Consider the following 55774-nt stretch of genomic DNA (forward strand, 5'->3'; position numbering starts at 1 on the left):
GCCAACGGCCAGGCCGTGGTGACGGTGCCGCTCAACGATGCACTTACCACCTTCAAGATCGTAGCCGTGGCCGATGCGGGCACCAGCCTGTTCGGCACCGGCCAGATGAGCATCCAGGCCACGCAAGACCTGCAGATCATCAGCGGCCTGCCGCCGCTGGTGCGCGAGGACGACCAGTTCCGCGCCCAGATCACGCTGCGCAACACCACGCAAAAGCCGATGAAGGTCGAGGCCACGCCGCGCGCCACGCTGCTCACGCTGGAGCCGCAGACCGTGGACATCCCGGCCGGCGAAGCCCGCGAGGTCGCATGGACCGTGACCGCGCCCGCGCAGCTCGCACAGACGCGCGCCGAAGCCATCCTGTGGGAGATCGAAGCCAAGGACACCATCGGCGGCGCGCGCGACGCGCTCAAGGTGCGCCAGCGCATCGTGCCTTCGGTGCCGCTCACGGTACAGCAGGCGACGCTGGTGCAGCTCGACGGGCCGTTCACGCTCGACGTGGCCCCACCCGCCGACGCCCTCCCCGGCCGCGGCGGCCTGAAGCTCGCCCTGCAACCCAAGCTCGCCGAAGGCCTGCCGGGCGTACGCGACTGGTTCGCCAACTACCCCTTCATCTGCCTCGAACAGAAGACCAGCAAATCGGTGGGCCTGCGCGACGCGAAGATGTGGCAGGGCGTTCTGGCCACGCTGCCGACCTACCTCGACAGCGACGGCCTGGCCAACTACTTCCCGCCGCGCGACGGCGAAGCCAACCGCGGCAGCGACATCCTCACCTCGTACCTGCTCGCAGCGACGAACGAGGCCGCGCAGCTCAACCCGGCCTTTGCACTGGCCGATGACGTGCGCGCGCCGATGGAATCGGGCCTGATCGCCTTTGTCGAAGGCCGCATCACGCGCGAGTTCTGGAGCCCGCGCAAGGACCTCGACGTGCGCAAGCTCGCCGCGCTCGAAGCGCTCTCGCGCTACGGCAAGGCCAAGGGCAGCATGCTCGGCAGCATCACCATCGCGCCGAACCAGTGGCCCACCAGCGCGGTGATCGACTGGCTCAACATCCTGAAGCGCGTGAACGATGTGCCGCAGCGCCAGCAGCGCCTGGACGAAGCCAACAACGTGCTCAAGGCTCGTTTGTCTTACCAGGGCACCAAGCTCATCTTCAGCACCGAGCAGGACGACTACTGGTGGTGGCTGATGACCAACGGCGACGTCAACACCGCCCGCCTGCTGCTCAGCGTGATGGACGACCCGGCCTGGAAGGACGACATCGGCAAGCTCGCCAACGGCTTCATCGGCCGCCAGCAGAACGGCGCATGGCACACCACCACCGCCAACCTGTGGGGCGGACTGGCGCTGGAGAAATTCAGCAAGGTGTTCGAGAGCACCCCGGTGTCGGGCGTGACCGCCGCCACGCTGGGTGCCGTCAAGGCGCAGGTCGACTGGAGCAAGGTCGATCGCGTCAAGACCACCGACGCCGCCGGCGCACCGAACCAGACCACCTTCTTCGGCGCACCCGCCTCGCCGGGCAACCTGAAGAACAACACGATGTTCCTGCCCTGGGCCGCGTCGCCTTCCGGCGCACCAGTGCGCGACACCCTGCTGGTCACCCAGCAAGGCACCGGCAAGCCGTGGCTCACGCTGCAGTCGATTGCCGCCGTGCAACTGAAGGCACCGTTCGCCGCCGGCTACGCGATCAAGAAGACCATCACCCCGGTCGAGCAGGCCACCGCGGGCAAGTACACCCGCGGCGACGTGCTGCGCGTCACGCTCGAAGTGAACGCCAGTGCCGACATGACCTGGGTCGTCATCAGCGACCCGATCCCGGGTGGCGCCACCATCCTAGGCGGCGGCCTCGGCCGCGACTCGCAGATCGCCACGCAAGGCGAGAAGAAGTCCGGCTCCGGCTGGGCGGCGTTTGAAGAACGCAGCTTCGAGGCCTTCCGCAGCTACTACGAGTACCTGCCCAAGGGCGTGGTGAAGATGGAATACACCGTGCGCCTGAACAACGTCGGCGACTTCGCGCTGCCGCCGAGCCGCGTCGAAGCGATGTACGCGCCCGAGATGTTCGGCGAGTCGCCGAATGCGCGGGTGAAGGTGGAGGCAGCGAAGTAAGCCAAGCTGCATCGCGGCGCGACGGGCCAATCGATCGATCGATCGATTGGCCGACTGACTGATTGACGAAGAAAAGGGAGAAACACCATGGGCCTCGCCATCAGCGTCGGTACGCTGGCTTACTTGCTGGAGAACGACACCGAGGGCGCCGAATGGCACCAGGAAGAACTGGCGGTGGCGAACAAGCTGCTGGCATCGGCGGACCTTCCGCCGCATGCCGAGCCCCGGGAACTGCCGCCGCTGCACTCGCGTGCGTCGCTGCGCAGCTTCCCGTACTCGTACATCCACTACCTGCGCCTGGCCTATGCGTACCGCGCGCAGTCGCCCGACTGGATGGCGACGCCATTGCCGGACGGTGTCGACCCCACGGACGATCCGGTGGTCGAAGACGCCCTCTTCGACTCGGAAAGCCACCTGATCCGCCACTCGGATGCAGACGGGTTCTACGTGCCGGTCGATTTCGAAGAGGTCCTGTATTCCGACCCCGACGACGAAAAGGAAGTGGTCGGCGGCATGCTCGGCTCGTCCTACCGCCTGCGTGACGAGCTGGTGCTGGTGGCGCCCGCGCTGGGCATCACCCTTGTCGACGGCCAGCTGTCGGACGAGGAAGCCGAGCGAATCAACCGCCTGGTCGACGCCGACGAGGGCCTTCATCGCGAATACGCCTCTTGGCTGCTGCTCTACGAGGCGGCCCGGCTGAGCATCGCGCACAAGACGGCCATCGTTTTCAACTGAGAGCGGTCCGCCTTTTCGACTGCCGGATACGCAGGCCATGACGATGAAGAAATCCATCCGCATCGGCCGCGCCCCCCTTCATCATCCGGACACCACGCCGAAGGCGCCCTGCGAAGAGGCCCTGTCGTGCACCAAGCCATGGGACACGCTCGAAGAAACGGCGACACCCGGCGTCCGGTACTGCGGCGATTGCCGAAAGAACGTGTTCTGGGTGGACACCCCGGAGCAGGTGCGCGCCGCGGCCCTGCTGGACCGCTGTGTCGCCATCGCGGATGACGGCGCGTATTCCAGGTCCGGCGAACACAAGATCACGGCAAACTCTGCGCCCATGCCCCGCCACCTCGCCACCGTCACCCTTCTCGTTCACGACTACGACGAAGCCATCCGCTTCTTCACCGAGGCGCTTCGCTTCGAACTGGTCGAAGACACGCCGCGCGGGCCGGGCAAGCGCTGGGTGGTGGTGTCGCCCGGTCGGAACGCCGGCGCCACGCTGTTGTTGGCCAAGGCCGTGACCGACGAACAGGCGGCCAGCATCGGCAAGCAGGCCGGCGGGCGAGTGTTCCTGTTCCTCCACACCGCGGACTTCCAGTCCGACTACCAACACATGGCATCCCACGGTGTGCGCTTTCTCGAAGCGCCGCGCCACGAGCCGCATGGCACGGTCGCCGTCTTTCTCGACCTTTGCGGCAACCGGTGGGACCTTCTGCAACCGAACGACGCATGAGCAGCAACGACAGCATCGACTTTCTCTCCCACAACCGCGCCGCCTGGGACCGCCAGGCCACCGAAGAACGCGAGTGGTCGCGTCCCGTCAGCAGCGAGCTGATTGCCGCGGCCCGTCATGGCGACTGGCGCGTGCACCTCACGCCGCAGCCGCTGCCGGCCGACTGGCTGGGCGACGTGCGCGGCCGGCGCATTCTCTGCCTCGCTTCGGCGGGCGGCCAGCAGGCGCCCGTGCTCGCGGCGGCCGGTGCGCAGGTCACGGTGTTCGACCTGTCCGACGAGCAACTCATGCAGGACCGCCGGGTCGCCGAACGCGACGGCCTCGACCTCGCGACGGTGCAAGGTGACATGCGCGACCTGGGCGTGTTCGCCGACGCGCAGTTCGACATCGTCTTTCACCCGATCTCCAACCTCTACGTGCCGGACGTGCGCCCTGTGTGGCGCGAATGCCATCGCGTGTTGAAGGCCGGCGGCGCCCTGCTCGCGAGCTTCTACAACCCCGTGGTCTTCATCGGCGACCGCGATCCGGCGCTGCTGGCGCAAGGGTTGGTGCGCCCGCTGTACAAGCTGCCGTACTCCGACCTGGGCGACTTGCCGCCCGAGGCGCTGGAAAAGAAACGGCAGAACGGCGAAGCCATGGTGTTCGGCCATTCGCTGGCCGACCTGATCGGCGGGCAGATCGCGACCGGCTTTTCCATCGACGGCTTCCTCGAAGATGCGCAGCCCCATCCACGCTTCGTGGTCGACCGGTTCATGCCGACCTTTCTCGCGACGCGCGCGGTGAAGCGTCAGCCGCTGCCAGGAGCCACACCATGACACCGCAAGACCGCATTCATTTCGCCGGCAACCCCTGGCCCGAAGGCCACCCCATTGCGGAGTTCCGCTGGACAGCCTCCGTCAGGGACGGCATCGTGTGGTTCGACCTGCACCTGCGCAGCGCGGACTACGACGCCGAGCGGGAGATCGACGAGCCCGAAGACGAAGAGATCGACTATCCCTCGGACTGGGATGCGCCCAACGTCTGGAACAACTACCACCGCTGCACGCTGTCATCGACGAACTGGGGCGACGGCAACGGCTTCGCGGTGTGCCCGGTGTCCGACTTCAGCCTGGCGCGGATCGACGGCCTCGAAGTCCGCGTGGACGAACCGCCGCCCGAAGACACGGAAGACAACGCCTTCCACATCTACCTGCTGGGCCACGACGCGGCGGCTCACCACCGCATCCGCTTCGACCGCATCGCGGGCACCGACCGGTTCAACATTGCGTGGACCGGCAAGATCGCGCTTGCCTACACCGGCGACTATGAATACAAGTACGACTTCGCGGCGCACCTGCATGACGTGCAAGCGCCGCGAATTCTCGCGTAAGTCTTTTCACGGCCTGCCAGAGCCACGCGGTGCCCGGCAACACCCATCGATTCGCCCCGCATGCAGATCCTGCTTCCCTTGCTGTTCATGGTTGCGCTTGTCGGCGCCGTCTTCTTCGGCAGCTACCTGTTGCGCGCCATCCTGCCGCGAGAGCACGCACTGCAATCGCGGCTGAGCGACGAGGCTATCGCGGGCTATGTCAGCTTCGCCATGAAGAACGTCAAGGGCATCATGGCGATCCTGCTGGTGATCTATTTCATGGTGGCCGGGGCGCTCTATTCGTAACCTCGCAGCCTCGGCCGCAGCACCGCGAGCCCTTCTCTTTCATCGGGAGATCCATTCATGAAGCGTCTCATCGAAGTCCGCACCTACAGGCTCAAGCCCGGCACCCTGCCCGCCTTTCATGAAGCCATGCACACGCGCGCCGTGCCGATGCTGCGCAGCAAGGGCATGGACGTCGTCACCTACGGCCGCTGCGATCACGAGGAAGAAACCTACCACCTCGTGCGTGCCTACGAGAACCGCGAGGCACTGGAGGCCGAGCAAGGCGCCTTCTATGGTTCGGCCGAATGGCGCGAGGGCCCGCGCAGCGCGCTGGTCGATCGCATCGAGACCTACCTGAACACACTGCTGTGGGTCTCGCGCGAAGCCGTCGACGGCATGCGAACGCTCAACGCCCCGCAGGGCGCACCAGACACACACTGACGCACGCCGGGAGCCGCGCCCGGCCTACACTCGCCCTCCGGCCCATCCCCCACTTTCTTCCTCAGGAGAAAACGCATGAACACGACGGAAATCGCCAGCAAACTTGTGGCGTTGTGCAAGCAAGGGAAGTTTCAGGATGCCCAGGTGCTCTATGCGCCCGAGGCAGTGAGCGTCGAAGCCAGCGCCCCGCCCGGCGGGCAGCGCGAAGCGGTGGGCCTGGCCGCCATCCAGGCCAAGGGCGAATGGTGGAGCGCCAACCATGAAGTCCACTCGATGCAGGTCGCCGGCCCATGGCCGCATGACGACCGCTTCATCGTCGGCTTTCGCGTCGACGTGACGATGAAGCTCACCGGCCAGCGCTTCACCATGGAAGAGATGGGCCTCTACACGGTCAAGGACGGCAAGATCGTGCGCGAAGAGTTCTTCTATTCCGGTGGCGCCTGAGCCTCGCAAGCAAGGATCGCCGCAGGGCAGCGGCAGCAGCGAACAGACGAACTGCCTGCGCTGCCCCTCGACGGCGTTGCGCCTGCTTCCCGGTGAACCCACGCAGACCATCGCCTTCCTGCAATGCCCGGCCTGCCTGCGCCACTACGCGCAAAAGGCCGGCGGCCCGCTGACATACCGATGGGGCCACCCGATCAGCCTGGCGCTCTACGGCGTGCTGTTCACGACGGAGCCGCTCACCGAGGCGCAACGCATCGCCGACGCGCTGCGCCGAGGCCGCACGCCTGAAGCGCTGGCCCTGTTCGTCGAAGAGATCGAACTGGAGCTTGCGCATCCGACGCAGCAGGTCAGGGACATCCTCGGCAATAGGAGCCCCGAAGCGGCCTGCCGGGAATTTCTTGCGGCAGTGGCCCGGCACCTCACCCTCACACCGGCCGTCAAGGCTTCGCGTGCGCCTTGAAGAAGGCCACGATGGTCTCGCTCGCATCGAGCTGACGCGACACGCGGTTGTCCGGCATCGACGCCAGCGCACTGCCGGGCCATGTGTGGCCGCCACCCTCGATGCGGTACAGCACCACGGCTTGCGGATCGGCTGCCGTGGCGTGGCGCACGCGCGTGACCGAGGTTCCGTCGTCGCCGGCTGACGGACGAAGCGTTTCCGCAGGCTGCGCACGGGCATTCATCGCAACGGCCCAGCGCTCGATGGTCTTCTCGACCGACAGGCGCGGCGCGCCGGTCGTCGCCTTGCGGCCGATGCCGCCGGCGTAGGGCACGTAGGGGTCGTCCGTGCCGTGGATGTGCAGCACGGGCAGCCCTTGGCGCACCAGCGCCGGAGCGATGTCGAGCGTGGCCGATACCGCCGCCACCGCGCGCAGGCTGCCGGGGGCCTCGACCGCCCACCGGTAGGCCATCATCCCGCCGTTGGAAAAGCCGACCGCGAACACGCGCTTCGGATCGGCCCGCCCCTCCTTGACCAGGCGCGCGACCAGTGTCTGCAGCCAGGCCACGTCGTCCACGTTGTTCGCCTTCGCGTAGCCGCAGCAGGCGCCGGAGTTCCACGTGTAGGCATCCGCATTGGCCCCGCTGCCGTTCGGGTAGGCCACGAGAAAGCCCGCCTTGCGCGCGGCCTCCGACAGGCCCGTGGCTGCGATGAGCAGGTCCGCGTTCGAACCGCCACCGTGCAGGGCGACGATCAGCGGGCGCGGCTGGCGCGGCTTGCCGTCGTCGGACAGCAGGTAGCTGCGCGACGTGCCGCCCACCTGCAAGGTCTGCATGCCTGCGGGCCGTGTGTCCGCCTGCGCGGCGGTGCCGATGAAGAAGGTGATCGCGGCCACGCAGCAAGACGCGATGCCCGCGCGGCGAGTGAATGAAATCAGGGACATGGAAATGAACCGGTGAATGAACGCTCGATCGAGCAAGACAGGACGACGGCGCGCATCGTAGAGACGCAACGCACGCCCCGCATGCGTCTCTTGCGTAACGAGCGTCACGTTACGGCGGTTACGGCGGTGACGAAGCCATCGGCCGCCTTGCTTGTTGCCGTGCCGCGTGCCTCGGATGATTCCGGCCGTCGCCCTTGCATGTCCACGCTCATGCCCATGCCTGCATCGGGCCCCGCAACAACCCAGGAGATCGAATGATTCACCCCCAACGCCGCCGCAGTTTTCTCGCACAAGGCAGCAGTGGCCTGCTGGCCGCGCTGCTCGGCACCCGCTTCGCCGATGCAGCCACGCCCGCCGCGCCCCTCTCCCATGTCGAGGAACGCCCGGACCTCGCCAAATACTTCAAGCAAGCCGGCGTCCTGGGCACATGGGCGGTGCTCGACAGTGCCACCTCCAAGCTCACGGTGGTCGATCGGCAGCGCGCCGAGCGCCGCTACAGCCCGGCATCGACTTACAAGATTCCCAACAGCCTGATCGGGCTGGAAACCGGCGCGGTGAAAGACATCGACGAGATCTTTCCCTACGACGGCAAACCCCTGCCCCGCAAGGAATGGGAGCGGGACATGAACCTGCGCGAGGCGATCCGCGTCTCCAACTTTCCGCTCTACCGCCAGGTGGCGCGCCGCATTGGCCTCGCGCGCATGAACGAATGGATCGCGAAGCTGCACTACGGCAACGAGACGCTGGGCACGCAGGTCGACCGCTTCTGGGTCAACAACTCGCTGCAGATCTCGGCCGTGGAGCAGGTGCGCTTTCTGATGCGGCTCGCGCAGCGCACGCTGCCGATATCCGCGCGCAGCCAGGACATGGTGCAAGAGATCACGCGGATCGAGCAGACGGCCGCCTACGACCTGCATGCAAAGACCGGCTGGTACGAAACGCCGAGCCTGTCGATCGGCTGGTGGGTGGGCTGGGTGGCACTGGCGGACGGCAGCGTGAAGAGCTTTGCGCTGAACATCGACATGCACGGCGAGGCCGATGTCGCCAAGCGCATTCCGCTGGGCCGTGCGCTGCTCGCGCAGATGGACATTCTTCCGGCCGAAGCAGCCAAGGCGGGTTCGTGAAGCAGCACCGCGTGAAGGCACTGCCGCGCGCGGCGGCGTGGGCACTGGCCGCGCTCCTGCTCGCGGCGCCCATAGCGCACGCCGGCCCGCTGGGCTTTGCCACGCCGCCGGCCGAGATCGCGGCGCGTGTGATGAACAACGCACCGGGCAGCATCGTGGTCGGCGTCTCGCGCCAGGGCCATACGCAGTTCGCGATGCAACGCAACGGCGTAGCGCAGCCCGGGCCGGTGCAGGAGATTGCAGCCGACGGGCAGCCCATCTTCGAAGTGGGCTCCATCAGCAAGCTCTTCACCGGCGTGCTGCTCGCACAGGCCGTGGAGCGCGGCGACCTGTCGCTCGACGACACGGTGGGCCAGCTGCTGGCCGGCCAGGTCACGCTGCCGCCGGACATCGCGGCCATCACGCTGCGCCAGCTGGTCACGCACGGCGCCTGCCTGCCCGGCATGCTGCCGGGCGCGTCGCCGATGGCCGATGGCAACCCCTTCGTGCACCCCGACCGCGCGCAATTGCTCACCGGCCTGTCGACGCTGAAGCTCGACCGCAAGCCGCCCTGCAACGGGCCCTACAGCAGCCTCGGGCTGGGCCTGCTCGGCCAGCTGCTCGCCGACCGCTACGGCAAGCCCTGGGACATGCTGGTGCACGAGAACATCGCCGCGCCGCTGGGCATGAGGGACACGGTGCAGTACCTGGGCCCCGATGCCCAGCGGCTCGCCCCCGGCTACGAAGACAAGTCGCCACGCACGCCCTGGGACTTCGGCGCGCTCGCAGGCGCCGGTGCGTTGCGCTCGACGGCGGCCGACCTGCTGGTGTTCGCGCGCGCACTCATGGCGGGGCGCAAGGGCCCGCTGGGCGCGGCGGCCGAACGCGCACTCACGCCGCTGGGCCATGACGGCACCTACGAACTGGGCTATGCCGTGCGCATGCGCGGGCCGGCGGATCACCGCACCTACTTCCACACCGGCCAGACCGGCGGCTACCGCGCGCTGCTGGTGTTCGATCCGGCCACGCAAGATGCTGCGGTGATGGTGGCCAGCAATGCATCGGCCGCTGCCGCGCGGATGGTGGACGACATCACCGTGGCGCCCGCCGCCGTGCGCAAGCGCAAGTAACAACCGCGCGGGCCCTGCGCCGGCGAATACCGGCAAAATGCCGCGCAGGTGCCCTCATGAATACAAGATTTGTCGAAGCCTTCCTGTGGGCCGCGCGGCTCGGCAGCTTCCGCGCGGCGAGCGACCGGCTCCACATCACGCAGGCGGCCGTGTCCAACCGCGTCGCCTCGCTCGAAGAAGACATCGGCGCGCGCCTTTTCGAGCGCGATGCGCGCGAGCTGCGGCTCACGCCCGTGGGCGTGCGGCTGATGGACTACGGCGAGCGCCTGCTGGAGCTGCGCCGCGAGATCGTCTCGCTGGGCCGCCCGCGCGGCGACATCCTGGGCCTGGTGCGCATCGGCGCCATCGAGACGGTGGTCCACACCTGGCTGCTGGGCTTTCTCACCAACCTGCGCTCCACCTACCCCGGCATCGAGGTGCAGCTCACGTCCGAGACCACGCGCGCCTTGCACCGTGGCCTGCGCGAAGGCGCGCTCGACATCGCCCTGCAGACCGACCACATCGCCGGCGCGGGCATCGTCAGCACGCCTTGCCTTCCGATGCCGATGGGCTGGGTCGGCCCGGTCGGCGCCGAGGGCACGCAGACCGTCGAACAGCTGCTGCGCCAGCCCGTGCTGACCATGAGCCCCAGCTCGCAGCCGCACGAGGCGCTCAAGAACCTGTACCGCGCGGCCGGCATTCCATTGGGCAAGGTGCATTGCGTCAGCTCGATCTCGGCGCTGGCGCGGCTGGTGAAGGCGGGCTTCGGCAACGCGCTGGTGCCGCTGCCGCCCTGCTATGAATACGTGGCCAGCGGCGACGTGCGGATCATCGAGTGCGACGCGCTCATCTCGCCGCAGCGCATCGTGGTGAGCCACCTGGAGGCGGCCGACTCCGACGCGATCCGCCTCGTGGCCGAGCTGGCCTGCCGCGCGTCCGACCAGTTCACGGCCTCCGCCATGGCACCAACCTGGAGCGGCGCAGCAGAGGGATAACCCTCGAAATGGCGCATTCGGGCCCCACAAAGGGGCCAGTAATTCTTGTGGCTGTCGCCCAAAAAAACTCGTTTGTGACAGCACGACCCTGCGACGGAAGATCGCGCCTTCATTTTTCGAAGGCCCGCCCGCTCTTCCGCCGCCATGACCACTTCCGCTTCTTCATCTTTCCCTGACACCGCCGCGGCGAACGCGAACGGCCTGCTGTTCGTCGCCTCCGACGTCGATGCCGCCGACGACGCCGACTTCAACCGCTGGTACGACAAGGAGCACGTCGAAGAGCGCGCGCGCATCCCCGGATTCCTGTCGGGCGCGCGCTACTTCTCGCTCGAAGGCGGCCGCAAGTACCTCGGGCTGTACCGCACCGAATCGCTGGCCGTGTTCGGCTCGCCCGGCTACCGCGCCGCGTTCGAGAAGCAGACGCCGTGGTCCATCGCCAACCTCGACCGCATGCGCCAGCCGATTCGCCGCGTGTGCGCCGTGCGCGCCGTCACCGGCTTCGGCAGCGGCAGCCACGTGGTCGTGTTGCCGCTGCCCGTGGCCGCCGATGCGCAGGCGCTGATTGCACAGGCTGCCGGCGTCGGCCGCCAGTTGTCGGAGCAGGCAGGCTTCGTGCAGTCGTACCTGCTGATGCCCGACACCGCCCTGAGCACGCCGCTGCCGCGCGAGGCCACCGAAGGCCGCGTGCTGCAGCCGATGCTGGTGGTGGAAACCAGCAGCGCCGATGCCGCGCGCGCCGCACGCACCTTCGCCGCCACGGCCTTCGACGCCGACCCCGCCTCCGGCTGGCTGCTCGCCCTCGGCTGGAAGCTGACCGCGGCCGAGCTGCGCTGAACTGACCCGATCGATCCCGATGTCTTCACCGAACAAGGTACTTCCATGACCGAACACGTGCTTTCCGCCGCGGGGCCCGTCCCCGCCAGCGCCCCGCCCAGGATGGGCCGGCTGGCCATGGCCAGCTCCATCGGCACCACGCTGGAGTGGTACGACTTCACCGTCTACAACATCATGGCCGCGCTGGTCTTCAACGCGGTGTTCTTCCCGTCGTTCGATCCGCTGACGGGCACCATCCTCGCCTTCTCGACCTACGCGGTCGGCTACATCTCGCGCCCGCTGGGCGGCGTGGTGTTCGGCCACCTGGGCGACCGGCTCGGCCGGCGCTTCGTGCTGGTGGCCACGCTGGTCATCATGGGTGTGTCCACCGGCCTCATGGGCCTGCTGCCGACCTATGCCACCTGGGGCATCTGGGCGCCGGTGGCGCTGGTCGCGCTGCGCTTCGTGCAGGGCGTGGCGCTCGGCGGCGAATGGGCCGGCGCTGTGCTGCTGTCGATGGAACACGGCAAGCCCGACGAGCGCGGCCGCAACGCCTCGTTCACGCAGGTCGGCCCGTCGTGCGGCACGCTGATCGGCACCGGCTTCATCGCCATCGTGTCGGCCTGGCTGAGCCCGGAAGATTTCCAGAGCTGGGGCTGGCGCATTCCGTTCGTCTCCAGCGTGGCGCTGGTGATCTTCGGCCTGTGGCTGCGCCGCGGCGTCGACGAAACGCCGGTCTTCCGCGAGATGGAAGAAAAGAAGACCACCGCCAAGACGCCCATCAAGGAAGTCGTCACGCAGCACTGGCGCCGCCTGCTGGTGGCCGGCGGCTCGCGCATCGGCTCCGACGTGCTGTACGCGCTGGTCGTGGTGTTCACGCTGACCTACGTGACGACGGTGCTGCACCTGTCGCGGCCACTGGCGCTCACCGCCACGATGATCGGCGCGGCCTGCAACGCGATCGCGGTGCCGTGGTTCGGCAGCCTGTCGGACCGCATCGGCCGCCGGCCGGTGTACATCGCGGGCGCCCTGCTGGGCATCGTCTGGGCCTTCGTGTTCTTCGTGCTGATGAACAGCGCGCACCCCGTGGCCATCTGCGCGGCGGTGGTGGTCGGCCTGATCATCCACGCGATGATGTACGGCCCGCAGGCCGCCTTCGTGACCGAGCAGTTCCCGGGCCGCGTGCGCTATGCCGGCTCGTCGCTGGCCTACACGCTGGCGGGCATTTTGGGCGGCGGCTTCGCGCCGCTCATCATCGCCAGCCTGTTCAAGTCCTGGGGCAGCACGGTGGCCGTGTCGCTGTATGTGGCGGCCGCCCTGGGCGTCACGCTGGTCGCGCTCTTCGTGGCGCGCGAAACCGCCAAGAAACCGCTGGAAGCCTGAGACCGCCATGCCATTGCGTTTTGCCTGCGAAACCGTGAGCGCCGACGGCGCACGGTCCATTGAATTGCGTTCCATCGAACCCACCGCGCTGGTCGTGGCGGGATGGACCGGCCGCGACACCGCGGCCATCGAGCACCACATCGAGGAACTGGCCGCGCTCGGCGTGCCACGCCCGTCGAGCGTGCCGCTGTACTACCGCGTCGCGGCCCAGTTGCTGACCCAGTCGCCGGCCATCGAGGCGCTGGGCGACCAGAGCTCCGGCGAGGCCGAGCCCGTGTTCTTCTTCTCGCAGGGCGAGTGGTGGCTGAGCGTGGCCTCGGACCACACCGACCGCCATGTCGAGAGCTACTCGGTCGCTGTCTCCAAGCAGATGTGCGCCAAGCCCGTGGCCGAGGTCGCATGGCGCTGGCGCGACCTGCAGGCCCACCAGGACGAGATCGAGCTGCACTCGCGCATCTTCGAGGACGGCCGCTGGGTCGACTACCAGCGCGGCACGCTCGCATCGATCCGGCCTCTGGCCGCGTTGCGCGACGGCATGCCCGGCGCCGGTGCGGCGCCCGAAGGCCTGTTCATGACCTGCGGCACGCTGGGCGCGCTGCCCAACGCGAAAGGCGAAGGCATCCGCCCTGCCGCGCAGATGGAGATCGAGCTGCACGATGCGCGCCTGCAGCGGCGCATCGTGCATCGCTATGCGGTCGAAGCACTGCCGGTGGTGGCGTGATGGCGAACGGCAAGCTCACCATCGCCGCCGTGCGCGAACGCATCGCGCAAGGCACGCTGTCCCATGAAGCGCTGATCGAGCAGGTGCTCGAAGCGGCCACGCTGCCCGCCGCGCGGCACGTGTTCACGCGCCTGTACGCCGACGCCGCGCGCGCCGCGGCCCGGCATGCCGATGCAGCGCACAAGGCCGGCGTGCAGCTCGGCCCGCTCGCCGGCCTGCCTGTGTCGATCAAGGACCTCTACGACGTCGCCGGCGAAACCACCATGGCCGGTTCCGCCGTCTGCGAAGGCGAGCCGCCGGCGGTGCGCGATGCGGTGGCCGTGTCGCGGTTGCGCACGCAGGGCGCGGCCATCGTCGGCAAGACCAACATGACCGAGTTCGCGTTCTCCGGCGTGGGCATCAACCCGCACCACGGCACGCCGCGCAACCCGGCCGACGCGGAAACACCGCGCATTCCGGGCGGCTCGTCGTCGGGCGCGGCGGTGTCGGTGGCGCTCGGCCTTGCGGTGGCCGGCCTCGGGTCGGACACGGGCGGCTCGATCCGCATTCCGGCCGCGCTGTGCGGGCTCGTGGGTTTCAAGAGCACGCAGTCGCGCGTGCCGCGCACCGGCGCCTTCGAGCTGGCGCGCTCGCTCGACACCGTCTGCGCGATGGCGCGCTCGGTGGAAGACTGCCTGACCATGGACGCGGCCATTGCCGATGCGCCGCTGGCCGTGCGCAGGCGTCCGCTGCAAGGCCTGCGCCTGGCGGTGCCGGCGACGCTGATGTTCGATGCCATCGAGCCCGAAGTGGCGCGCGCTTTCGAGCGCGCCGTGCATGCGCTGTCGAAAGCGGGTGCGCAGATCGTCGACATCACGCTCGCCGAACTCGCCGAGATCGCGACCGTCAACGCGCCCGGCGGCTTCTCGCCCATCGAGGCCGCGGCCGTGCACCGCGAACGCTTCGCCGCGCGCCGCGACGGCTTCGACACCCGCGTGGCCGCGCGCATCGCGCTCGGCACCGAAGTGCGCGCCGCCGACTACATCGCCATGCAGGACCGCCGGCGCGACTGGATCGGCCGCGTCGAACACGCGCTCGAAGGCTTCGACGCGCTGCTCTGCCCGACCGTGCCCATCGTCGCGCCGCCCATCGAGGCGCTGGCCGAAGACGCGGCCTTCTTCAAGGCCAACGGCCTGCTGCTGCGCAACACCTTCGCCATCAACCTGCTCGACGGCTGCGCCTTCAGCCTGCCGTGCCATGCACCGGGCGAACTGCCGGTGGGGCTGATGCTGTCGTCGGTGCGCGGTGACGATGCGCGGCTGGCGGCCGTGGCACTGGCTGCGGAATCGGCACTGCGCTTCGACTGAGCGCGGCCGGATCGAGCGAGACCGCGCCGCATCACCATGCGCACCACCGCGCTGGTGGTGCGGCCTCGCATTCGGCTATCGTCTGGCGCATGTCGCGCCAACAGCCCACCCTTGCCGGCCCCCGGGTTCTTCTTCGCCCGCTGCTCGCATCCGACGCACCCGCCCTTGTCGATGCCGCCGCCGACGGCGAGCTCTGGAACCTGCCCTTCACCGTCGTGCCCTCGGCCGCCACGGTCGATGCCTACCTGCGCACCGCCCTCGACGGCCGCGCCGTGGGCACCGTGATGCCGTTCGCGACCGTGATCCGCGACACCGGCCGCGTGATCGGCTCCACGCGCTTCTGGAAGATCGACCGCAACAACCGCAAGCTCGAAATCGGCAGCACATGGATTGCGGCCTCGTGGCAAAAGACCTTCGTCAACACCGAGGCCAAGTACCTGATGCTGCGGCACGCCTTCGAAGACATGGCCTGCGTGCGCGTTCAGCTCACCACCGACGAGATCAACGCGAAATCGCGCGCGGCCATCCTGCGGCTGGGTGCGAAGCAGGAAGGCATCGTGCGGAACGAACGGATCATGCCGGACGGCCGCAAGCGCAACTCGGTGCGCTTCAGCATCATCGACGACGAGTGGCCGCAGGTGAAGGCGCGGCTGGAGGAGCGGCTTCGCGCATCGCAGGAGCCCGAGGCATGAACGCCATCGTCGTCGTGCCCACGGCCGAATCGCATTTCGAAAGCCTGCACCGCGCGCTCGACATCGTCGCGCGCGAGCAGAAGTACCTGGCCCTGACCGAAGCCCCGCCGCTGGCGCAATCGATCGCCTTCTACCGCAGCGTGATCGGCAGCGGCTTTCCGCATTTCGTGGCGGTGGATGGCGACAAGGTGATCGGCTGGTGCGACGTGTCGCCGGTCTTCGGACATTCGCGCGCGCACATCGGCGTGCTGGGCATCGCCCTCTTGCCCGAAGCGCGCGGCCAGGGGCTCGGGGGCCGGCTCCTGCAGGCAGCCATCGACAAGGCGTGGTCGCGCGGGCTGACGCGCATCGAACTGTCCGTGCGCACGGACAACCTGAACGCCAAGGCGCTGTACGAGCGGCTCGGCTTCGAACACGAAGGCATGGTGCGCCGCGCCAGCCTGATCGACGGCATCTACCACGATGCCCACGCGATGGCCTTGCTTCGGTAACTTTCAAAGAAAGAAAACGCATGGCTGGCGCCTACAAAACCCCCGGTGTCTATATCGACGAGAAGAATGCGTTTCCGAACTCGGTGGTCGAAGTCGCGACCGCGGTTCCAGCGTTCATCGGCTACACCCAGATCGCCGACAACAAGGGCAGCTCGCTGGCCGGCAAGCCCTGGCGCATCACGTCGATGCAGGAGTTCGTCAGCTGCTACGGCGGGCCGCCGGAAGACAGGTTCGAGTTCGTCAAGAACGCCGATGCCACCACACCGAGCGACTTCAAAAGCGCGGGCAGTGGCTATGTGCTCCGGCGCAAGAGCGGCCAGCCCGACACCTTCCGCTACTACCTCCATCACTGCATGCTGCTGTTCTTCCAGAACGGCGGCGGCGCGTGCTACGTCGTCTCGGTCGGCAACTACACCGACGCGGGCGTGCAGGTGCAGCCGCTGCAAGACGGCATCGACCTGCTGCTCACCGAGCGGGAGCCGACCCTGGTGGTGGTTCCGGATGCCATGGCACTGCCGCAAGCGGACTGCATCCCGCTGCAGCAGCACGCCCTTCGGCATTGCGGCTCGCAGATGAAGAACCGCCTCGCGATCCTCGACGTCAGCGACGGCTACCGCGAACGCACCGATCCGCAGGGCGATTGCGTTGCGGCCTTCCGTGACGACCTGGGCACCGACTTTCTCGACTATTCGGCCGCCTACTATCCGTGGCTGAACACCTCGATCGTGCAAGACACCGACCTCGGCCTTGCCAGCTTCGTCGACGTTGCCGAGCTCAAGGCACTGCTGCTGGCCGAAGCCGGTGGCAGCGCTGCACCCAAGGCACTGCAGGACATCCTGGCGCAGATCGGCAATGCCACGCGCGATCCGAAGGGGAAGACCGGCCCGTCGGACGCCGATCTGCACAAGGCTCTGCTCTCGGTCAGCCCGACCTACGCCAGCATCCTGCAGGCCATCCAGCGCAAGCTGAACCTGTTGCCACCGGCGGCTGCAATGGCCGGGCTCTACACCATGGTCGACAACACGCGCGGCGTGTGGAAAGCGCCGGCGAACATCAGCCTCAACTCGGTGGTGTCGCCAGCGGTCGCCATCACGCAGGATGTGCAGGAAGACCTGAACACCCCCCCGACCGGCAAGTCGGTCAACGCGATCCGCAGCTTCCTCGGCGAAGGCGTGCTGGTGTGGGGCGCGCGCACGCTGGATGGCAACAGCCTGGACTGGCGCTACATCAACGTGCGCCGCACCGTCCTCATGATCGAAGAATCGCTGAGCCTGGCGACCAAGGCGTATGTGTTCGCGCCCAACGTCGCCACGACCTGGATCACCATCAAGAGCATGGCGAGCAACTTCCTGACCAGCATCTGGAAGCGCGGCGGCCTGGCCGGCGCCACGCCGGCCGATGCGTTCAACGTCTTCGTCGGCCTGGGCGAAACCATGACGGCCGACGACATCCTCGAAGGCGTCATGCGGGTGACTGTGCTGGTCGCGCTCAGCCGCCCGGCCGAGTTCATCGAGCTCAGTTTCCAGCAGCAGATGCAAAAATCCTGATCTTCGTTTGTTCGACCCAGCGCGATCGCCCACCCCACCCGCCGACTGGAGAGCGCCCATGTGCCGCAGCATCAAGACCCTCTACAACTTCGAGCCCCCCGCCACCGAGCAGGAGATTCGCGCCGCCGCGCTACAGTTCGTGCGCAAGCTCAGCGGCTTCAGCGTGCCGTCGAAAGCGAACGAAGAGGCCTTCGGGCGCGCGGTCGACGAGGTGGCCGCAACCGCTGCGCGGCTGATCGAATCGATGGTCACGACGGCCGAGCCCAAAGACCGCGCGATCGAGGCCGAGCGCGCCAAGGCCCGGTCGGCCGCCCGCTTCGGCACCGCGCCCCACGGATGAAAAACCCCGCCGCAGCCCGCCGGCACGGCATTTGATATGGTGTTTGCCAGCTGCCCAATCGACTCGGGAGCAGCCAACAAGCACATGAAAAAGACTTACACCGGCGGCTGCCATTGCGGCGCCGTGCGATTCGAAGCCGACATCGACCTGAGCCTGGGCACGCTGCGGTGCAACTGCGCCATCTGCACGCAGACGCGCTTCTGGCCGGCCATCGTCGCGACCGATGCCTTCCGCCTGCTCGAGGGCGAATCCGAACTCAGCGAGCAGATGCTCGACACCCGCAACAGTCACTACATCGTCTGCAGGCACTGCCGCGTGCGCTCCTTCGGCGTGGGCCATTCGCCCGAGACCGGCGCCAGCGCCTACGGCGTGAACGTGACCTGCCTGGACGACGTGGAACTGGACGACCTCGCCAACTCGCCGATCCGCTACGTGGACGGGCATCGCGGCACATGGCACGTCGCGCGCACGGCCATCGGAAGCTGACGAAGAAGCATCGCTTTTCATCGACACAACAACACCCCCAGGAGACAAACTCACCATGCCCATCGAACTCTGGCTCGCCTTCGTTGCCGCTTCGGCCCTCATGCTGGTCATTCCGGGGCCGACCATCCTCACGGTGATCAGCTACTCCATGTCGCACGGCCGCCGCGCGAATGTGCCGCTGGTGGCCGCGGTGGCGCTCGGCGACTCGACCGCGCTGGTGGTGTCGCTGCTGGGGCTGGGCGCATTGCTCGCCACCTCGGCCTTCTGGTTCACGGTGGTCAAGTGGGTGGGCGGGCTGTACCTGCTGTACCTGGGCATCAAGCTGCTGCGCGCCGGCATCACGTCCACCGAGATCGCCGCGCCGGCCGCGCCCGCCTCGCGCTGGCGCCTGTTCGCCAACACCTACCTCGTGACGGCGCTGAACCCCAAGGGCATCGTTTTCTTCGTGGCCTTCCTGCCGCAGTTCATCAGCCCCGCGGCCAACGTGACGCACCAGCTCTGGGTGCTCGCCGTCACCTTCGTGGCGCTGGCCGCGACCAATGCGACGCTCTATGCGGTGTTCGCGGGCTCGGCGCGCAAGCTGCTTGCTTCGCCGCGTGCGCAGCGGCGCTTCAACCTTGCAGGCGGCTCGCTGCTGAGCGCGGCGGGCATCTGGGCGCTGATGGCGCGCCGGCCGGGGTAAGGCACGCGGGCGATTGAAACGCCCCCGAACGAACGGCCGCGAAGCGCAATGCTTCGCGGCCGTTCTTCTTTCTTGCGGCGCCACGGAGGCCGCGACCGCGTGCTGGAGTAGGTGCACTTCCCGTCCTCCTCAAGGCAGGCCGGGGCGCGCTTCGCATCGCAGAGAATGCCGAAGGTCGCCTCTCGAGATCTTCCGTGCCCTTCATACAGCAGCAGCCCACGTCTTTCAGCTTCCGCCGCAAGGCCCTTGCCACCGCAGCCTTGCTGGTGGCCTGCGCGCATCCGGCCTGGGCCCTGGTCAGCTTCGAGGAGGTCAAGCGCGACTTCCGTTCGTCCGACACCGCCGTGCTCGACCGCAACGGCGAGCTGCTGCAGCGCGTGCGCACCGACCCCACCGTGCGGCGCGGCCAATGGACCGCGCTGGCCGACGTGTCGCCTGCGCTGCGCACGGCCATGGTGCTGAGCGAGGACAAGCGCTTCTACGAACACAGCGGCATCGACTGGCGCGCCGTGTCGGCCGCCGCCTGGGGCAATCTCTGGAACACGCGCACGCGCGGCGCATCGACCATCACGATGCAGCTGTCGGGCCTGCTCGACGACGACCTGCGCCGCGCCGCGGGCGGCCGCAGCTTCACGCAGAAGATCGGCCAGACGGTGGCCGCCGCGCAGCTGGAGCGCAGCTGGCGCAAGGACCAGATCCTCGAGGCCTACCTGAACACCGTGCCGTTTCGCGGCGAGATCGTGGGCATCGATGCGCTCTCGCGCACGCTCTTCAGCAAGGCGCCGAGCGGACTCGATGCACGCGAGGCCGCCGTGGCCGCCGCGCTGGTGCGCGCGCCCAATGCCAAGCCGGCCGTGGTCGCGCAGCGCGCCTGCGAAGTGCTGCGCGTGATGGACGCCGGCCAGAAGGTCGATTGCGAAGCGCTCGACATGTTCACCAGCGCGGCGGTGCAGCGGCGCGCCTTCGACGCCAATGAAGGCATTGCGCCGCATGCGGCGCGGCGCGTGTTGCGCGAGATTCGCGATGCGAACGCGGGGGCAGCCCCCACCCCGGCTCTTCCCCAGAAAGGGAAAGACAAGGAGGCAAGCGTGCGCACCACCTTGCGCGCACCGCTGCAACGCTTTGCGCTCGACACGCTGCAGCGCCATCTGCGCGAGCTGCGTGGCCGCCATGTCGAAGACGGCGCGCTCGTGGTGCTCGACAACGCGACCGGCGAAGTGCTGGCCTGGGTCGGTTCTTCCGGCCCGCTGAGCCAGGCCGCCGAGGTCGATGGCGTGACCGCGCTGCGCCAGCCCGGCTCCACGCTCAAGCCGCTGCTCTATGGCCAGGCGATTGCCGAGAAGCGGCTCACCGCCGCATCGCTGATCGACGACTCGTCGGCGCAGATCAACACCGCGAACGGCCTCTACATTCCACAGAACTACGACCGCCAGTTCAAGGGCCCGGTGTCGGCGCGCACCGCGCTGGCTGCCTCGCTCAACGTGCCGGCCGTGCGCACGCTGGTGATGGTGTCGCCCGAATCCTTCGCGCGCGAGCTGCGCGCCGCCGGCCTGCCGTTGCGCGAGAGCGGCGACTACTACGGCTACAGCCTGGCACTCGGCAGCGCCGAGGTGTCGCTGCTGTCGCTCACCAATGCCTACCGCATGCTGGCCAACGGCGGTCGCTACGGCACCACCACGCTCACCGTGCGGCCACCCGTTCCGGCGGCCGACAAGGCCAAGGCCGCGGCCACGCCGCCACTGCTCGACCCGCGCGCGGCCTTCATCGTCGGCGACATCCTTTCCGACCCGAACGCGCGCACGCGCACCTTCGGCCTGGACAGCATTCTCTCGACCCGCTTCTGGACGGCCGTGAAGACCGGCACCAGCAAGGACATGCGCGACAACTGGGCGGTGGGCTGGTCGCAGCGCTACACGGTCGGCGTGTGGGTCGGCAACGCCAGCGGCGCGTCGATGTGGGACGTGAGCGGCACCAGCGGCGCCGCACCGGTGTGGGCCGAGGTGATGCGCTTCCTGCACACGCGCGAGCCCAGCCGCGCCCCTGTGCCGCCCGCCGGGCTGGTCGAGGCACGCGTGGAGTTCGGCCTCGGCACCGATGGCAACCCGCTCGAAGCGGCGCGCACCGAATGGTTCCTGCAGGGCACCGAGCAGCCGCTGTTCGCGCTCGACACCGGCGTGGGCACGTCGACAAACGGCCCTTCGGCGCGCATCACCGCGCCGGCCGACGGCACCATCATCGCGCTCGACCCCGACATCCCGCCGCTGCGCCAGCGCGTGCGCTTCGAATCCGAAGGCCGTGGCGTGCAATGGCGCATCGACGGCAAGCATTTCGCGCGCGGCAACAGCGCGCAGTGGCTGCCCTGGCCCGGACGCCACGTGATCGAACTGGTGGATGCCAACGGCAAGGTGGTCGACCAGCGCAGGCTCGAAGTGCGCGGCGCTGGCGTGGTGACCAAGAGCGCACGCAAATGAGGGCGAAGGGCTTCGCACCCCGCCCCGTCACAGGAGGATCGAACCCGATGGAATCTCGCGCAAGACCGATGGCTATCTGGGCCGGGGCCTGGCTTTGGCTCGTCGCGTTGGCCATGGCGATGGGCGTGCTCTGCGCCCCCGCGCAGGCCAAGCCCGTTGCCGTGCCCGCGATGAACTCGCGCGTGGTCGACCTTGCGAAGACGCTGAACGCGGACGATGCCAGCGCGCTGCGCCACGACATCGCCGAGGTCGAGCAGACCACGCAGGCGCAGTTCGCGGTGCTGATCGTGCCGACCACGGGCGAAGAATCCATCGAGCAGTTCGCCACGCGCGTCTTTGCGCAATGGAAGCTCGGCCGCAAGGACGAAGACGACGGCGTGCTGCTGCTGGTCGCGCTGAAAGACCGCCGCATGCGCATCGAGGTGGGCACAGGGCTGGAAGGCAAGATCACCGACATCCAGGCCGCACGCATCATCGACAACGAGATGAAGCCGCGCTTTCGCGATGGCGACATCGCCGGTGGCGTGCGGGTCGCGGTGCAGTCGCTGTTCAGGCTGGTATCGCCGCAGCCGGAGGCGGGTGCCGTGGACGAAGAAGCGCCCGCGCCGGAAGAACGCAAGCCGTCGCTGCTGCGCCATCTGATCGACATGTTCTCGACGGACACCAGCCAGTCGCGGATGAATCTGGCCTCGCTCGCCGTGGTGCTCTGGACCCTCGGCGTGGGTGCGTGGCACGGAACCCGGCCGCGCCCGCCTCCGGAGCCGCGCGTGGTGTCGTACGGCACGGGCAAGCGGGGCCGCAAGGGCCGGCGCCTGGCCGAACACGCAGCGCAGCGCGATGGCGCGCTGTGGGCCGACCTGAAGACCGAACCGCCGCCGCGCAAGCCACGGCGCTGGCCGCTGGTGCTGGGCCTGCTCGCGGCCGGCCCGGCTGCCGCGGCGCTGGCGCTGATGGACTTCGCGATGGTGCTCGTTCTCTTCATGCCGGTCACCTTCATGTACGGCGTGGGCTACCTGGCGGGCCGGTCCAGGACGGCGCGCTACGTGTTCGCCTGCATCGCGCTGGCAATCGCGGCACTCATCGGCCTCGGGTTCTACCTGGGCGCCGACAAGCTGCCGTGGGTGATCGCGGGCCTGTTCGTCACCTGCTTCGTCGGCATCGGCGTCGCGGTGGTCGTGGTGGGCGTGCGCCGCCACTGGCAACGCAGCGTGCTTGGGTTCATGGTGCGGCTCGCGCTCGTGACCGGCGTCATCGGCTTCGCGCTCGTCAAGCTGGCACCGGGCCCGGAACCCGACGAGACCTGGATCGGCATGGCGCTGGTGACTTTCATCGGGCTGGTGTTCGGTTTCTTCCCCACCGATGGCCGGCGCGGACGCCGAGGCCATGGCAACGACGATGACGACCGCGACAGCGGGTGGAGCAGCAGCAGCAGTTCGTCGAGCAGCAGTAGCAGCAGCTCGTCGGACAGCTCGTCATCGTCGTCGGGTGGTGGGGGTTCCAGCAGTGGTGGGGGTGCGTCGGGCAGTTGGTAGCCCGCTGCTGATCGCCCGGCTGCTTCATTGCCAGCCTGCGCGACGACGAAGCAGATGCATTGCGATGTCGCGTTCCACCGGTTGGTAACATTTGGCAAGAAGCGTCCGGCCTCCTGAATGGCGAGAAAAGCTCGCCGTTTCCCGATGAATTTGCAGCGCAAGCTCGTGAAATCCTGCGAACGGGAGTTGGGAATCATCGAAAAAGAAGAGGCGAACAACCACCGCGCGCGCATCGCGGCCTTTGCTTTGGCGTCAAAATTCGTCCAATCATTGAATGAATAGGCTCAACCGATGCTTGCCCAAGCGCCTCGCACCTCTCTGGCGGACACCGCCGCCAACAGCATTCGCACTGAAATCTCCACGGGCCGCTGGGCCGTCGGCAGCCGCATTCCGATCGAGCCGCAGCTCGCGCAGCTGCTCGGCGTGAGCCGCGGCACAGTGCGCGAAGCCGTCAAGACGCTGGTGTCGCGCGGCCTGCTCGAAGTGCGCCAGGGTTCGGGCACCTATGTGCGCTCGGGTTTCGATCCTTCGTCGAGCCTTCAGAAGATGCGGCGCGCGAGCCTGCGCGACCAGTTCGAGGTGCGCCGCGCGCTCGAAGTCGAGGCCGCCCGGCTGGCCGCCGTGCGCCATACTGCCAAAGACCTGCGCCGCCTGAACACCCTGCTCGACAAGCGCGGCGTGCCCGATGCAAGCGACAACGGCGCGGGCTTCATCGAACGCGACCTGGCCTTTCACCTGGCCATCGTCGATGTCTCGGGCAACCTGGCGCTGGCCGAAACCTGCCGCTTCATCACCGGCTACATCAAGGAAACCATCGCCAGCACGATGGGCAGCAGCCTGCCCGAGCCTGACGAGGAAGCGCACCGGTCCATCGTCGAAGGCATCGCCAGCCGCGACCCCGACATCGCCGCCGCCGCGGTGCGCGCCTTCATGGCGCCGATGATCAACGCGCTGTCGCTGGGCACGGCATGAGCTCGGCCGCCTTCACGCCCGGCGCCACCCCGATGCGGCGCACCCAGCCTGCGCCCCCCACGTCACCCGGAACCACCGAGGAACTGCTGATCGACGCCGAGGTCGACAGCCAGCCCGCGCCGCGCCCCACGCCTGCACCCAGCACCGGCCGCCGCATCCTGCTCGGCGCGAGCGTGGTGCTGATCGCGTTCAACCTGCGGCCGGTGTTCGCCAGCCTGTCGGTGGTGCTGCCCGAAATCATCAAGGCCACGGGCCTCTCGGCCACGGCCGCGAGCCTGCTGACCACGTTGCCGATCGTCTGCCTGGGCGTGTTCGCGCCGCTCGCGCCGTGGCTGGGCCGCCGCTTCGGCACCGAGCGCACGCTGCTCGGCTGCATGGTGCTGATTCTTCTGGGCACGGTGCTGCGCGGCACCGGCAACATCCCTCTGCTGTTCCTGGCTTCGGCCATCGCGGGCAGCGGCATCGCGGTGTCGAACGTGCTGTTGTCAGGGCTGGTCAAGCGCGACTTCGCCAAGCAGGCGGCGCTGATGATGGGCCTGTACACCATGGCCGTGTGCGGCGGTGCCGCCAGCGCCGCGGGCCTGACGGTGCCGATCGAACACGCGCTGGGCGGCGGCTGGACGATGGCGCTTGCGATGTGGGCGCTGCCGGCCGCGCTGGTCACGCTGATCTGGGCGCCGCAGGCACTGCCGCTCAAGCCGGTGGCGAGCGAGTCGGGCTTTACCGTGCGCGGGCTCTGGCGCGACAAGCTGGCGTGGCAGGTCACGCTCTTCATGGGACTGCAATCGGCCCTGGCCTACATCGTGATGGGCTGGCTCGCGCCGATCCTGCGCGAGCGCGGGCTCGGCAGCGAGACGGCTGGCTACGTAGTGTCGCTGTCGGTCATGACGCAGGTGGTGACCTGCCTCGTGGTGCCGGCGCTTGCCGTGAAGCTGCGCAACCAGCGCGGCCTTGGCGTGGCACTGGCCCTGCTCACCGTCACGGCCATGCTGGCGATGCTGTTCGCACCGCTGGGCGGCGTGTGGTTCTGGGCCGTGATGCTCGGCATTGCGCAGGGCGGCACCTTCGCGCTGGCGCTCACGATGATCGTGCTGCGCTCGCCCGACTCGCATGTCGCCGCGCACCTGTCGGGCATGGCGCAGGGCGTGGGCTACATGGTGGCGGCCTTCGGCCCGCTGGTGGCCGGGTTGCTGCACGGATGGACGGGCAGCTTCCGCGCATCGGCCTGGCTCTTCGTCGGGCTGGGCATCGCGCTGGTGATCGCGGGCCTCGGCGCTGGGCGCACGCGGCATGTGGGCGCGGTGACGGTGCCCAGGCACTGAGCACCTCGCCACGGCGCGCCTACTGCAGGTAGCTTTCCGCGAGCAACGCCCAGTAGGCCGCGCCGATCGGCAGGTTGCTGTCGTTGAAGTCGTAGCCGGGGTTGTGCACCATGCAACCGCCGTGCTGGCCCGGCGCGCCGTTGCCGATGAAGAGATAACAGCCGGGCCTTTTTTCCAGCATGAACGCGAAGTCTTCGCTGCCCGTCACGGCGGGGCCCTGCGGCTCCACATGCTCGGTGCCCACCAGCTCGCGGCCGACGCGCCGCGCGAACTCGGTTTCTTCGGGCGTGTTCACCAGCACCGCATAGCCCTTGCGGTAGTCGATGTGCGCCTTCACGCCGAAGCTCTCAGCCTGCGCGTTCACGATGGCCTTCAGGCGTTTTTCGAGCAGCTCGCGCATCTCGCGATTGAGCGAACGCACGCTGATCTCTAGCACGCAGGTCTCGGGAATCACGTTGTTCGCCTTGCCGGCGTGGATCGCGCCGACGGTGACGATGGCCATCTCCTGCGGATCGGCGTTGCGCGAAACGATGGTCTGCAGCGCCATCACGATGCTCGATGCGGCGACGATCGGGTCGGCCGAGCGGTGCGGCATGGCGCCGTGGCCACCCACGCCGGTGAGCGTGACGCTGGCGTAGTCCGACGAGGCCATGGCCGCGCCCTCGCGGAACACAAGGTCGCCCTGCCGCCGGCCCGGCGAGTTGTGCATGGCATAGACCGCGTCGCAGGGGTACTTCTCGAACAGGCCGTCTTCCATCATCTTCACGGCGCCGCCCATGCCCTCTTCGGCCGGCTGGAAGATCAGGTTGAGCGTGCCCGAGAACTCGCCGTGCTGCGCAAGGTACTTGGCCGCGCCGAGCAGCATCGCCGTGTGGCCGTCGTGGCCGCAGGCGTGCATGATGCCGGGCCTTCCGCTGCGGTAGGCCAGGCCGGTCTTCTCTTCGATGGGCAACGCGTCCATGTCGGCACGGATGCCGATGGCGCGCGTTCCACTGCCGCGCTTCAGGCGACCGACCAGCCCCGTCACGCCAAGCCCGCGCTCGACTTCATAGCCCCAGGCCGTGAGGCGCTCGGCCACCAGGTCGCTGGTGCCGAACTCTTCAAAACCGAGTTCAGGGTTCTGGTGGATCTGCTGGCGCACCGTGACGAATTCGGCGGCGTTCTTTCTCATGTACTCAAGGTAGTGCTGTGCGTTCTGCGGCATCGTCTTCTCAAAGGTTGGAAGGAAAGAATTCGTCGGCGGCTCAGGGTTGCAGCGCCATCGTGGACGGCAGCCGCGTCCAGGGCAGATCGGCCGGGTCGGCAGCCATCGGGCCCGGCGCCTTGGCCACGAGGATGGTGCTGGCAATGGGCGCGAAGTCGGCGCGAAAGTGCACCGAGCTTTTGTTGACCAGCAGCTTCATCGCCTCGGGCTCGATGCCCAGGTAGCGGAAGTACTCGCGGTCGAGCATCTGGCTCTTGCCGCTGGCCACGGCGATCCGCACACCGTCGATCTCCAGGCAGGCGCTCGGGCCGAGCGACACCACGCCGCCGCGCGACATCGGCCCCTTGCCCTGCACCTGCCCGTCGCTGAGCGCGGTCACTGTGAACAGGCCTTCGACCGGCGCATCGCTGAACTGGCCGCCCCAGGTGGGCACCGAGGTGCCGAGCGCGACGCGGATCTGCGCGCCCACGCCGGCTTCATGCGCAGCGGCTGCAGCGGCCGGGTCGAACATCAGCCCCAGCGCCACCTTCCCCGGAAAACGCTTGCCCGCGCCTTCGGCCAGCAGCGCATGCAGCATGCCGGTGGTGTTGCTGTCGGCACCCGCGCCGGGGTTGTCCTGCGTGTCGGCAATGACGACCGGACGGCTCGCGCCTTCCGCCAGTTCCAACGCCCGTGCCACGGCCACGCGCGGTGCGAGCACGTCGAGCCGCCATTGCGAGCGAGGCTGGTCGATGCGTTCGTACAGCGTGGCCACCGCCGCGCCGGCGTCATCGCCATAGCCCCACACCACCGGGCCGCACTCGGCGATGTCGGCGGCCGGAAAGCCGGTGGCAAAGCTCAGCACCGCGCCGTGCTGCACGTCGAGTTCCTTCAACAGCCGGTACACCGACGCGGCCGGCTCGATCATGGTCGACTGCACGTTCAGCGGCAGCAAAAAACTGAGCCGCCGCGCATGCAGCGGCTCGCGTGAAGCGCGCGCCACGCGGCGCTCCAGCAGCGTCGCGGCGAGCCGGCCGGTGTCGGCCATGTCGACGTGCGGGTAGGTGCGGTAGGTGGCCAGCGCATCGGCCTCGGCCAGCATCTGCGCGGTGATGTTGCCGTGCAGGTCCAGGCTCGCGACGATGGGCACGTCAGGCCCGACAAGCATGCGAATGCGGGCGATCAGCTCGCCCTCGGGGTCTTCCAGGTGCTCGGTCACGGCCGCGCCGTGCAGGTCGAGGTAGACCGCGTCGATGCCGCCATCGGCCAGGGCGGCGGCCAGGTCTTCGGTGATGGCGGCAGAGATGCGCTCGAACGCGTCTTCGGTCACGTGCGCCGAGGGCGTGGCACCGGCCCAGGCCGAGGGCACCAGCGACCAGCCCTTCTCGCGCGCCGCGTCGATGAAGCCGCCGACCGGAATGTTCCTGCCCGCGTAGGCTTCGACGATGGCGGCGCCGCGCCGGTACGGCGGAAAGCTCGAGCCCGCGTTGAACGCGGCCCAGTCGGCCTTGCTGGGCGCGAAGGTGTTGGTCTCGTGCTGGAAACCGGCGATGAAGACTTTCATGGAATCCTTTTTCATTGGCGTGGGAACGAAGGGATTTCAGCTGCGCGCAAAGGCGAAGTCGCGACCGGGCGCGGCAGCCAGCAGTTTGCGCGTGTATGCGTGTTGCGGCGCGAAGAACACATCCTTCACTTCGCCACGCTCCACGATTTCACCCTGGCTCATCACGATCACGCTGTCGCAGATCTGACTGGCCACGCGCAGGTCGTGGGTGATGAAGAGAATGCCGATCTTCAGCCGCTGCTGGATCTCGTCGAGCAGCCGCAGGATCTGCGCCTGCACCGACACATCGAGCGCCGACACCGCCTCGTCGGCGATCAGCACCTGCGGATCGCAGGCCAGTGCGCGCGCAATCGAGATGCGCTGGCGCTGCCCGCCCGAGAACTCGCTCGGGTAGCGGCGCAGCGCGTCGGGCGACAGCCGCACCAGCCGCATCAGTTCTTCGGCGCGCGCCCAGGCCTTGTCGTGCGGCATGCCGAAGTTGACCGGCCCTTCGACGATCGACGCGCCCACGGTCTGGCGCGGATTGAGCGAGCGGTACGGGTCCTGGAAGATCACCTGCACCGTGCGGCGAAACGGCGACAGTGCGCGCCCCCTGGCATGCGCCACCGAGCGGCCGTCGGCAAAGATGTCGCCCGAGGTCGGGTCGATCAGCCGCGCGATGCAGCGCGCCACCGTCGACTTGCCCGAGCCCGATTCGCCCACGATGCCCACGGTTTCGCCGGGCCGCACCGCCAGCGACACGTCGCGCGCCGCCGTCACCGTACGGCGCTTGCCGGGCCATGCGCCCGTGACGTAGGTCTTGCAGATGTTCACGGCGTTGAGCAGCGGGTAGGCGTCCGCGACCGGCGGGCGCTTGTGCGCGCACAGCTCGGGCACCGCATCGAGCAGCATCCGCGTGTAGGGCTCGCGCGGCGCCGTGAGCACCGCCATCTTGTCGCCCTTCTCGATCATGGCGCCCAGCTGCAGCACCACCACCTCGTCGGCGATCTCGGCCACCACGCCGAAGTCGTGCGTGATGAAGAGCACGGCCGTGCCGTTCTCGGTCTGCAGCTCGAGGATGAGCTTGAGGATCTCGGCCTGCGTCGTCACGTCGAGCGCAGTGGTCGGCTCGTCGCAGATCAGCAGCGCGGGCTTGAGGATCAGCGCCATCGCGATCACGATGCGCTGGCGCTGCCCGCCCGACAGCTGGTGCGGGTACGACGCGAAGATGCGCTCGGGCTCGGGCAGCCGCACGCGCGCCATGATCGCCAGGATCTTCTGCCGCCGCTCGGCCGCGCCCATGCGCACGTGCTGCGCCAGCATCTCGTCGATCTGCGCGCCGCAGGTCATGACGGGGTTGAGCGCGGTCATCGGCTCCTGGAACACCATGGCCATCGACGGGCCGCGCAACTGGCGCAGGCGCGAGGCCGGCGCGGCGAGCAGGTTCTCGCCCTGCAATTCGATGGCACCGCGCACCGGCACAAGGCCCGAAGGCAGCAGGCCCATCACCGCATTGGCAATGACCGACTTGCCCGAGCCCGATTCGCCGAGCAGGCAGACGATCTTGCCGGGTGGCACGTCGAAGGAAACCTTGTCGACCGCATGCGGCCGGTCGCCGCCGCGCGGCAATGCGATGGCGAGGTCGCGAACGGAAAGTACGGAGGCTTGTTGCGTCATGGCTCAGCCTCCGCGCTTGTTGAACTTCGGGTCGAGCGTGTCGCGCAGCCCGTCGCCCAGGATGTTCACGGCCAGCACCGTGAGCGCCAGGAAGATGCCCGGGAACAGCACGTTGTGCGGGTACTGGTTGAACTGCGCGCGGCCCTCCGCCATGATGTTTCCCCAGGTCGCCATGTCCGCCGGCAGGCCCACGCCGAGGAAGGACAGGATGGCCTCCACCAGGATCGCCGAGGCGCACACGTAAGTCGCCTGGATGATCAGCGGCGCAATCGCATTCGGCAGGATGTGCCGCGCAAGGATCTTCCAGGTCGGCGTGTCGAGCGCAATCGCCGCCTCGACATACGGCTCTTCGCGCACCGTCAGCACCACCGAACGCACCAGCCGCGCCACGCGCGGGATCTCGGGCACCGCGATGGCCACCACCACTGTGAGCAGCGTGCCGCCGAACAGCGCCACCAGGCTGATCGCGAACAGGATGCCGGGGATGGCCATGACGCCGTCCATCAGCCGCATGATCGCGCCGTCGATGCGCCGGAAGTAGCCGCCCAGCAGGCCCACGAGCATGCCGAACACCACGGCGAGCGCGGCCACCGCGATGCCCACCGTGAGCGACACGCGCGCGCCGTACAGCGTGCGGCTCCAGATGTCGCGCCCGAGGCTGTCGGTGCCCATCACGAACAGGTGCTCGAAGGTGTCGCCGGCCAGGCTGTTGAATTCGCCGCGCGTGCCGGGCATGAGGTTGCCGCTGCCGGGGTCGATGGCGGTCGGGTCGATGGTGCCGAGCCACGGCGCGGCCAGCGACATCAGCACGAGCAGCAGCAACACGCTGCCGCCCGCGCGCACCGACCAGTCGGCCAGGATGCGTTTGAGCAGCGAGCGCCGCTTCGGCGGTGCCAGCGCTTCGACGGCGATGTCTGGCGCTGCGGCCAGGGGAAGGGTCGAATCGGTCATGGTGTTTCCGTTCACTTCGTTCAGTAGCGGATGCGGGGGTCGAACACCAGGTAGCTCACATCGATCAGCAGATTGATGAGCACATAGATGACGGAAAAGAACAGCGTGATGCCCTGGATCAGCGGAAAGTCGCGCGACAGCACCGCATCGACCGTGAGCTGCCCGAGCCCCGGAATGGCGAACACCGTTTCGGTGACCACCACGCCGCCGATCAGGAGCGCGATGCCGATGCCGATGACCGTGACGATGGGAATGGCCGCGTTGGCGAGCGCGTGGCGCATCAGCAGCCGCGTCTCGGAGATGCCCTTGGCGCGCGCGGTGCGGATGTAGTCCTCGGTCATCGCCTCGGCCACGGCCGCGCGCGTGACACGCGCGATCAGCGCCACGTAGATGATCGACAGCGTGACCGACGGCAGGATCAGGTGCTTGATCCACAGCCAGGGCCCCTGGCTCAGCCGCTGGTAGCCCTGCACCGGCAGCCACTGCAGGTGCAGCGCGAAGATCCAGATGAGCACATAGCCGATCACGAAGGCCGGTATCGAAAAGCCCATGACCGAGAAGCCCATGAGCATGCGATCGAGCCACCCGCCGTGGCGCCATGCGGCGATCACGCCGAGCGGCACCGCGATGAGGATGGTCGCCACCAGCGTCACGGCCGCGAGCGACACCGTGGCCTCGATGCGCTGGCCGATCAGCTCCACCACCGTCTTCTTCATGAAGTACGACTCGCCCAGGTTGCCCTGCAGCAGTTGCGCACTCCAGTGAAGGAACTGCACGGGCAGCGACTGGTTGAGCCCCAGCTGCTCGCGCACGCGGGCGATGTTTTCGCTGGTGCCGCTGTCGCCCACGATGGCGGCGGCCGGGTCGCCGGGCGCGAGCCGCAGCATCAGGAACACGATGAGCGCGACGATGACGAGCACCGGCACGGTCGAGAGAATGCGGCGTGCAAGAAAGAGCAGCATGGGTGACTCCCTGATTCCAGCTGTCTCAGTTCTTCTTCAGGTTCCAGAACACGGCCACCGGCGAGCGCACCACGCCGCTCACCACGCCCTTGCGGTAGGCCGTGAGCGGCTTGTACTCGCCGATGGGCGCGTAGATGCCGGTGTCGTACACGCGCTGCTGGATGGCGGTGGCCAGTTCCTTGCGCTTGGGTTCCTCGCTGCTGGCGAGAAAGTCGGACTTGAGCTGCTCCAGTTTGTCGTCGGTGGCCCAGCCGAACCAGCCTTTTTCGCCATTGCCCGTGAGCGGCGCGAAGAACATCGGGTTCATGTTGTCGGCAATGCCCCAGCCGGTGATGAACAGGTTCCAGCCGCCATTGGCCACCGGGTCTTTCTTGGCGCGGCGCGTGACCAGCGTGGGCCAGTCCATCGACTGCATGTCGACGTTGAAGCCGGCCTGCTTGAGCAGTTGCGCCATCACCGGCGGAAACTTGTTGAGCACCGCGAAATCGGCCGGGTACATCAGCACCACGGGCTTGCCGTCGTAGCCTGCTTCCTTGAGCAGCGCCTTGGCTTTCTCGAACTGCGGCTTGCCGGTGAAGTAGCCGGTCTTGTCGGACGCGAAGGCCGAGCCGCAGGGGTAGATGGAAGCGCAGCTGTTGTACAGCTCCTTGTGCACCAGCTGGGCGCGCATCAGCGCCTCCTGGTTGATGGCCATGAAGGCGGCCTGCGCGATCTTCGGGTTGTCGAAAGGCGGGATCAGGTGGTTCAGGTGCAGCGCGAACGAGCCTTTCGACACGGGGCTGTCGAGCGTGATGGCGGGGTTGTTCTTGAGCGCGGTGTATTGCTCGGACGGCACCCACTCGATCATGTCGACCTCGCCGTTGGCCAGCGCATTGGCCTGGGTCTGCGCGTCCTTCAGGACGATCCATTCCATGCGGTCGACGTACACGTTCTTGCCGCCGGCCGTGCCGGAAGGCGCTTCGGCACGTGGCACGTATTTGGTGTTCTTCAGGTAGACGATCTTTTCGCCGGGGCGGTATTCATCCTTCTTGAAGATGTAGGGGCCGGAGCCGGTGGCGTCGTCGATCTGCTTGTCGGCCGGCGTGGCGGCCACGCGCGCGGGCATGATGAAAGGCGGGTTCGACGAAGGCTTGCTCAGTGCGTCGAGCACCATGCCGAAGGGCTCCTTGAAGACGAACCTGAAGCTGTTGGCATCGACCGCCTCGGTCTTGTCCATGGCGGCGAACATCTTCTGGCCCAGGCCGTCACGCTGCCCCCATCGCTTGAGCGAGGCGAGCACGTCGTCGGAGGTGACCGGCTTGCCGTCATGGAAGGCCAGGCCCTTGCGCAGCGTGAAGTTCCATGTTTTTCCGTCGGCGCTGGTCGTGTACTTGTCGACCATCTGCGGCAGCACCTTGCCCCGTTCGTCCACGCCGAAGAGCGTGTCGTAGACCATGTAGCCATGGTTGCGCGTGACGAAGGCGGTGGTCCAGATCGGATCGAGGATCTTCAGATCGGACTGCGGCACCAGGCGCAGCACCTTGCCCGCGTCCTGCGCGAAGCTGCTCGCGGCAGCGGCCGCGAACATCGCGCCTGCGAGGACGGTTTTCATCAGGGATTTCTTCGACAGCATGGTTCAGTTCTCCGGTTGAAAGAAAGAGGAAGGTGTGGCCGTGAAAAGGCTTCGGCCACGCGCAGGCTGTCGCCACGGCAAAGCCGTTGGCGCGGACGCGCGAGGCGCTCGGATGGAAGTCATGGACACAGGCTCCGGAAGCGAACAAGGACACGCCGCGCGTTGGCGCGGCGTGCCCCTGCTGTCCTTTGGCCTGAGAGATTCACCATGCACGCGCATCGCGCATGGCTTGCCCCTTCGGCGGCTGCCCTCGGCGCCTTGACGGCGCCGGGCAACGCTCTCCAGCGTTAGAAAAAATCCAGTCTTGGGACCTGAGCGTTCTGGGCTATCGCCTTCGGTAATGCACTAACTCGAAGCATCGAGCCGGCATTTCTCCTGGATCAATCTCTCCAAGCAGTTTGCGTGCCACTCAGGCCACCCGGGCCGGATGGCACGCCGGAAAAAACTAGTTCAGCCCGCCGCCGCAGAAGTCGGCCTTTTCGATCGTCTTGTCGGTGAAGTTGACGCTCGTGCGCTTGTCGGCACTGGGGCCGGTGTGCGCGGGCCAGTCGCTTTGCAGCCACGTATAGCGCCACACGTAGGGGTCGCCGGCCTTGGCGGGCTCGCCGTAGGCGATGCGCAGGTTGCCCCTGCTTTCGTCGTGGCAGTGCTTCGAGGTCTTGTATTCCTTCTCGGTGAAGCAGGCACGGATCATCCGCGAGCACCAGAACGGAATGCCTTCACGCACGGCCTTGGCCGGCTGCCCGGCCGGCGTGTCGAGCGGCACGAAATCGGCCGTGACGGACGACGCACCCCCGCCCGAGTAGCTCTCGGATTCGCTCTGCGTCACGGCCACGGCCCAGCGGCCTTCGGCCAGCGGATAAAGCGCCGGTGCAAGCGCGAGAGACACCTTGGGGTCGCCGCTCTGGCGGTCTTGCTGCAGCGAGAGGGCATATGCCGAGAAGTCGTGCAGGCGTTCGAGTTGCCAGGCGTTGGCGGCGGTGTTGCGCTTCACGCGCGCCATCGCCAACGGCTTTTCTGAAATGACCAGGTAGTCATCGGCCTTGCCGTCGCGCGGCTGGTGCAGCTTCAGGGCCTGGGCATCGCAGGGCTGGGGCAGCAAGGCGCACAGGTGGGCGCGCCAGTCGACATCGACGGATTCCGGCGCCTTGACCGCGAAGAAGACCTGCGCCGAGGGCGCGGCCACGGCGGCGCCCGCGAGCCCCATGGCGGCGAGCCATGCGCCGGCACCGAGGGTGAGGAGTTTTTTCATGCGCGAATGGTAGCCAGCCGCCGCCGCCCGATGGGGTAAAACCGGCGCGTGAACACGACCGCCTCTCCCCTTCCCCACCCCCTTCTCCAGATCCAGGACCTTGGCTTCGCATATCCGGGTCAACCCGTACTCGCCGCCGGCTGGAACGCCGCCATCGGCCCCGGCGTCACGCTGCTGCATGGCGACACCGGCACCGGCAAGTCGGCGCTGCTCCAGGCGATCGCGGGGGCGCTGCCCGCCACCGGCCGTCTGACGGCGGCCGGCGCGCGCCTGGACAGCGCACCCGAGGCCTATCGCCAGAACGTGTTTTTCGTCGACCCGGCGACGGAGCGCTTCAACGACGTCACGCCCCGGGAATGCACGGCCACCCTGAACAAGGGCAACCCGCATTTCAGCGAAGAAAAGTGGCAGGCGCTGGTCGAAGGCTTCGCCCTGGGCCAGCACCTGGACAAGAAGATGTTCATGCTTTCGACGGGTTCGAAGCGCAAGGTCTGGATGGCGGCCGGGCTGGCGTCGGGGCGCCCGCTGCTCCTGCTGGACGAGCCCACCGCCGGGCTCGATGCCGCCTCGATCCGCTGCCTGTGGGGCGCGCTCGCCGGCTTTGCCGGGCAGTCGGCGCAGGCCGTCATCGTCGCCAGCGCCGCGCGGATCGACACCGTCCCGCTCGCGGCCACCATCGACCTGCCGCTGCATTGACACAGGCCGCCGCGGGGTGATCCGGCCGCGAAATGCCGCCCCGCCCGCGCGCCCGGCGACAATCGGCGGTTCCGGCGGCCAGATCCCGCCTGAACTCCCTGCCACCCGACAACACTGCATTACGGAAGCAAGCGCATGAGCACGAAGCAACCCACCATCGTCTACACCCTGACCGACGAGGCGCCCCTGCTGGCGACCTACGCGTTTTTGCCCATCATCCGCGCGTTCACCAGCCCGGCCGGCATCGACGTGACCACCAGCGACATCTCGGTGGCAGCCCGCATCCTGGGCGAGTTCCCTGAATTCCTCGGCGACGGCCAGAAGGTGCCCGACAACCTGGCCGAACTGGGCAAGCTCACGCTCAAGCCCGAAGCCAACATCATCAAGCTGCCCAACATCAGCGCCTCGGTGGCCCAGCTCAAGTCGGCCATCAAGGAACTGCAGGGCAAGGGCTACAAGATTCCCGACTATCCCGAGAACCCGACCTCGGACGAAGACAAGGACATCCGTGCGCGCTACAACAAGTGCACCGGCAGCGCCGTGAACCCCGTGCTGCGCGAAGGCAACTCCGACCGCCGCGCGCCCAAGGCCGTCAAGGAATACGCCCGCAAGAACCCGCACAGCATGGCCGACTGGAGCCAGGCCTCGCGCTCGCACGTCTCGCACATGCACGGCGGCGACTTCTATCACGGCGAAAAGTCCATGACGCTGGACCGCGCGCGCAACGTCAAGATGGAACTGCTGACCAAGAGCGGCAAGACCATCGTGCTCAAGCCCAAGGTCGCGCTGCTGGACCGCGAAGTCATCGACTCCATGTTCATGAGCAAGAAGGCCCTGCTGGCCTTCTATGAGAAAGAGATCGAAGACGCGCACAAGACCGGCGTGATGTTCTCGCTGCACGTGAAGGCCACGATGATGAAGGTCTCGCACCCCATCGTGTTCGGCCACTGCGTGAAGATCTTCTACAAGGAAGCCTTCGAGAAACACGGCAAGCTGTTCGACGAGCTGGGCATCAACGTCAACAACGGCATGGTCGATCTGTACAACAAGATCGCCACGCTGCCGCAAAGCACGCAGGACGAGATCAAGCGCGACCTGCACGCCTGCCACGAGCATCGCCCCGAGCTGGCGATGGTCGACTCGGCCAAGGGCATCACCAACTTCCATTCGCCCAACGACGTGATCGTGGACGCTTCGATGCCCGCCATGATCCGCAACGGCGGCAAGATGTGGGGCGCCGACGGCCGCCTGAAGGACGTGAAGGCCGTGATGCCCGAATCGACCTTCGCCCGCATCTACCAGGAGATCATCAACTTCTGCAAGTGGCACGGCGCCTTCGACCCCAAGACCATGGGCACCGTGCCCAACGTCGGCCTGATGGCCCAGAAGGCCGAAGAGTACGGCTCGCACGACAAGACCTTCGAGATCCCCGAAGACGGCGTTGCCAACATCACCGACCTGGACACCGGCGAAGTGCTGATGAGCGAAGACGTGGAGCAAGGCGACATCTGGCGCATGTGCCAGGTCAAGGACGCCGCGATCCGCGACTGGGTCAAGCTGGCCGTCACGCGCGCGCGCAACTCCGGCATGCCGGTGGTGTTCTGGCTCGACGCCTACCGCCCGCACGAAGCGCAGCTGATCACCAAGGTCAAGATGTACCTGCACGAGCACGACACCTCGGGCCTGGACATCCAGATCATGAGCCAGGTGCGCGCCATGCGCTACACGCTGGAGCGCGTCGTGCGCGGCCTGGACACCATCAGCGCCACCGGCAACATCCTGCGCGACTACCTGACCGACCTGTTCCCGATCATGGAACTGGGCACCTCGGCCAAGATGCTGTCGATCGTGCCGCTGATGGCCGGCGGTGGCCTGTACGAGACCGGCGCGGGCGGCTCGGCCCCCAAGCACGTGCAGCAGCTGGTGGAAGAAAACCACCTGCGCTGGGACTCGCTGGGCGAATTCCTCGCGCTGGCCGTTAGCCTGGAAGACCTGGGCCTGAAGACGAACAACAAGCAGGCGACCATCCTGGCGAAGACGCTGGACACCGCCACCGGCAAGCTGCTCGACAACAACAAGAACCCGTCGCCCAAGACCGGCCAGCTCGACAACCGCGGCAGCCAGTTCTACCTGGCCATGTACTGGGCCCAGGAACTGGCCGCGCAGACCGACGACAAGGAACTGCAAGCCAAGTTCAAGAAGCTGGCCGAGACGCTGGCCAGCAACGAGCAGAAGATCGTCGACGAACTCGCGGCCGTGCAGGGCAAGCCGGTGGACATCGGTGGCTACTACCTGGCTGACCCGAAGAAGTTCGAGGCGGTGATGCGCCCGAGCGCGACGCTGAACGCCGCGCTGGCTTCGGCGCAGGGTTGATGCAAGGGGCTGCGCAGGCAGCCCCGCCGTCTCATGAAAGGGAAAGGCAGGTCCTCATGAAACCCTGGCTGATCGCTGTCGCGCTGGCTCTCGCCGGCGCGGCCGCTCACAGTGCCGAGAACTGCGAAGACCTGCGCACCCGGATCGAAGCGAAGATCGCCGCGGCCGGCGTGACGCGCTTCACCGTGACCGTCGTCGATGCCAACGCGTCGGCGAACGGGCAGGTGGTGGGCAGTTGCGAACTCGGTACCAGGAAGGTGATGTACGAGCGCGATGTCGGGCAAGGACCGGCGACCGCGGCGCCGTCTGCCGCACCGCAACCGGCGGGCGAGCCGATCCTTACCGAGTGCAGGGACGGCACGGTGTCCGTCGGCGGCGACTGCAAGAAATAGCGAGCGAGGTGGCGGCACTGCACGCCTCCTCGCCCCTCTCTCCCTCTTTTCCCCTGTTCAGGCGTACGCCACCCAACCGCGGAATGCCAGTCCCGCGTAGAACAGCTGTGCGCCCGTGAAGCCGGCCTCGACGAGCATGGCCTCTTCTTCGTCGGGGCCGAGCAGCGGCAGCTTCGAGCCGATCGCCGATGCCGCATTGCGCGCACTTTCAGGATCGACACCCGAGGCGACAGCGAACGCAACGTAACGCGAGAGCCACAGCGCCCGTTCCGCCGGCGCTTGCGGAAAACTCATGTGAGCCATGACGAACGGCGCTCCGGGCTTCAGGCGGCGCCGGATTTCCTTCAACGTGCGCCCGCGTTCGTCGATGGCAATGAAATGCATCGTCAGCAGGCAGGTCGCGGCATCGAAGGGCCCCTCCGGCGCGGTGTCGACATAACCGTGGTGAAGTTCGGCGCGCGCAATCAGCGGGCCGAGTTCTGCTTCTGCCAGCTCGAGCATCGACTTCGCCGGATCGACACCGACGAAACGCCATTGCGCGTGCATCTGCGCAAAGACCTTCAGCTCGACACCGCCGCCTGCGCCGACGACCAGCACATTCGCGTTCGCCGGTGCCCGCTCGGCGACCAGCAAGGCCACCATCTTCTGCAAGTCGGACCAGCCCGGGACCAGCCTGCATGTCTTGTCGGCGTACGCAGACACCGACAGAGGGTCATTGAAATGGGCGTTCGGATCGATGTCGGGTTGGGCCATCGGGGCAGTTTATGCCGCTAGCCAAGAGCGACGAACTCCTGCGGCGACCCCCGCTACGGTCTTTCTCATTACGCCCGGACGGCTGTCGCTGCAAAAGGTTAGGAAAGATCTTTTTCGCAGGATCAGGCAAGAACCGTGTGCGATCCGGATACCGCCCCAAGCCCCTTCGGCCCGAGACTTCTCTCCATGCCCGGCGCGCCCATTGCGCCATGGTTCACCGACCTGCACGAGGAGTTTTGTATGAGCGCAATCCAAGAAAAAGTCGTCCTCATCACCGGCGCGAGCAGCGGCATCGGCGAGGCCACCGCGCGGCTGCTGGCGCGGCGCGGCGCCAGCGTGGTGCTCGGTGCGCGGCGCACCGACCGGCTCGAAGCACTCGCAGCCGAAATCAATGCCACGGGTGGCACGGCGAGCTTTCAGCGGCTCGACGTCACGCACCGGCCCGACATGGAAGCCTTCGCCGAGTTCGCCCTCGAGACGCACGACCACATCGACGTGCTGGTCAACGCCGCGGGCGTGATGCCGCTGTCGCCGCTGTGGAACCGCAAGATCGAAGAGTGGGAACTCATGATCGACGTGAACCTGCGTGGCGTGCTGCTCGGCATTGCGGCTGTGCTGCCGACGATGCAGGAACAGGGCTGGGGCCACATCGTCAATGTGGCGCCGGTGGCTGTGCAAGGCCTGTCGGCGGACTCGGCCGTGTACCACGGCACGCAGTACGCAGTGAACGCGATCTCGGAAGGGCTGCGGCAAGAGCACGAAGGGCGCCTGCACGTCACGCTGGTGAACCCCGACGTGGCCGGTGCCGGCGACCCGCTGGCCGAGCGCATCGCGGCCAGCTACACCATGGAGCGCATGCACACGCGGCGGCGCCTCGTGGAGCCTGCCGAGGCCGTCGCGCGCTCGATCGCTGGAGCCATCGAGGGCTACGGCATCGCGGGGATGACGCGACGTCCTTCCGCAAGGCCGCGGCCGGCTGCGCACGCGTGGTGATGGGTCGCTTGGCCCGAGCCCGGCTCACCTGAATCGGGCGGCCGCGTCAGTAGCTCTTGTAGGGCAGGAACTTGCCCGACAGCACCACGTTGACGCGGTCGCCCTTCGGGTCGGGCTGGCGCTGGATGTCCATGCTGAAGTCGATGGCGCTCATGATGCCGTCGCCGAACTCTTCATGGATCAGCTCCTTGATGGTGGTGCCGTACACGCTCACTACCTCGTACCAGCGGTAGATGAGCGGATCGGTCGGCACCGGCGTGGGCAGCGAGCCCTTGTAGGGCACGACCTGCAGCCACTTCTGCTCTTCCGGCGTGAGGCCGAAGATCTTGCCGATGACCTTGGCCTGCTTCGCGTCGAGCGTCATCTGGCCGAGGCAGGCGGCGGTGGTCCACTCTTTCGAGAGGCCGACCTTCTTGGCTACGTCGGCCCACTGGATGCCCTTGGACACCTTCGCGGTGATGATCTTTTCGGTGATGTCGTTGCGGTTCATGCGGCGGATTCCTTGAGATGAATGGACGCAGACGGGCAAGCAACAGGCATGCCCGTTGTCTTGCTCCCTCCCCCTCTGGGGGAGGGCTGGGGTGGGGGCTGACGGCGCATCCGGGCACAGTGGCTTTGCGAAGGCCGCTTGCCCCCATCCCAGCCTTCCCCCAGAGGGGGAAGGAGCAAGACCGGGTCAGCGCTCCCAACGAAACTTGCGATCCGCCTCGTCAATCGGCTGGTCATTGATGCTCGCAAAGCGCTTCTGCATCAGCCCGTTCTCCGCAAACTCCCAGTTCTCGTTGCCATGGCTGCGAAACCACTGCCCCGCCGCGTCGTGCCACTCGTACTCGAAGCGCACCGCGATGCGGTTGCCCATGAAGGCCCACAACTGCTTCTTCAAGCGGTAGTCGTGCTCGCGCTCCCACTTGCGCGCAAGAAACGCCACCACCTGCTCGCGGCCGTTGACGAAGTCCGCGCGGTTGCGCCATTCGGTATCGGGCGTGTAGGCCATGCTCACGCGCACCGGGTCGCGCGTGTTCCAGGCGTCTTCGGCGGCCTGGACTTTCTTCGTGGCGGATTCAAGGGTAAAGGGCGGCAGCGGCGGGCGGGATTCCATGGCGGTCTTTCTGCGAGAGATGAAGTGGTGAATTGGCGAGGCAGTGAAGGCCCGCAATGTGCCACGAGTAGACAGACCTGTCTACATGCCTACAATCGCCGCATGGACATCTCCGCCCTGCCCGCGCGCGAGCGCATCCTGCTCACCGCGCACGACCTCTTCTATGCCGACGGCATCCGCGCCACCGGCATCGACCGCGTGATCGCCGCCTCGGGCGTCACCAAGGTCACCTTCTACCGGCACTTCCCCTCGAAGGACGACCTCGTACGTGCCTTCCTCGACCACCGGCACGGCGTGTGGATGGCATGGTTCGTCGATGCGCTGGGCCGCCGCGGCGCGCACGAGCGCGCGGGCGACGCAGGCGCCTTGCTGCTGCTGGTCGACGTGATGGCCGAGTGGTTCGCCGACCCGGCATTCCGCGGCTGCGCGTTCATCAACTCGACGGCCGAGATCGGCGCCAGCGTCGAAGGTGCCGCACAGCGCGCACGCGCGCACAAGCGCGAAATGGTGGAGGTCATCGCAGGCCTGCTGCCAGCCGACGCACCCGCACGCATGGCGCTGGCACAGGCCGCCGCACTCGGCGTCGACGGTGCCATCGTCAAGGCGCAGACGGGCGCGGGCCATGCAGGTGATGCAGGCCATGCCGCGCTGGCACGCGAAGCCGTCGACGACCTGCGCCGGCTGCTTCAGGCGCTGGGCGCCAGCATCGTCACTTCACGACCATCAGCGTGAACGGCCACACGTAGGCCTGCAGCGTCACATACAGGCCCACGAGACAGGCCAGCGCGATCGAGTGGAAGAACACGTAGCGCAGGATCTCGCCCTCGTGGTTGAACCAGCGCGTGGCCGTGGAGGCCACCACGATCGACTGCGCATCGATCATCTTGCCCATCACGCCGCCCGAGCTGTTGGCCGCGCCCATCAGGTTCGGGCTCAGGCCGAGCTGGTCGGCCGCCACCTTCTGCATGCCGCCGAACAGCACGTTCGATGCGGTGTCCGACCCCGTGAGCGCCACGCCCAGCCAGCCCATCAGCGTGCCGAAGAACGGGTAGAACATGCCGGTGTTGGCAAAGGCCAGGCCCAGCGTGGTGTCCAGGCCCGAGTAGCGCGTGAGCGTGCCGAGCGCAAGCATCAGCATGATCGTGAGCAGCGAGAACTTGACCAGCCACAGCGTGCGGCCATAGGCGGCCACGAGTTGGATCGGGTTGTACTTCATCACCAGCCCGCCGACGATGGCCGACACCAGAATGCCGGTGCCCGTGGCCGAGAGCAGCAGCAACTGGTACACCGCGCCCTCCTTCGTCGGCTTGGGCACCACCGGCGCCACCTTCTCGATCATGTTGTGCAGCCCGTCGATCGGGAAGTTGGGCGCAAAGATGCCGTTCAGCCAGGTCTTGAACTGCGGCAGGCCCCAGATGAACACGAACACCGTAAGGATGAGCCACGGCGTCCAGGCGCGAATGACGGCGGCGGTCGGGTGCTTCGTGGGCGCGGTGGCCGGGCCGGCGTCGCCGCCATCCGTCGCGTGGCCCTTGAGCGAGACCGAGGTCCAGATGGTCTTCGGCCGCCACACGCGCATGAACAGCACCAGGCACACCATCGAGACGATGGCCGCGATGATGTCCACCAGTTCGGGCCCGATGTAGTTCGACACCAGGAACTGCGGAATCGCGAAAGACACGCCCGTCACCAGGATGGCCGGCCACACTTCCATCATTCCCTTGCGCCCGGCAAAGGCCCAGATGAGCCAGAACGGCACCAGCAGCGAGAAGAACGGCAACTGCCGCCCGATCATCGCGGTGACCGCCATCAGGTCGTAGCCATGTACCTTTGCCAGCGTGATCACCGGCGTGCCCAGCGCGCCGAAGGCCACCGGCGCGGTGTTGGCGATGAGCGAGAGCCCCGAGGCCGCCAGCGGCGAAAAGCCCAGCCCGATCAGGATCGTGGCCGTCACCGCCACCGGTGTGCCGAAGCCGGCCGCGCCCTCGAAGAAGGCGCCGAAGGCAAACGCGATCAGCAGCAACTGCAGGCGCCGGTCTTCGGTGATGCCGGCAATGGAGTCCTGCAATATCTGGAAGCTGCCGTTCTGCTGCGTGAGCTGCTGCAAAAAGATGATGTTCAGCACGATCCAGCCGATCGGCAGCAGCCCCGTGATGCCCCCGAGAAAGGCCGCCTTGCCCGCCATGTCGGCCGGCATGCCGAAGGCGAACACGGCGATGACGATGGCGCTCAGAAGGCCCAGCCCTGCCGCGTAATGGGCCTTGACGTGAAAGAGCCCCAGACACGTCAGCATCACCACCACCGGTATCGCGGCCAGCGCCGTCGATACCACCATGTTGCCGAACGGGTTGTAAACCTGTTGCCAGACCATGCGCTGTCTCCTCGTCGTTGGAATCTTTTTTTGAGTCGGCAGCGCGAGGCAATCCGGATTCCGCCACGAGCGACCGAGAGCGTTCGATACCATCCTAACCCGCTACTTTCACCAACAGAAGATGGTTTCTCCGCGTCTCCCCTCGACACAGGGCCTGCAGGCCTTCGAGGCGGTCGCTCGGCTGCGCAGCGTGAACCTGGCGGCCGAAGAGCTGAACGTGACGCCCAGCGCGGTCAGCCACCGCATCCGCCAGCTCGAATCGCAGCTGGCGCTGAAGTTCTTCACCGGCAGCGATTTCAGCCTGAGCACCGACGGCATGGCCTACCTGGCCCGCGTGCGCGAGGCCATTGCGGCATTGCAGCAAGTGCCCGGCCGCGAGCCCGAATCGCAGGTGCGGCGGCTGCGCGTGGCCGTCACGCCCACCTTCTCGCGCCAGATGCTGCTGCCCCGGCTGGCCCGCTTTCGCGATGCCTATCCGAACATCGAGCTGATGCTGCAGGTGACCACGCCCGTGCGCAACATGACCGTGGAAGAGGCCGACCTCGAACTGCGGTTTGGCACCGGCCCCTTTCACGACCGCGAGTTCGTTCAGCTGCTGGCCGACGATGTGTCCCCGGTCTGCAGCCCCGCCTACCGCGACCGGCACGGCCCCTTCGACGGCTTTGCCACCGACGCCGAGGTGGCGCGCGCGCAGCTGCTGCGCACGCCGCTCGAAGCCTGGCGCACCTGGTTCAAGGCCTGCGGGCTCGGCCTGCCCGAGCCGGCCACCGGCCACCAGTTCAACGACCTGGGGCTGGCGCTCGACGCGGCCGCCGAAGACTTCGGCGTGGTGCTGATGCACCTGCGGCTGGGCAGCGCGTGGCTGGACAACGGCCGGCTGGTGCGGTTGTCTCCGCGCAGCGTGCCGTCGCCCAACGCCTACTTCCTGTGCTGGCGGCCGGGTGCGATGGAGCGCTGGGAGTGCGCTACTTTTGTCGAATGGCTGCGGCAGGCCCTGCGCGACTGAGCCAGGCGCCGCACACGCCCCCGGCCTGAATTTTTTTCAGATGCAGGTGCAGGTCTTTTCAGATACCGCCCCGAAGTGCCTGCGGATAATGGCCGGTTGCCCCCTGCCGGCCCACAAAGACAACCAAGGAGACTCCCCGTGTCCGACCTTTCCAAGATCACCAGCATCGAAGACCTGCGGGTGATCGCCAAGCGGCGTGTGCCGAAGATGTTCTACGACTACGCCGACTCCGGCGCCTGGACCGAGGGCACCTACCGCGCCAACGAGAGCGACTTCCAGAAGATCAAGCTGCGCCAGCGCGTGGCCGTGAACATGGAAGGCCGCACCACCCGCACCACCATGGTCGGCCAGCAAACGGCCATGCCCGTGGCCATCGCGCCCACAGGCCTGACCGGCATGCAGCACGCCGACGGCGAGATCCTCGGCGCGCGCGCGGCAAAAGCCTTCGGCATTCCGTTCACGCTCTCGACCATGAGCATCTGCTCGCTCGAAGACATCGCCGAGAACACCGACCGCCACCCCTTCTGGTTCCAGCTCTACGTGATGAAGGACCGCGACTTCATCGAGCGCCTGATCGAACGCGCCAAGGCCGCCAACGTGACGGCATTGCAGCTCACGCTCGACCTGCAGATCCTCGGCCAGCGCCACAAGGACATCAAGAACGGCCTGACCGCGCCGCCCAAGCCCACCCTCAAGAACCTCATCAACCTGGCGACCAAGCCGCGCTGGTGCATGGGCATGCTGGGCACCAAGCGCCGCACCTTCGGCAACATCGCGGGCCATGCCAAGGGCGTGAAAGACCTGTCGTCGCTGTCGTCGTGGACCGCCGAGCAGTTCGACCCGGCCCTGAGCTGGGCCGACGTGGAATGGATCAAGAAGCTCTGGGGCGGCAAGCTCATCCTGAAGGGCATCATGGACGTGGAAGACGCGCGCCTGGCCGCGTCCAGCGGCGCCGATGCGCTCATCGTGTCCAACCACGGCGGCCGCCAGCTCGACGGCGCGCCCTCTTCCATCGCGGCGCTACCCGCCATCGCCGAAGCCGTCGGCAGCGAGATCGAAGTGTGGATGGACGGCGGCATCCGCAGCGGGCAAGACGTGCTCAAGGCCCGCGCGCTGGGCGCCCGCGGCACCCTGATCGGCCGCAGCTTTCTCTACGGCCTGGGCGCTTACGGGCAAGAAGGCGTGACGCGCGCGCTGCAGCTCATCCACAAAGAGCTCGATATCACGATGGCCTTCTGCGGCCACACGAACATCGACAACGTCGATTCGAGCATTCTGCTGCCGGGCACCTTCTAAGCCAACGGGCACAGGCGGACAAGGCCCCTTCGGGGGTAGGCTGATGCGGCGCCGGCTGACACGGCGCGGCCACATGCAGGCGCAGAATGTTTTGGCAACAACAACATCGCCTGCACGGCGGCAAAGGCACCATGAGCGCAGTCACGCCTACCCATGGAGGCCCGACGGCTTCCTCTTCTTCGTCCCCACCGCACTACACGGCCGAAGAAAAGCGCCACCGTGTCTTCGCGATCATGGCCGCCTCTTCAGGCAACCTGGTCGAGTGGTTCGACTTCTACGTGTATGCCTTCTCGGCGCTGTACTTCGCGCCGGCGTTCTTTCCCAAGTCGGACCCCACCGCACAGTTGCTCAACACCGCAGGTGTCTTCGCGGCCGGCTTCCTCATGCGCCCCATCGGCGGCTGGCTCTTCGGCCGCGTGGCCGACCGGCTCGGGCGCAAGACCTCGATGCTGATCTCCGTCACCATGATGTGCGGCGGCTCCCTCGTCATCGCCTGCCTGCCGACCTACGCGCAGATCGGTGCGTGGGCGCCCTTCCTGCTGCTCGTGTGCCGGCTCTTCCAGGGCCTGTCGGTCGGTGGCGAATACGGCACCACCGCCACCTACATGAGCGAGGTGGCACTGAGGGGGCAACGCGGCTTCTTCTCGTCGTTCCAGTACGTCACGCTCATCGGCGGACAACTGCTCGCGGTGCTCGTCATCGTGGCGCTCGAACAGCTGCTCACCGAGGCCGAACTCAAGGCCTGGGGCTGGCGCATTCCCTTCGTGATCGGCGCCATCGCCGCCGTGGTCGCGCTGCTGCTGCGCCGCACGCTGCATGAAACCCAAAGCGCCGAAGCCAAGGCCAACAAGGAAGCCGGCAGCATGGCCGGCCTCTTCAAGCACCACACGCCCGCCTTTCTGACGGTGCTCGGCTACACCGCCGGCGGCTCGCTCATCTTCTATACCTTCACCACCTACATGCAGAAGTACCTGGTGAACACCGTGCACCTGCCGATCAAGACCGCCAGCTACGTGATGACCGGCGCGCTGTTCGTCTACATGTGCATGCAACCGGCCTTCGGCGCGCTGTCGGACCGCATCGGACGACGCAACAACATGCTGCTGTTCGGCGGGCTCGGCGCCCTCACCACCGTGCCGATCTTGACGGCGCTGCAGTACACGACCAGCCCGGTGATGGCCTTCGTACTCATCATCGTCGCGCTCGCGATCGTGAGCTTCTACACCTCGATCAGCGGCATCGTGAAGGCCGAGATGTTCCCGCCCGAAGTGCGCGCGCTGGGCGTGGGCCTTGCGTACGCCGTCGCCAATGCGATCTTCGGCGGCTCGGCGGAATACGTGGCGCTGGGGCTCAAGTCACTGGGGCATGAGTCGGTGTTCTTCTGGTACGTGAGCGGGATGATGGTGATTGCGTTCCTGGTGAGCTTGCGGTTGCCGAGGCAGGCGAGTTACTTGCATCACGATCATTGAAGATTTCTGGCACGGCCCGGCCAGAGAAACGGGGCGGCTCTTCCTATGATTTCAACGAGGCCACAACGGCCCAACAGGGAGAGTCCACATGACAGTTCAAAACCTCGCCACCGAGCCGGGCGCTGCAAGAGGAATGCGCGCCGGTCCGGCAAGTGCGGTCCCGCCTTCGGCATCACAAGCGCAGCACTCGGAGCCCACCGTCACGCTGTACGGACGGATTGCTGCCGATCTGCCCGGCTATATCAGTTGGCCCGACCCGCCAAGCTTGCACTTCTCGATCGTCATCGACGACGCCTACAGCAGCATCATCGTTCTCGATGGTCAACCAACGGGCATGGAAGCGGGCATTCGCAACATGGCTCTGATCAAGACCAACAGGTACGACAACGCGCTCCCTGGGGGCGCGGTGGTCAAGATTGCCCTGCAACCACCGCAAGGCATGAGTCGGCAAGAGTTTGCGCACCGACTCGTCATCAACTCGCAGAAGTTCGTGAGCTACGTCGCACCGTACGCCCTGCCCCAGAACATTCGTGGATCACGAATGCGTGCTGGCGAATACAACAGCGGCTCGTACGTTGCCGGATTACTGCAGAGTGTGATGGGCCATGTTCCGACGATCTCGGCGCCCGGATTCCAGGCGCCGGGATGGGAGAGCCCGATGCCCGGCCACTTCTTCAAGGGCGAGGCCATTCGATGAGCGTTCGCTTGCGTCTGGTTCTGAACCTGCTGGCGTGGGCGGTCTTCATTCCGGTTCTCAATCTGCTCTTCACCGGTCTGGAGCGACACCAGATACTGACGACCTCCGGCCTTTCGGTTTCGATCGTGGCAGGTGCGCTCGTTCTTTGGTTGGGGCTGATCTATTGGCGTTGTGTGCCGAGCACCTCCAGCATCGCCGTGCGCTTTGCGTATCTCGCCACCTATCTGACTGTGGCAATCTTGCTTGGAATTGCCGCGCTCTGGATTGCCTTCTGGGTCACTGTTTTGATCTACGGGCTTTGACTCGCAACGCGAAGATGCTCGCATTTGCAGCGCATAAAAAATGATCGCGATGTGTTCCTGGTGACCTTGCGGCTACCGCGGCAGGCGAGTTACTTGCATCACGATCATTGAAGGCGAAGCTCATGCCCGCTTGAAGCGCAGGCATCTGCATGGCTATACTGCGCCGGTCACGCCAAAGCGTGATCGGGATTGGCGTCCCGCTGAAATCACTGCGACGCAAGCCGCAGCCACCCCGCAGGTGTCTGCGGCTTTGTCGTTCGTGCCTCCATTTTTTTGGCGGCTCGATGGGCGGGCGCGAGCCCGGCCGGTTTCACGCAAGTGGTTTCCCGGTACGCCAACCCGTCGAGCTGCCGCCCTCAATTGGCGTTGGGTGCGGCGGTTTCAGCAAACCGAAACCCTTGGAGGTCATTCATGACCAAAGCCGCTCGCGCGTCCGCACACACCCCCTCGCTTTCCGAATCTTCTGAAGCCACCAGCGCCGAATCGCTCGCGCTGCAGGCATGCGATGACATCGACAGCCTTCACGTTGTGCGGCGGGCATACGCGTGCCTCGAAAAGCTCATCGCTCCGCAACACGTGAACGACACTGAAGAGGTCTGCCCGACGCGCACTGAACTCGGGGCGCTGGTGCGGCTGGTCAATGAGGAACTGCAGCGTCGCATCGAAATAGCCGACGCCACGATTCAAGCGTTGCGCGTTGGTTTGGGCAAAGGGTGCGCGCTGTGAAGCGCAACTGTTCTGTTTAGGACGACTTCAGGTCCTCGGCATAGCCCGGCAGGATCCTCTCGTCCAAAAAATCAAGTCGCGTCTTGAGGCGAGTGGCATTAATTTTCGACGGCACCACATTCACCGGAATGAGTTGATCTGTAGGAGCACCTTCATCGGCGGCCTTGACCCACTCCAGCATCGCGCCGATATATGCGTCCAGCGCTGTGGCTGGGTTTGGACTGTCTTCGCATGTGATGTATGCAGGCGGAAGATCTCCGGTGATGACCCAGACCCACTCATCCACACCGTTCCGAGTCGGCACGAACCTGAACAGGAAGACGCCAACGATCCCCGGATAAACCATCCCTACGTACTCTTCGGTGATCGTCTCGCACCAGTCGTAGTACTCAAGGTAGGTTCGTGCTTCCGCATGAAGTTTCTCGACGGATCGAACATCGGGATCAAGCGCACCCGCATTGGCAAAGTACTTGCTCCATTCGGACGTTTTTGAAAGATCTGGTTTCATGGTTGGTTCCTGCACCGCCCCCGGCAGATGTAGTTGCGCAAGGCAGAAAACTGGTCGAGCGCTATCCGTTCCTGACGGGGCTACTCGGGCCGTCGATTGTTCAGGAGCTGTTCGGACGGTGATGAACAAGGCCCAGCGAAGAGTATGAGGCGATAGCGATCACGAAGTCGATCACCCCTTCCTTACTCTCGATACAGAACATCGACCATCTCCCCTGCAACCAATGAATTGATCTCATCGATGTTGTTCACTTCGAGAATTGAGTAAGTTATCTCTCGGCCTGTGGAGAGAGGTGCATCGTCTGGGCCAGGAATCATCTGCGCCGATACGACTTTCCTTATCCCCGCAAAGACGTACTTTGCCTTCCGCTCGTTCACCTCCAAGTGACCGTCGCCGCTGAGGTCCTCATTGCTTCTTGCCACCCTTTCTGCCATCACCCTCGCATCCACATCTGAGGGAGCACTAACGATATAGACGTTCTCGTGTAGCAAGTAAGAATCCTGCGCCGAGTCGATCATTTCGAAATAAAAAATTGCGTGTGCTGCGTACCACATAGAGTTGATTCCTATCTCAGTTTCTTCCGTCTTTTCGCTTGTTGCGCTCGCCTCTTCCCTTTTGCTCTTTTTCCAGACGCTTCCTTTGATCTGAAGGGGTATTTGGATCTTTCAGGCGACTTTTAATTTCGTCATCTGTCACACCAACCAGGCCGGTATCCCTGACGTTTTGTTTACCGCCCTTTGCCATCTGCATGATGAGGTCGCTTGCTGACGTAACGATTGCCTTGCAGCCGTTCATCAGCATTCCGGGCAGCCCAGCATCGGGCAGCGAAGGCATCGGGATGCTTGGCATCGGAATGAGTGGACGATCCTCCCCCGGGTAGTCAGGATCGACCAAAGGCGAAGGTCCAGTCTCGCACTCCATTGCCAATCCCCCAGCAACCGGTCTGCATCCGTAGAGCCCTTTCGGATCGCTGTAGGTCAGTGGATTCCCTCCGACGTACCCGAACCTGTTCCAGCCCCCATCGAGCCCAATGGGGTCGCCCTGCGTGTAGCGGCCAGTGGTGGGGCTGTAGGTTCTGAACCCGTTGTAGAACAGCCCCGACTCCTCATCCGCATACTGCCCCGGATACCTCAGGTTGAACTTCACCTCCGAGAGGTTCGTGCTGCCCGGGTTCGGTGTCGCCTCCGGATTGGCGAAGCGGTTCCTCCCCAGCGTCGGCTTGTCTTCCCCGAACGCGCTGTAACTCCACTGCCAGACCGCTTGACCATCCGCATTCGTGAGCTTGCGCGGCGTGTTCAGGTGATCGCTGTGTACAGCGAACGTGCTGCCGTTAACGATGGCCGCAATCGGCATCGGTCCGTTGGCTGTCGGCAGGTAGATGTACTGGCTCTGCCCCGCACTGTTCGTACCCCCGCTGCCCACCTCCGCGATCAACGTGCCCTGCTCGTTGTAGACATACGCATAGCCCAGTTGCTCGGCCTGGTTGTTGGCCGGGCTCCACAGCTTCGTGAAGAACGCAATCAGGCTCTGCATGAACCCCGGATCAGCTGCATTGCCCTGGCTCGGCGGATACAGCGGCTCGGTCTTGAACACCCGTTGCCCCAGCGCGTTGTGCGCGTAGCGCGTGGTCGGGCTGGCGTCGGTGGCGCCGGTGGTCGATGCACCGAGGCGCCCCTCTGCGTCGTAGGTGTAGCTGCGCAGCCCATCGCTCACGAGGTCGCCGTTGGCGTTGTAGCCGTAGGTGACGCTGGTGTTGCTCGCGCCGTTGATGCTCTGGGTGAAGCCCGTCAGTTGGTTGCTCGCAGCGCCCACTGTGTAGGTGCGGCTGGTGCTCACACCATTGACGGCCCGGGTGCTGCTGTTTCGGTTGCCGTTGGTGTCGTAGCCGAAGCCTGCGGTGTTGCCCGTGGCATTGAAGCTGGTGATGCGCCCGACGTTGTTGTAGCCCACGCTCCATGTCTGCGGCGCCAGCGAGATAGTGTTGTGCGCGGGGTCGGTGTCGCCGGGCTGGTACAGGTTCTGCGTCAGGCTCGTGATTCGGCCTGCGGCGTCGTAGACGTAGCTGCTGAATTCGGTGGTGGTCAGCCGGCCTGCGGTGTCATAGACCCGGCTGGCGGCCACAGCGGGGTTCGCGAAGGCCCAGGTCCAGGCGGCGGGCTGGCCCAGCGGGTTCCAGGCGACGCCGGTGACGAGGGGGTTGCCGTTCCAGTTCAGGCCCGCAAGGCGGCCGGTGGCGTCGTAGAGGTGGGTGAGCGTGGCGCCGTTGGGGTAGCCGATGCTCGCCAGCGTGCCGTTGGCGTTGTAGCCGTAGCTGACCTGCTGCACGCTGCCGTTGATCAGGGTCTGCTTCTTGAGGGTGACGCGGCCGAAGGCATCGCGGGTGTACTCGGTCGTGCCGCTGCGGTCCACGATCTCGGACAGATAGCCCTTGCTGTTGGCTGTGAGGTCGTAGCGCAGCGTGGTGGTCTTGCCGTCGGCGAAGACGAGGCTTGTGGGGCGGCCCAGTGCATCGCGGGTGATCGTTGTCGCTTGGCCCAGGGCGTCGGTGATCTGGCTGGGCAGGCCCAGGTTGTCGTACTGGGTGCTGGCGCTGCCCACGTCGGCGCTGGCTTCGGTGGTGGCGTTGCCTTGAGCGTCCCGGGTGTAGGCGGTAGCTACGCCCTTGAAGTCCTTGGCTTCGGTGACGGCGTCCAGGGCGTTGTATTTCAGCGTGGCCGTTGCGTTGGTTGCATCGGTCACGGCCTTGACGCGGCGCAGATTGTCCAGCCCGTAGTTGGTGCTCTGGCTCAGGCCGTTGGTTGCGGTGATCAGTTCACCGTTCGCGTCGTAGCCGAAGGCACTGGTCTGATTCGGGCCTTCGGTCTTGGCGCTCAGGCGGTTGATGTTGTTGATGGTGCGGGCGGTGTTCCACGCGACGTTGCCGGCGCCGTCCTTGATCTGCTCGGCAGTGCGGTTGCCCATGCCGTCAAGGGTGTAGGAGCCGCTCTCGCCCCGGTTGTTGCTCCAGCCGGTCAAGCGGTGCGCGGCGTCGTAGGTGTAGGTCAGGACGAGGCCGGTGGGCAGCGTGATCGTCTCGACGGTGCCGTAGGGCTTGTAGGTCAGCGTGGTGGTCTGGCCGCCGACGGTCTGGGTTAGCAGGCGGTCGCGGGCATCGTAGGTGTAGCCCGTCACGAGGCCATTGGGGGCGGTGGTGCTGACGACGCGGTTGGCACTGTCGTAGGTGTAGCTGGTGACGTGACCCAGAGCATTGGTGGACGTCAGGACGTTGCCGAGGAGGTCATAGGTGTAGCTGGTGACTGCACCGTTGGGCTCTGTCTGCGTGTTCACCAAGCCTTGGGGGGTGTAGGTCCACTGCCAGAGCTGGGTCTTGTTGGTGGCTGTGTCCGTGACGGTCTTCGACAGCGTGTTGCCTAGCGTGTCGTAGGTGTAGGCGGTCGTGCGACCTGCTTCAGTGACGAGCACGGGCAACGCAAAGGTCGCATGCCACTGAGTGGTCACCGTTCGTGCATCGGGTGTGCCAGAGGCATAGACCACGGTCGTGGGCAGGCGACGGGTGGTGTCCCATGTCGTTGTGGTGACCGCCCCCTTGAAATCCATATCCGAGGTGATCAGACCGTTGGCGTCCTGAACGCGGCTGAAGGAATCGCTCTTTCCATCGCCCGAGGGCAACGAGCCTTTGGTGACGGCCAGTTTGCCCAACATAGTGCCGTAGGTGTAGTTGCGGCTCGTGCCCAACGGATCAACTACCGTGGCGGCACTCGCCGATGGATAGCTGACCTGATAGCTGTTCACGGAGCCTGCGAGTTGGGTGCTGATCGCGCGACCTGTGCTGTCATACGCGAAGGTGCCCCAGCGAGCGCCGGCTTCATCGAAGATGCCGGTCAGCCCTTGGGGGAACGAAGCATTCTCGTAGACGAAGCTGCGGGCCTTGCCGTCGGGATACAGGACTGAGGACAGGCGTCCGGTGCCGTCGTAGCCATAGGCGATGACGCGCCCATCTGGGGTTGTGACGGTGGTCAGTTGGCCTGCGCCGTTATACGCGAGCGTGAGGGTGCGGCCAAAACCGTTCGTGACGGAGGTCAGTTGGCCGGAGCCGTTGTATGTGTAGGCGATAGCCCAGCCGTTGCGGTTGGCTTCGGTCTGAAGCTTGCCGGAGCCATCGAAGCTAAGCGTGGTGTCGTCGTCGGCGCGATGGTAAGTCCAGCTTCCGGAGGACTGCTGCACCAAGGTGTCGGCGCTGTTGCTGGCGCTCCAAGTGGTAGCACCGGCCAGCCTCCCGAAAGTTCGTACGTAGCCTTCGGCAGTGGTGATGGCCACCCCCAACGGAGCCGTGGCGGGAGTAGCTGACAGGCGGGTGCTGTGGTTGTGCGACCAGGCTTGACCGAGTGGGTTGCCGGTACGGGTGGTGTCGTAGGTCCAGTTGCTTCGATAAGTGCGGGTGAACGACAACGGTGACGGCCCAGAATCGGACCAATCGGTTTCGGAACGGTACTTTTCTGACGTTGCCGGAAGAATCGGGGTCGCCGTACTCAGCCCATCTATGCGGCATGACGACGGCTCCGGTGCAGGGACGGTGCAAAAGGTGTGCGTACTGTCTTCAACATTAGGTGGCGTGCAAGCGCAACCCAAAGACGCGGTACCGGTGACCGTACTGTTCGCGGGACAGGTAACCGGACCTGGATTTGCATAGATGAGCACCGACATGGGGCTGCGACCACCCGCATAGGTCAGCACACAATTCCAGGTACCAGTCCAGCTGGGACCGTATCCATACTTCCACAGAGCAGCCCAGTCAGGCCAGGCCCCGCCTTCGGGGGCAAAACTGATGCCCTCCCCATAACTCATAGCCTTCGCACAGGCAGCGTCGGGCGTAGCAAAGATCAAATTGTCGTACGGGTCATGGAAAGTGAACGACGCCCCAACAGGGGTGACTGCAAAAGAAGTGCCGGAAAATTGCAGTGCAAAAAAGCACGCAATTAGACGTAAGGCCTTCGCCATGCGCCTCCTGAAAGTGGACACAACAAGCGGCGTTTCTGCGATGCCTCGCCGTATTTCCCCCATCCCCATTGAGTCCCACATCGCACTCTCCCTCATGCTTTCTCGTTTGCTTGTCTGAACATGGATGACAACCCGCTCGCAGGTGTGCATGGTCAGTATGTTTTTGAACGGTCATCACCCCCTCAGGTGACGCGCACTGCCAAGCAGCGCACTCCGTACAAGTTGTTTCAGGTTAGCCGAAAGCCCGCAGGCAGACAACGCCAGATCGATGACGAGAGAGACTTCAGCGAGCAGCTGAGTAGGGAAGTACGCGGTCCATCCGCGCGTTCGTTGTCGAGACGAGACTCGACCGAGCCAAGCTCTGCTTTTCATGCAGACAAGCGCTCACAGCCAGCCATGAGCCGGCCATCAAAACCACCAACACCTACAACTCAAATATCCGCCCCATCCCCGCCCACTTCTCCCCTTCAGGCGTCCAGGGCGTAGGCGCCTGAAACTTCCACATCAACTCTTCCCACTCCCGGATCTTCGGATCGCCCTGTGACGCAAGCGCCATCGCCTCAGCGTCATACCGCGCGTCATCCGTCTCCATCAGCATCACCATTCGCGTGCCAAGCCGATAGATCTCCATACCCGTCACCCCATGCGCATGCAGATGCGCGCGCACTTCGGGCCAGATGCTGCGGTGATACGCCTCGTATTCCGCAATCAGCTTCGGATCATCCTTCAGGTCCAGGGCAAGGCAGTGGCGCATGGGCAGCTCGTTCGTTCCGGTGGAAAAAAGATCAGGTCAACGCCCGATCCAGATGCGTATACCCGCCATCGACAAACACCCACTGCCCCGTCGTATGCGAGGCCTGCTCCGACAGCAGAAACACGACCGTATTCGCAATCTCCTGCGGCGTCGTCATCCGCCGCCCCAGCGGAATCTTGTCGGTGATGGTCGCGAGCTTGCGGTCGGGTTCGTCGAAAGCCGAGATCCAGCGCTGGTACAGCGGCGTCATCACCTCGGCCGGAATCACCGCGTTGACGCGCACGCCATCCTCCAGCAGCGACGCGGCCCACTCGCGCGTCAGCGACAGCTGCGCGCCCTTGGCCGCCGTGTAGCCGCTGGTGTTGCCCTGCCCCGTCACCGCGGTCTTCGACGAGATGTTGACGATGGCGCCCTTGCTGGCCTTCAGGTGCCGCAGGCAGAAATGCGCCATCACATAGCAATGCACGAGGTTGCGTTCGAGCGACGCAACGAAAGCCTCGCGCCCGGCTTCGAGGCCCACGCTGTCGTTCACGCCGGCGTTGTTGACGAGCCCGTCGATGCGGCCGAACTCGGCGACAGTGCTTTCGATGGCCTTGGCGCAAGCGGCTTCCTCCATCAGCTCGAACTGGATGAACAACGCGCGCGGCTGCAGTGCGCGCAGCTCTTCTTCAAAAGGCGCATCAAGCGGGTT

The 55774-nt window shown here is 66.3% G+C and carries 55 protein-coding genes and 1 riboswitch (2 of these 56 only partly in view); of the genes, 38 read left to right on the forward strand and 17 right to left on the reverse strand.

Features of this window, described 5'->3' with window-relative positions:
- The 9 genes from ACGLHS_RS28435 to ACGLHS_RS28475 all read left to right on the forward strand — a co-directional run.
- On the forward strand, positions 1-2106 hold the 3' portion of the coding sequence (locus tag ACGLHS_RS28435) for an alpha-2-macroglobulin (protein WP_394485406.1). Its footprint begins 3867 nt before the window's first position; the window shows 2106 of its 5973 coding nt (coding positions 3868-5973); its start codon lies off the left edge, out of view; the stop codon is at positions 2104-2106.
- Positions 2107-2193: 87 nt separating this feature from the next.
- Complete coding sequence (locus ACGLHS_RS28440; protein WP_394485192.1) at positions 2194-2841, forward strand: hypothetical protein; 648 nt, start codon at positions 2194-2196, stop codon at positions 2839-2841.
- A 43-nt stretch (positions 2842-2884) separates the two neighbouring features.
- A complete protein-coding gene (locus tag ACGLHS_RS28445; RefSeq protein WP_394485193.1) occupies positions 2885-3565 on the forward strand; it encodes a VOC family protein in 681 nt (226 codons plus the stop codon).
- Positions 3562-4380, forward strand: coding sequence for a class I SAM-dependent methyltransferase (locus tag ACGLHS_RS28450; RefSeq protein WP_394485194.1), 819 nt, complete (start codon positions 3562-3564; stop codon positions 4378-4380). The genes ACGLHS_RS28445 and ACGLHS_RS28450 overlap by 4 nt, the downstream gene beginning before the upstream one ends.
- The gene (locus ACGLHS_RS28455; RefSeq protein WP_394485195.1) at positions 4377-4934 is read left to right on the forward strand and encodes a hypothetical protein; all 558 of its coding nucleotides are present in this window, start codon (positions 4377-4379) and stop codon (positions 4932-4934) included. Before ACGLHS_RS28450 ends, ACGLHS_RS28455 begins: the two co-directional genes overlap by 4 nt.
- 60 nt (positions 4935-4994) lie before the next feature.
- A complete protein-coding gene (locus tag ACGLHS_RS28460) occupies positions 4995-5219 on the forward strand; it encodes a hypothetical protein (protein WP_394485196.1) in 225 nt (74 codons plus the stop codon).
- Between the two features lie 57 nt (positions 5220-5276).
- Positions 5277-5639 carry an NIPSNAP family protein gene (locus ACGLHS_RS28465; protein WP_394485197.1) on the forward strand — a complete coding sequence of 121 codons (363 nt, stop codon included), beginning with the start codon at positions 5277-5279 and terminating at the stop codon, positions 5637-5639.
- Positions 5640-5714: 75 nt separating this feature from the next.
- On the forward strand, positions 5715-6083 hold the full coding sequence (locus ACGLHS_RS28470; RefSeq protein ID WP_093245607.1) for a nuclear transport factor 2 family protein: 369 nt from the start codon (positions 5715-5717) through the stop codon (positions 6081-6083).
- A complete protein-coding gene (locus tag ACGLHS_RS28475) occupies positions 6073-6543 on the forward strand; it encodes a hypothetical protein (protein WP_394485198.1) in 471 nt (156 codons plus the stop codon). Before ACGLHS_RS28470 ends, ACGLHS_RS28475 begins: the two co-directional genes overlap by 11 nt.
- Here ACGLHS_RS28475 and ACGLHS_RS28480 read toward each other — a convergent pair.
- The gene (locus tag ACGLHS_RS28480; protein ID WP_394485199.1) at positions 6521-7465 is read right to left on the reverse strand and encodes an alpha/beta hydrolase family esterase; all 945 of its coding nucleotides are present in this window, start codon (positions 7463-7465) and stop codon (positions 6521-6523) included. The genes ACGLHS_RS28475 and ACGLHS_RS28480 overlap by 23 nt on opposite strands.
- Positions 7466-7719: 254 nt before the next feature.
- On the opposite strand from ACGLHS_RS28480, the gene blaOXA reads away from it, so the two are divergent.
- The 18 genes from blaOXA (at position 7720) to ACGLHS_RS28570 (ending at position 25470) form a co-directional block, all read left to right on the forward strand.
- Positions 7720-8589: a class D beta-lactamase gene (gene blaOXA, locus ACGLHS_RS28485; RefSeq protein ID WP_394485200.1), complete on the forward strand. Its 870-nt coding sequence runs from the start codon at positions 7720-7722 to the stop codon at positions 8587-8589.
- Positions 8586-9698 (forward strand): serine hydrolase domain-containing protein, encoded by a 1113-nt coding sequence (locus tag ACGLHS_RS28490; RefSeq protein ID WP_394485201.1) that lies wholly within the window; start codon positions 8586-8588, stop codon positions 9696-9698. The genes blaOXA and ACGLHS_RS28490 overlap by 4 nt, the downstream gene beginning before the upstream one ends.
- A gap of 56 nt (positions 9699-9754) precedes the next feature.
- Positions 9755-10672, forward strand: coding sequence for a LysR family transcriptional regulator (locus ACGLHS_RS28495; protein WP_093245619.1), 918 nt, complete (start codon positions 9755-9757; stop codon positions 10670-10672).
- Positions 10673-10816: 144 nt separating this feature from the next.
- Complete coding sequence (locus ACGLHS_RS28500; protein WP_394485202.1) at positions 10817-11506, forward strand: hypothetical protein; 690 nt, start codon at positions 10817-10819, stop codon at positions 11504-11506.
- 45 nt (positions 11507-11551) lie between these two features.
- Entirely contained in the window at positions 11552-12868 is a 1317-nt protein-coding gene (locus ACGLHS_RS28505) for an MFS transporter (protein WP_394485203.1), read from the forward strand.
- Positions 12869-12875: 7 nt separating this feature from the next.
- Positions 12876-13589 carry a DUF2848 domain-containing protein gene (locus tag ACGLHS_RS28510; RefSeq protein ID WP_394485204.1) on the forward strand — a complete coding sequence of 238 codons (714 nt, stop codon included), beginning with the start codon at positions 12876-12878 and terminating at the stop codon, positions 13587-13589.
- Positions 13589-14935, forward strand: coding sequence for an amidase (locus tag ACGLHS_RS28515; protein WP_394485206.1), 1347 nt, complete (start codon positions 13589-13591; stop codon positions 14933-14935). Before ACGLHS_RS28510 ends, ACGLHS_RS28515 begins: the two co-directional genes overlap by 1 nt.
- Positions 14936-15024: 89 nt before the next feature.
- Positions 15025-15627 (forward strand): GNAT family N-acetyltransferase, encoded by a 603-nt coding sequence (locus ACGLHS_RS28520; RefSeq protein ID WP_394485207.1) that lies wholly within the window; start codon positions 15025-15027, stop codon positions 15625-15627.
- Entirely contained in the window at positions 15624-16118 is a 495-nt protein-coding gene (locus ACGLHS_RS28525; protein WP_394485208.1) for a GNAT family N-acetyltransferase, read from the forward strand. The genes ACGLHS_RS28520 and ACGLHS_RS28525 overlap by 4 nt, the downstream gene beginning before the upstream one ends.
- A 20-nt stretch (positions 16119-16138) precedes the next feature.
- Entirely contained in the window at positions 16139-17665 is a 1527-nt protein-coding gene (locus tag ACGLHS_RS28530) for a phage tail sheath family protein (protein WP_394485209.1), read from the forward strand.
- Between the two features lie 58 nt (positions 17666-17723).
- Positions 17724-18005, forward strand: a complete 282-nt coding sequence (locus ACGLHS_RS28535) for a DUF2277 domain-containing protein (RefSeq protein ID WP_394485210.1) — start codon at positions 17724-17726, stop codon at positions 18003-18005.
- A gap of 84 nt (positions 18006-18089) precedes the next feature.
- Complete coding sequence (locus ACGLHS_RS28540; RefSeq protein ID WP_093246152.1) at positions 18090-18491, forward strand: GFA family protein; 402 nt, start codon at positions 18090-18092, stop codon at positions 18489-18491.
- Positions 18492-18546: 55 nt separating this feature from the next.
- On the forward strand, positions 18547-19173 hold the full coding sequence (locus tag ACGLHS_RS28545) for a LysE family translocator (protein ID WP_394485211.1): 627 nt from the start codon (positions 18547-18549) through the stop codon (positions 19171-19173).
- A 203-nt stretch (positions 19174-19376) separates the two neighbouring features.
- A complete protein-coding gene (pbpC, locus tag ACGLHS_RS28550; RefSeq protein WP_394485407.1) occupies positions 19377-21644 on the forward strand; it encodes a penicillin-binding protein 1C in 2268 nt (755 codons plus the stop codon).
- Between the two features lie 47 nt (positions 21645-21691).
- Positions 21692-23176, forward strand: a complete 1485-nt coding sequence (locus ACGLHS_RS28555; RefSeq protein ID WP_394485212.1) for a TPM domain-containing protein — start codon at positions 21692-21694, stop codon at positions 23174-23176.
- Positions 23177-23293: 117 nt separating this feature from the next.
- Positions 23294-23458, forward strand: coding sequence for a hypothetical protein (locus tag ACGLHS_RS28560; RefSeq protein ID WP_394485213.1), 165 nt, complete (start codon positions 23294-23296; stop codon positions 23456-23458).
- Positions 23459-23467: 9 nt separating this feature from the next.
- Positions 23468-24148 (forward strand): FadR/GntR family transcriptional regulator, encoded by a 681-nt coding sequence (locus tag ACGLHS_RS28565; protein ID WP_093245661.1) that lies wholly within the window; start codon positions 23468-23470, stop codon positions 24146-24148.
- Between the two features lie 32 nt (positions 24149-24180).
- Entirely contained in the window at positions 24181-25470 is a 1290-nt protein-coding gene (locus ACGLHS_RS28570; protein WP_394485408.1) for a CynX/NimT family MFS transporter, read from the forward strand.
- 19 nt (positions 25471-25489) lie between these two features.
- On the opposite strand, the gene ACGLHS_RS28575 is transcribed toward ACGLHS_RS28570, so the two are convergent.
- The 7 genes from ACGLHS_RS28575 to ACGLHS_RS28605 form a co-directional block, all read right to left on the reverse strand.
- Positions 25490-26674, reverse strand: a complete 1185-nt coding sequence (locus tag ACGLHS_RS28575; protein ID WP_394485214.1) for a M20 aminoacylase family protein — start codon at positions 26672-26674, stop codon at positions 25490-25492.
- A gap of 40 nt (positions 26675-26714) precedes the next feature.
- The gene (locus tag ACGLHS_RS28580) at positions 26715-28217 is read right to left on the reverse strand and encodes a M81 family metallopeptidase (protein ID WP_394485215.1); all 1503 of its coding nucleotides are present in this window, start codon (positions 28215-28217) and stop codon (positions 26715-26717) included.
- A gap of 36 nt (positions 28218-28253) precedes the next feature.
- Positions 28254-29873 carry a dipeptide ABC transporter ATP-binding protein gene (locus ACGLHS_RS28585; protein ID WP_394485216.1) on the reverse strand — a complete coding sequence of 540 codons (1620 nt, stop codon included), beginning with the start codon at positions 29871-29873 and terminating at the stop codon, positions 28254-28256.
- 3 nt (positions 29874-29876) lie between these two features.
- The gene (locus ACGLHS_RS28590; RefSeq protein WP_394485217.1) at positions 29877-30824 is read right to left on the reverse strand and encodes an ABC transporter permease; all 948 of its coding nucleotides are present in this window, start codon (positions 30822-30824) and stop codon (positions 29877-29879) included.
- Between the two features lie 20 nt (positions 30825-30844).
- The gene (locus ACGLHS_RS28595; RefSeq protein WP_394485218.1) at positions 30845-31786 is read right to left on the reverse strand and encodes an ABC transporter permease; all 942 of its coding nucleotides are present in this window, start codon (positions 31784-31786) and stop codon (positions 30845-30847) included.
- Positions 31787-31811: 25 nt separating this feature from the next.
- Positions 31812-33377 carry an ABC transporter substrate-binding protein gene (locus ACGLHS_RS28600; protein WP_394485219.1) on the reverse strand — a complete coding sequence of 522 codons (1566 nt, stop codon included), beginning with the start codon at positions 33375-33377 and terminating at the stop codon, positions 31812-31814.
- Positions 33378-33569: 192 nt separating this feature from the next.
- A riboswitch (glycine riboswitch) is annotated at positions 33570-33693 on the reverse strand.
- A 150-nt stretch (positions 33694-33843) separates the two neighbouring features.
- The gene (locus ACGLHS_RS28605) at positions 33844-34650 is read right to left on the reverse strand and encodes a hypothetical protein (protein WP_394485220.1); all 807 of its coding nucleotides are present in this window, start codon (positions 34648-34650) and stop codon (positions 33844-33846) included.
- 48 nt (positions 34651-34698) lie between these two features.
- On the opposite strand from ACGLHS_RS28605, the gene ACGLHS_RS28610 reads away from it, so the two are divergent.
- The 3 genes from ACGLHS_RS28610 (at position 34699) to ACGLHS_RS28620 (ending at position 38111) form a co-directional block, all read left to right on the forward strand.
- On the forward strand, positions 34699-35346 hold the full coding sequence (locus ACGLHS_RS28610; RefSeq protein WP_394485222.1) for an ATP-binding cassette domain-containing protein: 648 nt from the start codon (positions 34699-34701) through the stop codon (positions 35344-35346).
- Between the two features lie 135 nt (positions 35347-35481).
- Positions 35482-37719: an NADP-dependent isocitrate dehydrogenase gene (locus ACGLHS_RS28615; RefSeq protein ID WP_093245684.1), complete on the forward strand. Its 2238-nt coding sequence runs from the start codon at positions 35482-35484 to the stop codon at positions 37717-37719.
- Between the two features lie 56 nt (positions 37720-37775).
- A complete protein-coding gene (locus ACGLHS_RS28620; protein WP_394485223.1) occupies positions 37776-38111 on the forward strand; it encodes a DUF1161 domain-containing protein in 336 nt (111 codons plus the stop codon).
- Positions 38112-38168: 57 nt separating this feature from the next.
- Here the strand turns inward: ACGLHS_RS28620 and ACGLHS_RS28625 are convergent, their stop codons facing one another.
- The gene (locus ACGLHS_RS28625; protein ID WP_394485224.1) at positions 38169-38864 is read right to left on the reverse strand and encodes a class I SAM-dependent methyltransferase; all 696 of its coding nucleotides are present in this window, start codon (positions 38862-38864) and stop codon (positions 38169-38171) included.
- A gap of 240 nt (positions 38865-39104) precedes the next feature.
- Between ACGLHS_RS28625 and ACGLHS_RS28630 the strand changes: the two genes are divergently transcribed.
- Positions 39105-39857 carry an SDR family oxidoreductase gene (locus ACGLHS_RS28630; RefSeq protein WP_394485226.1) on the forward strand — a complete coding sequence of 251 codons (753 nt, stop codon included), beginning with the start codon at positions 39105-39107 and terminating at the stop codon, positions 39855-39857.
- 46 nt (positions 39858-39903) lie between these two features.
- Here ACGLHS_RS28630 and cynS read toward each other — a convergent pair whose 3' ends face one another.
- Complete coding sequence (cynS, locus tag ACGLHS_RS28635; RefSeq protein WP_093245693.1) at positions 39904-40347, reverse strand: cyanase; 444 nt, start codon at positions 40345-40347, stop codon at positions 39904-39906.
- Positions 40348-40533: 186 nt separating this feature from the next.
- A complete protein-coding gene (locus ACGLHS_RS28640) occupies positions 40534-40956 on the reverse strand; it encodes a DUF1348 family protein (protein ID WP_394485227.1) in 423 nt (140 codons plus the stop codon).
- A 102-nt stretch (positions 40957-41058) separates the two neighbouring features.
- On the opposite strand from ACGLHS_RS28640, the gene ACGLHS_RS28645 reads away from it, so the two are divergent.
- On the forward strand, positions 41059-41688 hold the full coding sequence (locus ACGLHS_RS28645; protein WP_394485228.1) for a TetR/AcrR family transcriptional regulator: 630 nt from the start codon (positions 41059-41061) through the stop codon (positions 41686-41688).
- On the opposite strand, the gene ACGLHS_RS28650 is transcribed toward ACGLHS_RS28645, so the two are convergent.
- Entirely contained in the window at positions 41666-43327 is a 1662-nt protein-coding gene (locus tag ACGLHS_RS28650; protein WP_394485229.1) for an L-lactate permease, read from the reverse strand. The genes ACGLHS_RS28645 and ACGLHS_RS28650 overlap by 23 nt on opposite strands.
- A gap of 121 nt (positions 43328-43448) precedes the next feature.
- Here ACGLHS_RS28650 and ACGLHS_RS28655 point away from each other — a divergent pair, with 121 nt between their 5' ends.
- The 6 genes from ACGLHS_RS28655 (at position 43449) to ACGLHS_RS28680 (ending at position 48823) form a co-directional block, all read left to right on the forward strand.
- Positions 43449-44333, forward strand: a complete 885-nt coding sequence (locus ACGLHS_RS28655; RefSeq protein ID WP_394485230.1) for a LysR substrate-binding domain-containing protein — start codon at positions 43449-43451, stop codon at positions 44331-44333.
- Positions 44334-44471: 138 nt separating this feature from the next.
- The gene (locus tag ACGLHS_RS28660) at positions 44472-45629 is read left to right on the forward strand and encodes an alpha-hydroxy acid oxidase (protein WP_093245706.1); all 1158 of its coding nucleotides are present in this window, start codon (positions 44472-44474) and stop codon (positions 45627-45629) included.
- A 131-nt stretch (positions 45630-45760) separates the two neighbouring features.
- Positions 45761-47098, forward strand: a complete 1338-nt coding sequence (locus ACGLHS_RS28665; protein WP_394485231.1) for an MFS family transporter — start codon at positions 45761-45763, stop codon at positions 47096-47098.
- Between the two features lie 88 nt (positions 47099-47186).
- Positions 47187-47795 carry a hypothetical protein gene (locus ACGLHS_RS28670; protein WP_394485232.1) on the forward strand — a complete coding sequence of 203 codons (609 nt, stop codon included), beginning with the start codon at positions 47187-47189 and terminating at the stop codon, positions 47793-47795.
- A complete protein-coding gene (locus ACGLHS_RS28675) occupies positions 47792-48097 on the forward strand; it encodes a hypothetical protein (protein ID WP_394485233.1) in 306 nt (101 codons plus the stop codon). The genes ACGLHS_RS28670 and ACGLHS_RS28675 overlap by 4 nt, the downstream gene beginning before the upstream one ends.
- A gap of 411 nt (positions 48098-48508) precedes the next feature.
- On the forward strand, positions 48509-48823 hold the full coding sequence (locus ACGLHS_RS28680) for a hypothetical protein (RefSeq protein WP_394485234.1): 315 nt from the start codon (positions 48509-48511) through the stop codon (positions 48821-48823).
- Between the two features lie 16 nt (positions 48824-48839).
- Here ACGLHS_RS28680 and ACGLHS_RS28685 read toward each other — a convergent pair whose 3' ends face one another.
- The 5 genes from ACGLHS_RS28685 to ACGLHS_RS28705 form a co-directional block, all read right to left on the reverse strand.
- Positions 48840-49331 (reverse strand): hypothetical protein, encoded by a 492-nt coding sequence (locus ACGLHS_RS28685; protein WP_394485235.1) that lies wholly within the window; start codon positions 49329-49331, stop codon positions 48840-48842.
- 182 nt (positions 49332-49513) lie between these two features.
- The gene (locus ACGLHS_RS28690; RefSeq protein WP_394485237.1) at positions 49514-49885 is read right to left on the reverse strand and encodes a hypothetical protein; all 372 of its coding nucleotides are present in this window, start codon (positions 49883-49885) and stop codon (positions 49514-49516) included.
- Positions 49886-49901: 16 nt separating this feature from the next.
- A complete protein-coding gene (locus tag ACGLHS_RS28695) occupies positions 49902-54479 on the reverse strand; it encodes an RHS repeat-associated core domain-containing protein (RefSeq protein WP_394485238.1) in 4578 nt (1525 codons plus the stop codon).
- Positions 54480-54753: 274 nt separating this feature from the next.
- On the reverse strand, positions 54754-55083 hold the full coding sequence (locus ACGLHS_RS28700) for an L-rhamnose mutarotase (protein ID WP_394485239.1): 330 nt from the start codon (positions 55081-55083) through the stop codon (positions 54754-54756).
- A gap of 31 nt (positions 55084-55114) precedes the next feature.
- Positions 55115-55774, reverse strand: partial view of an SDR family oxidoreductase gene (locus ACGLHS_RS28705; protein ID WP_394485240.1) — the 3' portion only. It continues 117 nt past the right edge of the window; only the last 660 of its 777 coding nucleotides appear in the window; the start codon falls outside the window, past its right edge — the gene reads right to left on this strand; it ends in the stop codon at positions 55115-55117.

It is taken from the genome of Variovorax sp. VaC1 (genome assembly GCF_043658315.1).
Lineage (GTDB): Bacteria > Pseudomonadota > Gammaproteobacteria > Burkholderiales > Burkholderiaceae_C > Variovorax.

What these genes read in the sequence shown, in the direction of transcription:
- ACGLHS_RS28440 (WP_394485192.1), top strand. Translation starts at nt 2,194, where the DNA reads ATGGGCCTCGCCATCAGCGTCGGTACGCTGGCTTACTTGCTGGAGAAC.
- ACGLHS_RS28445 (WP_394485193.1), top strand. Translation starts at nt 2,885, where the DNA reads ATGAAGAAATCCATCCGCATCGGCCGCGCCCCCCTTCATCATCCGGAC.
- ACGLHS_RS28450 (WP_394485194.1), top strand. Translation starts at nt 3,562, where the DNA reads ATGAGCAGCAACGACAGCATCGACTTTCTCTCCCACAACCGCGCCGCC.
- ACGLHS_RS28455 (WP_394485195.1), top strand. Translation starts at nt 4,377, where the DNA reads ATGACACCGCAAGACCGCATTCATTTCGCCGGCAACCCCTGGCCCGAA.
- ACGLHS_RS28460 (WP_394485196.1), top strand. Translation starts at nt 4,995, where the DNA reads ATGCAGATCCTGCTTCCCTTGCTGTTCATGGTTGCGCTTGTCGGCGCC.
- ACGLHS_RS28465 (WP_394485197.1), top strand. Translation starts at nt 5,277, where the DNA reads ATGAAGCGTCTCATCGAAGTCCGCACCTACAGGCTCAAGCCCGGCACC.
- ACGLHS_RS28470 (WP_093245607.1), top strand. Translation starts at nt 5,715, where the DNA reads ATGAACACGACGGAAATCGCCAGCAAACTTGTGGCGTTGTGCAAGCAA.
- ACGLHS_RS28480 (WP_394485199.1), bottom strand. Translation starts at nt 7,465, where the DNA reads ATGTCCCTGATTTCATTCACTCGCCGCGCGGGCATCGCGTCTTGCTGC.
- blaOXA (WP_394485200.1), top strand. Translation starts at nt 7,720, where the DNA reads ATGATTCACCCCCAACGCCGCCGCAGTTTTCTCGCACAAGGCAGCAGT.
- ACGLHS_RS28495 (WP_093245619.1), top strand. Translation starts at nt 9,755, where the DNA reads ATGAATACAAGATTTGTCGAAGCCTTCCTGTGGGCCGCGCGGCTCGGC.
- ACGLHS_RS28500 (WP_394485202.1), top strand. Translation starts at nt 10,817, where the DNA reads ATGACCACTTCCGCTTCTTCATCTTTCCCTGACACCGCCGCGGCGAAC.
- ACGLHS_RS28505 (WP_394485203.1), top strand. Translation starts at nt 11,552, where the DNA reads ATGACCGAACACGTGCTTTCCGCCGCGGGGCCCGTCCCCGCCAGCGCC.
- ACGLHS_RS28510 (WP_394485204.1), top strand. Translation starts at nt 12,876, where the DNA reads ATGCCATTGCGTTTTGCCTGCGAAACCGTGAGCGCCGACGGCGCACGG.
- ACGLHS_RS28515 (WP_394485206.1), top strand. Translation starts at nt 13,589, where the DNA reads ATGGCGAACGGCAAGCTCACCATCGCCGCCGTGCGCGAACGCATCGCG.
- ACGLHS_RS28520 (WP_394485207.1), top strand. Translation starts at nt 15,025, where the DNA reads ATGTCGCGCCAACAGCCCACCCTTGCCGGCCCCCGGGTTCTTCTTCGC.
- ACGLHS_RS28525 (WP_394485208.1), top strand. Translation starts at nt 15,624, where the DNA reads ATGAACGCCATCGTCGTCGTGCCCACGGCCGAATCGCATTTCGAAAGC.
- ACGLHS_RS28530 (WP_394485209.1), top strand. Translation starts at nt 16,139, where the DNA reads ATGGCTGGCGCCTACAAAACCCCCGGTGTCTATATCGACGAGAAGAAT.
- ACGLHS_RS28535 (WP_394485210.1), top strand. Translation starts at nt 17,724, where the DNA reads ATGTGCCGCAGCATCAAGACCCTCTACAACTTCGAGCCCCCCGCCACC.
- ACGLHS_RS28540 (WP_093246152.1), top strand. Translation starts at nt 18,090, where the DNA reads ATGAAAAAGACTTACACCGGCGGCTGCCATTGCGGCGCCGTGCGATTC.
- ACGLHS_RS28545 (WP_394485211.1), top strand. Translation starts at nt 18,547, where the DNA reads ATGCCCATCGAACTCTGGCTCGCCTTCGTTGCCGCTTCGGCCCTCATG.
- ACGLHS_RS28555 (WP_394485212.1), top strand. Translation starts at nt 21,692, where the DNA reads ATGGAATCTCGCGCAAGACCGATGGCTATCTGGGCCGGGGCCTGGCTT.
- ACGLHS_RS28560 (WP_394485213.1), top strand. Translation starts at nt 23,294, where the DNA reads ATGGCGAGAAAAGCTCGCCGTTTCCCGATGAATTTGCAGCGCAAGCTC.
- ACGLHS_RS28565 (WP_093245661.1), top strand. Translation starts at nt 23,468, where the DNA reads ATGCTTGCCCAAGCGCCTCGCACCTCTCTGGCGGACACCGCCGCCAAC.
- ACGLHS_RS28570 (WP_394485408.1), top strand. Translation starts at nt 24,181, where the DNA reads ATGCGGCGCACCCAGCCTGCGCCCCCCACGTCACCCGGAACCACCGAG.
- ACGLHS_RS28575 (WP_394485214.1), bottom strand. Translation starts at nt 26,674, where the DNA reads ATGCCGCAGAACGCACAGCACTACCTTGAGTACATGAGAAAGAACGCC.
- ACGLHS_RS28580 (WP_394485215.1), bottom strand. Translation starts at nt 28,217, where the DNA reads ATGAAAGTCTTCATCGCCGGTTTCCAGCACGAGACCAACACCTTCGCG.
- ACGLHS_RS28585 (WP_394485216.1), bottom strand. Translation starts at nt 29,873, where the DNA reads ATGACGCAACAAGCCTCCGTACTTTCCGTTCGCGACCTCGCCATCGCA.
- ACGLHS_RS28590 (WP_394485217.1), bottom strand. Translation starts at nt 30,824, where the DNA reads ATGACCGATTCGACCCTTCCCCTGGCCGCAGCGCCAGACATCGCCGTC.
- ACGLHS_RS28595 (WP_394485218.1), bottom strand. Translation starts at nt 31,786, where the DNA reads ATGCTGCTCTTTCTTGCACGCCGCATTCTCTCGACCGTGCCGGTGCTC.
- ACGLHS_RS28600 (WP_394485219.1), bottom strand. Translation starts at nt 33,377, where the DNA reads ATGAAAACCGTCCTCGCAGGCGCGATGTTCGCGGCCGCTGCCGCGAGC.
- ACGLHS_RS28605 (WP_394485220.1), bottom strand. Translation starts at nt 34,650, where the DNA reads ATGAAAAAACTCCTCACCCTCGGTGCCGGCGCATGGCTCGCCGCCATG.
- ACGLHS_RS28615 (WP_093245684.1), top strand. Translation starts at nt 35,482, where the DNA reads ATGAGCACGAAGCAACCCACCATCGTCTACACCCTGACCGACGAGGCG.
- ACGLHS_RS28620 (WP_394485223.1), top strand. Translation starts at nt 37,776, where the DNA reads ATGAAACCCTGGCTGATCGCTGTCGCGCTGGCTCTCGCCGGCGCGGCC.
- ACGLHS_RS28625 (WP_394485224.1), bottom strand. Translation starts at nt 38,864, where the DNA reads ATGGCCCAACCCGACATCGATCCGAACGCCCATTTCAATGACCCTCTG.
- ACGLHS_RS28630 (WP_394485226.1), top strand. Translation starts at nt 39,105, where the DNA reads ATGAGCGCAATCCAAGAAAAAGTCGTCCTCATCACCGGCGCGAGCAGC.
- cynS (WP_093245693.1), bottom strand. Translation starts at nt 40,347, where the DNA reads ATGAACCGCAACGACATCACCGAAAAGATCATCACCGCGAAGGTGTCC.
- ACGLHS_RS28640 (WP_394485227.1), bottom strand. Translation starts at nt 40,956, where the DNA reads ATGGAATCCCGCCCGCCGCTGCCGCCCTTTACCCTTGAATCCGCCACG.
- ACGLHS_RS28645 (WP_394485228.1), top strand. Translation starts at nt 41,059, where the DNA reads ATGGACATCTCCGCCCTGCCCGCGCGCGAGCGCATCCTGCTCACCGCG.
- ACGLHS_RS28650 (WP_394485229.1), bottom strand. Translation starts at nt 43,327, where the DNA reads ATGGTCTGGCAACAGGTTTACAACCCGTTCGGCAACATGGTGGTATCG.
- ACGLHS_RS28655 (WP_394485230.1), top strand. Translation starts at nt 43,449, where the DNA reads ATGGTTTCTCCGCGTCTCCCCTCGACACAGGGCCTGCAGGCCTTCGAG.
- ACGLHS_RS28665 (WP_394485231.1), top strand. Translation starts at nt 45,761, where the DNA reads ATGAGCGCAGTCACGCCTACCCATGGAGGCCCGACGGCTTCCTCTTCT.
- ACGLHS_RS28670 (WP_394485232.1), top strand. Translation starts at nt 47,187, where the DNA reads ATGACAGTTCAAAACCTCGCCACCGAGCCGGGCGCTGCAAGAGGAATG.
- ACGLHS_RS28675 (WP_394485233.1), top strand. Translation starts at nt 47,792, where the DNA reads ATGAGCGTTCGCTTGCGTCTGGTTCTGAACCTGCTGGCGTGGGCGGTC.
- ACGLHS_RS28680 (WP_394485234.1), top strand. Translation starts at nt 48,509, where the DNA reads ATGACCAAAGCCGCTCGCGCGTCCGCACACACCCCCTCGCTTTCCGAA.
- ACGLHS_RS28685 (WP_394485235.1), bottom strand. Translation starts at nt 49,331, where the DNA reads ATGAAACCAGATCTTTCAAAAACGTCCGAATGGAGCAAGTACTTTGCC.
- ACGLHS_RS28690 (WP_394485237.1), bottom strand. Translation starts at nt 49,885, where the DNA reads ATGTGGTACGCAGCACACGCAATTTTTTATTTCGAAATGATCGACTCG.
- ACGLHS_RS28695 (WP_394485238.1), bottom strand. Translation starts at nt 54,479, where the DNA reads ATGCACACCTGCGAGCGGGTTGTCATCCATGTTCAGACAAGCAAACGA.
- ACGLHS_RS28700 (WP_394485239.1), bottom strand. Translation starts at nt 55,083, where the DNA reads ATGCGCCACTGCCTTGCCCTGGACCTGAAGGATGATCCGAAGCTGATT.